The following is a 55,789-nucleotide window of genomic DNA, read 5'->3' as shown; positions in this document are numbered from 1 at the left end:
GGCAAGACGGCGTGCAGGCGCACCGCAAAACCTCCGGCACCGATCCCGGTCAGCTGCCCATCCACCCATGGTTGCGCGTCGTCGAGTCGGCGGCCCGCGGCCAGGGCCAGCCGTTGCGCCAACCGCCGCACAGCTGACTCGTCGGGGAACCGAATCTGGCTGCGTCGCAAACCGTTTCCATCGTCGACCCACACAGCGTCGGGTGCAGTGACCAGGACGTCGGTGGTGCCGTCCGCGCATAGCAGCGGTTCCAGGATGCCGGCACCGGTCAGTTCGGTCTGCAGCATTCGCAGATTTGCCAACACCTCGGTGTCACCGAGGATCCCGCCGGATTCGGCCCGGATCGCTGCGGCCACAACGTTGGGCCGCAGCGGGGCGGATTCGGTAGCGAGCCGCTCGCGGACGCGGTCGATCAGCGAGCCGGTCATGCGACCCTACCGGTCAGCACGCCAAGTACCCGGCGCGATGCTGCCGCCAGCGCGGATCGCCGTCGCAATCGCAGCCCACCGTGCTCAAGCTGCTCGGCGAGCCGTGGCTGGGCGCGCATTGACGCCAGCAGCGGTACCCCGGCGATTTCGGCCACCTCAGCCGCCCGCAAGCCCCCCGGTGATGGTCCCCGCACGACCAGCCCGAGGTTGGGATTGATCGCGGCCAGCACCGGAGCGATCGTCGCGCTGGCCGCGCACGCCCGCACATGACAGGGGCTAACCAGGACAACAAGATCGGCGCAGTCCAGCACGGCTTGGGTGGCATCGGTCAGCCGACGTGGAAGATCGCACACCACAGTGACTCCCCCGCGGCGGCCGGCCTCAACGACGGCGTCCACGGGACCGGCATCCAGTTCGTAACCGCGCCGGGTGCCCGACAGCAAGCTGATCCCCCGGTGGCGCGGCAGCGCCTCACGCACTGCCGACCACTTCAGCCGTCCACCCTGTAGCGGTAGGTCAGGCCAACGCAGACCGGGAGTTGTTTCGCCGCCCACCAGCAGATCGATGCCGCCGCCCCACGGATCGAGATCCACCAGCAACGCGTCGGTGGCGGTATGCGCCAAGGCAACCGCGAATAGCGAGGCCCCGGCACCACCGCATCCTCCGATAACGGCGACGACCTGGCCGTGCGGTCGGTCGTCGCGTGCCGACTCGGCGGCTTCGGCGAGTGCACCAACCAGCTCCTGCTCTTGCGCCGGCATCGTCAATACGTGCTGTGCGCCAACCGCGATGGCCGCGGCCCAGGTCGCCGTCCCGGCGTCGGTGCCAGTCAGCACACTGACATGGGTGCGCCTCGGTAGCGCGAGCTGCCCACACTGCCCCGCGGCCGCTTGGTCGAGCACCACAGCCGCAGCGGCGGTCCACGCCTTTCTGCTGACCGGATTCCTGCCGCCTACATGAACAACCCGGATACCGACGGCCGCGGCGACCCGGTCCAACTCGTCGCGCAACTCCGAATCGGTCAACATTGCCAACACGCCGGAGCCCGCGCGGCCGGTGCGACAAGTGCCCGGAGGCCCAGAAACGGTGGTCACGCGTCTAGCGTGCGGGGTCCGCGGGGTGGGACGACAGTCCCAAAGGGCGAATTGTGGAGAGAGACGCATCTGTGCACAATTGCCATTGCTGTCGCTTCGACCGTGCAAAAACAACAGGAGTCCCGCAACACACCGCGAGCCCCACTAAGCACCTGCGGCACGGGGCTTTATTTACCCCACAAAAGGGACGACCCCCGCCAGGGGGGGAGGAGGCGAGGGTCGTCGTGTATCAGCCCCGGGGGGTCGGGCTGATACACCCTCGGCTCAGGCCGAGTAATGCTTACTATACACATGACAGTCCGGACTCACGCAAGTATTGCCTTTAAGAAAAACTACAGCTTGAGCCGTGTAAATGTCGCCGACGAGGCGACCACATCGATGTCCCAGCGGCCATTTTGCGAACAAAGTAGCGGCCGTGTCAGACCTCCGACCTATGCTGGTTCGGTGACCGAATCCAACCCGGCCGCGCAGCAGCAAACGTCACCGCAAGCACCAGGAGAAGCCGTTCCGCACGCTCGAACCGCGGCATTCTTTGACCTGGACAAGACCATCGTCGCCAAGTCCAGCACCCTAGCGTTCAGCAAACCCTTCTTCGCTCAGGGACTGCTCAACCGACGCGCCGTGTTGAAATCCAGCTATGCCCAGTTCATCTTTCTGCTCTCCGGCGCTGATCATGACCAGATGGATCGGATGCGCACCCACTTGGCCAACATGTGCACCGGTTGGGACGTGGAGCAGGTGAAGTCGATCGTCAACGAGACACTCCACGACATCGTGACTCCGCACGTGTTCGCCGAAGCCGCAGACCTCATCGCAGGCCACAAGTTGTGCGGCCGCGACGTTGTCGTGGTCTCGGCCTCAGGTGAGGAGATCGTTGGCCCGATCGCCCGCGCACTGGGCGCCACCCATGCGATGGCGACCCGAATGGTCGTCGAGGACGGCAAATACACGGGGGAGGTCGCGTTCTACTGCTACGGCGAGGGCAAGGTCCAAGCGATCCGCGAGTTGGCGGCCCGCGAGGGCTACCCCCTGGAACACTGCTACGCCTACTCCGACTCGATCACGGACTTGCCGATGCTTGAAGCCGTCGGCCATCCCTCGGTGGTCAATCCCGATCGCGGGCTGCGAAGGGAAGCCATCGAACGGGGTTGGCCCATCTTGTCGTTCTCCCGGCCGGTGTCCCTGCGCGACCGCATTCCGGCACCCTCAGGCGCAGCGATCGCGACGACCGCCGCGGTAGGTATCAGCGCCTTGGCCGCCGGAGCGGTCGCATACGCACTGCTGCGCCGCTTCGCTTTCTAGCACTGGCGTCCCAACCTTCTCAAGTGTCACGACAGCAAACACGCTCGCACGCAATCCAAAGCCATTTCCAGAACATTCACGGAATTAGGCCTTGCTGTGCCTGGGGTCTAGTAGTACAAAGGAACCACGGAAGCCCGGTGAGGCCAAGGTCGATCCGGAAGAGAAGGTTCGTTCTCCCGACCCGGGCACCCAGCACGGTTTCTCGGCACCCACGCGGAGTCATAGCCGCGATAATGGCAGAAGTGTTGCGGGCCTGCGTAATTGCGAACAACGGATGACGTCGACGGCTCTTTGGGTGGGGCCGCAGTCGGAAGTATCGCAAACGCGCCGAGGCCACCCACGCAGCCCACAAATGCACGCTTGGTAACCGAGGACCGTGTTGGCGGGCGGCGATCTGAAAACCTTCGGATCGTCGCCCGCTTTACATTTCCGGACGATCCTTTTCGCGCGGCCGTCAGCTACCGACGAGGCCCTATCCGATCCGAGACTCGGCTATTGAAAGCGCCTCCTGCGCGCCGGCCTGCATCCCACGGCAACACAACACCAGCCAGGCCGCCACACCTGCAGGAGTGCCCTCAGCGAATCTTCGTGCGGCATCACGGTAATCGGCGGGTTGACGCATCCAACGAATCTCGGGCACACCCAGTCCATGTGGATCCAGACCGGTGGCGATGGAGACCAGGCGCGACACCGCGCGAGCCACCACACCGTCGGCAGTGCCAAACGGCTTCAACGTCAACAGTTCTCCGTGTGCAACCGCCGCAACTACTGGTGCCGACGCCTGGGTGCGGGCGGTCACAACATCTGCGAGCAACTCCAGCCGCGGCCCAACATCGGCATCGGCGCGCGGCCGCCCCAGCCGATCGTCATCGGCTAGATCGGCAGCCGCCAGCATATGCAGGCGGGCCAGTGCCTGCAGCGGCGCCCGCTGCCATACCCCGACCAACGGGCCACCGCCACCTTCTAGCGCTTGGGCCACCCGCAGCGCTCCGCCGAACACCGGATCACTGACTCCGCCATCCTGCAAAGCGGCCTCCGACAGGTCGTCCAATCGCACGGGACCGCCGTCGAGTACCGACGATGCCCGTGCCGCACGCAACGCCGCTTCGGCGGCCGTGACGGGCCAGCCCCGCAGGTTGGCCTTGTGTCGGTGAGCTCGGCCCAGCGCGTCGCGGGCCCGGTCGCTGGCCTCGGCGACACCGGGAAGGTCCATCAGCGGAGCCAGCGGGTCAGCCGTCACAAGTTGCCAACATAGCCCGGCGACGATGCGCGCCGCGAAGCGGCGCGAGAAGGAGGCGGGCAATGAGGCCTCAGCGGGACCCCGCCGACGCACCGGGGATGGCCTCCAGTAACTGTTGGGTGTACTCGTGACGGGGCCGAGTGAACACATCTTCGGTGGGCGCATGTTCTACCACCCGGCCGGCACGCATCACCAGAACATCGTCAGCGATCTGCCTGATCACCGCCAGGTCGTGGCTGATGAACACGTAGGTCAACCCCAGGGTGGCCTGCAGTTCGGCCAGCAGGTCCAAAATCTGTGCCTGCACCAAAACGTCGAGCGCCGAGACTGCCTCGTCACACACCAGCACGTCGGGCCGCAGCGCCAACGCCCGGGCGATCGCCACCCGTTGCCGCTGACCGCCCGACAGCTCGCGCGGCAGCCTGCCCAGAACCGACGTCGGTAACGCAACCTGCTCGACGAGCTCACGCACCGCCTGCCGGCGCTGGTTGCGGTCACCGACCCGGTGGATGCGCAACGGCTCCTCGATGGCGCGAAATACCGAGTACATGGGATCCAGGCTGCTGTAAGGGTTCTGAAACACCGGCTGCACGCGGCGGCGGAATGCCAACGTCATATCTCGGTCCAGTTTGTCGGTCCGCTGGCTGTCGAAAACCACTGTGCCCGAGGTCGGTTGCAACAGACCAAGAACCATTCGCGCGAGTGTCGACTTCCCCGAACCCGACTCCCCCACGATGGCCAGGGTGCTCGCTCGTCGCAACCGAAACGACACTTGGTCGACGGCGCGAAACTCCACCCGCCGCCATGGCACGCCGCGAGACTCCCGGTAAATCTTGGTCAGCTCGGAAACGACCAGGATGTCGTCATGCCCACCGGCGTGCTCGGCAGCCCGGGTCGCCACCCGCGAGCGGATCTGAGCCGCTCGCTTGTCGCGAGCGGTGAACGCCGGAGCCGCGGCTACCAGTCGCCGGGTGTACTCGTGCTGGGGATCACGCAGTATTGACTGCGCCGCACCGGATTCCACAACCGCTCCGCGATGGAGGACCACCACAGCTTCCGCACGTTCGGCAGCCAGCGCCAAATCGTGAGTGATCAACAGCAAGGCACTCCCCAGTTCATCGGTGAGCCGCTGCAGATGATCGAGGACCTGACGCTGCACCGTCACGTCCAGCGCCGACGTCGGCTCATCCGCGATCAGCAGCCGCGGCCTGCCCGCCAACCCGATGGCGATCAACGCCCGCTGACACATGCCACCGGACAACTGGTGTGGATAGCGGCCCGATTGCTTCGCCGAATCCGGCATACCTGCCTCGGCCAATAGCTGTATGGCCCTCCGCCGCGCACTGCGGCCATCGGTGCCCCACGGTCGCGACCCGTCCCCCGCAAGCGGGCGGTGCCCCCAGCGCCAGGCTTCGCCGCGCTTGCGATCGCTCCTGTTGGCCCGCAATGCTTCCCGGATTTGAAAGCCGACCGTCCATACCGGGTTGAGGTTGGCCATCGGATCCTGCGGCACATACCCGATCTCACGGCCTCTGATAGACCGGAGGACACGCTGGTCGGCCTTCCGATCAGCTGAAGCGATGTCACGCCCGTCGAAAGTGATGCGGCCGGCCGTAATTCGTCCGCCGGGCGAAAGCAGGCCCAGAATCGCCGCAGCCGTTGTGGACTTCCCCGATCCCGATTCGCCCACCACAGCAACGGTCTGACCACGCCTCACTGTCAGATCCACTCCGCGAACGACGGGCTCGTCGGCGCCGAACCGAACTTCCAGGCCCTCGACCGATAACAGCGGCAATTCCAATGGTCCGGTGCGGCTCATGCTCGCCACGCCCGTGAGCCAGGGTCCAATGCGTCGCGCAGCGCGTCACCCATCATCATGAAAGCCAGCACCGTAATTGCCAGCGCCCCAGCGGGATAGAACAGTATCGTCGAGCCCGCGCGCAGGCGGGTCTGCGCCACATTGATGTCGCCACCCCAGGACACCACTGACGTCGGCAGCCCGACCCCGAGGTAGGACAACGTCGCCTCGGTGACGATAAAGATACCCAGGGCAAGGGTCGCGACCGCGACCACCGGCCCAAGGGCGTTGGGCACGGCATGACGCAGCAGGATCCGAAACCTGCTCAACCCCAGCGCTTTAGCTGCCAGAACATAATCACTGGCCCGCACCTCGAGGACCGAACTGCGGGCGATCCTGGCCACTTGCGGCCATCCGAACAGAGCCAGAATGGCAATCACCGTCCAAACCGTGCGGTGATGCAAGACCTGCATGAGCACGATCGCCGCCAACAACAACGGTAAACCGAAGAACACGTCGGCAATACGCGAAACTAGAGCGTCGACCCAGCCGCCGTAGAAGCCTGCCAGCGCCCCCATGGCCCCTCCGACGACGAAGGCGACCAGCGTGGCTCCCAGCCCAACCGTGACCGAGGCCCGCGCGCCGTAGACGGTGCGCGCGTAGATGTCGTGGCCCTGCAGGTCGGTTCCGAACCAGTGCGCCGCCGACGGCGCAAGCATGCTCTGGCTGGGATCTGCATAGGTTGGATCGGCCGCGGTGAACAACGCCGGAAAAGCCGCAACCACAAGAATGAACACAATCATGACGGCCGCGACGACGAACTTGGGTCGTCGGCGCAGTCCGCGCCAAGTCTCGCCCCAAAAACCGCTGTGCTCAGCCATATCGGATCCGGGGGTCCAGGGCCGCGTAAAGCAGATCCACCAACAGATTGGTGATCAGATAAATCAGCACCAGCACCGTCACGATCGACACCACCGTCGGCGCCTCCTGCCGGGTGACCGCTTGATACAGCACACCGCCGACGCCGTGGATGTTGAAGATGCCTTCGGTCACAATGGCTCCGCCCATCAGCGCCCCGAGATCAGCGCCCAAGAAGGTCACCACCGGGATCAGCGAGTTACGCAAGATGTGCACCGTCACCACCCGCGGCCGAGACAACCCCTTGGCGGTGGCGGTGCGGACGTAATCGGCGTGCGCGTTGGCGGCCACTGCCGAGCGGGTCAACCGCACCACGTACGCGAATGACACCGCGCCCAAAACGATCCCGGGTAGCAATAGTCGGGCGAAGGTCGCTCGCCCGCCCACTGTGACCGGCGCGAGTCCCAGCCGAACTCCGAAGATGAATTGCGCCAGAAATCCCAGCACGAAGATGGGCACCGCGATAATGATGAGTCCTGTGACCAGCACGGTGGCATCAAAAACGCCGTGTGTGCGCAGACCGGCGATCACGCCGAAGCCGATCCCCAGTATCGCCTCGACCGCAAGAGCGATCAGCGCGAGCCTGATGGTGACCGGAAATGCATGTGCTAGAACGGCACTGACCGGGAGCCCGGAATAGGCACGACCCAGGTCGCCGTGCAGTAAGCCGCCAAGATAGCGCAGGTACTGCAGCAGGAACGGGTCGTCGAGGTGGTACTGGGCACGCAGCTGGGCGGCCACTGCGGGACTCAGCGGGCGGTCGCCGGCCAGCGCGGCAATCGGGTCTCCGGGCAACAGAAAGACCATGCCATAAATCAGCAGCGTAGCTCCGAAGAATACGGGCACCATCACGGCGATCCGGCGAACCACGTACCAAACCATCTCAGCCCTTGACGATGTTCTCGTAGTCGGGCAGGCCGTTCCAGGTGACGGTGACGTTGCTGACCTCGCTCGACCAGCCAACTACGCTGATGTAGTCCCACAACGGCACGACTGGCATGTCGTGCAACAGGATTCGCTGTGCGACGTTGACTAGCGCATCGGCCTCTCGCAGATTGGGCGCCGCCTCGGCAGTAGCCAGCGCCGCGTCGAACTCACGACTCGAATAGCCGACGTCGTTGGATCCCGCTCCGGTGGAATATAGCGGCGCCAGGAATTCGATCATCGATGGGTAGTCGCCCTGCCATCCGGAGCGGAATGCGGTGTCGATGGTGCGGTTAGTGATCTGAGTGCGCAAGCTGGCGAAGGTCGGCTGCGGCGCACCACTCGCGTCGATTCCCAAGACGTTCTTGATGCTGTTGGCCACCGCATCCACCCACTCCTGATGACCGCTGTCGGCGTTGTAGGCGATCGCGTATCGGCCGCTCCATGGCGAAATAGCGTTCGCTTGCGCCCAAAGTTGGCGGGCGCGTTCGGGATTGAAGTCCAATGCATCGTTGCCTGGTAGGTTCGGGTCGAATCCCGGCAACGACCGGGCGGTGAAATCGCGTGCAGGACTGCGAGTTCCGGCGAATATCTGCTGGCAGATCTGCGAGCGGTTGATGGCAGCCGACAGCGCCAACCGGCGCAGCCGGCCCTCCTCGCCGCCGAAATGCGGCAGCCGCAGTGGGGTGTCGAGCGACTGGTTCATCGCTGCGGGCCCGCTGGTGGCGTTGTCGCCCAGGTCGCGGCGATAGATCGTCAACGCGCTCGATGGAATCGTGTCCAGCACATCGAGATTGCCGGATAGCAGGTCGGAATAGGCGGTGTCGAGATTGCCGTAGAACTCGAACCGCAGGCCTTTGTTGTGGGGTTTTCGATTGCCATGGTAATCGGGGTTGGGCACCAGATCGATCTTGACGTTGTGCTCCCAGGCCGGCCCATCGGCGCCATCTTCGAGCTTATAGGGCCCGTTGCCAATCGGGTGACGGCCAAACCCCGCCATGTCCCGAAACGCCGTGTCCGGCAGTGGATAGAACGCGGTGAAGCCCAAGCGCTGCGTGAAGTCGATGGTCGGAGCCTTGAGTCGCACGGTGAACTCGAGATCATTTACCACTTGGAGTCCGGACATGGTGGTCCGCTTTCCGTTGGGCGGGCCGGCGACCTCAGCAACGTCTTCATAGCCCGCGATCGGGCTGAAGAAATGCTGCTGCAGCTGAGCATTGGAGCTCAGCGCCCCGTAATTCCACGCGTCAACGAAGGAGTGGGCCGTCACCGCCGAGCCGTCGGTGAACTTCCAGCCCGGTTTGAGGGTGATTCGGTAGTTGACGTTGTCGACTGTCTCGATCGACCGAGCGACCTCCAAGGAGGGTTTGCCCGCGGCGTCGTAGGACATCAGGCCGGCGAAGAGGCGGTCGATGATCCGGGCGCCATTGCTGTCGTTGGTGCCGGTGGGGATCAACGGGTTGGGCGGCTCCCCGCCGTTGACGACCACCGCATCCGGGCTCAGCACACCGCCGCCACAGCCGGCGACCGGCACGACCGCCAGCAGTCCGACGACAACGGCGGCCAGCGTGGCCCAGATCCGGCGCATGAAAGCGACCCTAGAGCTTCCCGTCGCCTCGCACCGCTAGGCTCTCAACACGTGACCGACGACATTACTGAAAGCCCGTCGGCCTATCCACCGCCGGAGCGCTTCGCCAATCATGCGAACGCTCGCGCCGAGCTGTATCGCGAAGCCGAGGAAGACCGGCTGGCATTTTGGGCCAAGCAGGCCAACCGGCTGTCCTGGGCTACACCGTTCACCGAGGTTCTGGACTGGTCGGACGCCCCGTTCGCCAAGTGGTTCGTCGGCGGCAAGCTCAACGTCGCCTACAACTGCGTGGATCGCCACGTCGAGGCAGGCCACGGCGATCGGGTCGCGATCCACTGGGAAGGCGAACCCGCCGACCACCGCCGCACCCTGACCTATGCCGATCTGCAAGAACAGGTGTGCAAAGCGGCCAACGCGTTGACCGACCTCGGTCTGGTGGCAGGCGACCGAGTCGCGATCTACCTGCCGTTGATCCCCGAGGCCGTGATCGCGATGCTGGCCTGCGCGCGGCTGGGAATCATGCACAGTGTCGTCTTCGGGGGCTTCGCGGCGCACGCGCTGCAGACACGTATCGCCGACGCCCAAGCAAAACTCCTGATCACCAGCGACGGACAATTCCGCCGCGGCAAGCCGGTTCCGCTGAAGGATGCCGCCGACGAGGCAGTCGCCGACCCAGACAGCCCGATCGAGCACGTCCTGGTGGTGCGGCGCACCGGAATTGACGTGTCCTGGAACGACGACCGCGACCTGTGGTGGCACGATGTTGTCGACCCGGCCGCACCCGAACACACCCCCGAATCGTTCGACGCCGAGCACCCGTTGTTCCTGCTGTACACATCGGGAACTACCGGCAAGCCCAAGGGCATCGTGCACACCAGCGGCGGCTATCTCACCCAGTGCTGCTATACGGTCCACACCATTTTCGACGCCAAACCCGACAGCGACGTGTTCTGGTGCACTGCCGATATCGGCTGGGTCACCGGGCACACCTACGGCGTATACGGTCCGCTGGCCAACGGGATCACCGAGGTTCTCTATGAGGGCACACCCAACACACCCGATGAACACCGGCATTTCCAGATCATCGAAAGATACGGCGTCACAATCTATTACACTGCCCCCACCCTCATTCGCACGTTCATGAAGTGGGGCCGCGAGATTCCGGACGCGCACGACCTGTCCACCCTGCGGCTACTGGGGTCGGTGGGCGAACCGATCAACCCGGAGGCGTGGCGCTGGTACCGCGAAGTCATTGGCGCGGACCGTGTTCCGGTGGTGGACACCTGGTGGCAGACCGAGACGGGCTCGGCGATGATCTCGCCGTTGCCCGGAGTCGCTGCGGCCAAACCAGGTTCGGCAATGGCGGCACTGCCGGGAATCTCCGCCAAAATCGTCGACGACCACGGCGACCCGCTGGATCCCGGCGGCGACAAAGACGTCAGCGGATATCTGGTCCTCGACAAGCCGTGGCCCTCGATGCTGCGCGGCATTTGGGGTGATCCCGAACGGTACCGGGACACCTACTGGTCCAAATTCGCCGACAAGGGCTTCTACTTCGCCGGCGACGGCGCCCGTTTCGACCCCGACGGCGCGATCTGGGTATTGGGCCGCATCGACGACGTGATGAACGTGTCGGGGCACCGCATTTCCACGGCCGAGGTGGAATCGGCACTCGTCGGCCACGGCGGGGTGGCCGAGGCCGCGGTGGTCGGAGTTCATGACGACACCACCACACAGGCCATCTGCGCGTTTGTCGTGCTATGCGCCAATTACGAGGCGAACGACAAGACCGTCGACGAACTGCGCACCCAGGTTGCCCGGGAGATCTCCCCGATCGCCCGGCCGCGTGAGGTCCACGTCGTGCCGGAGCTGCCCAAGACCCGAAGCGGCAAGATCATGCGCCGGCTATTGCGCGACATCGCCGAAAACCGCGATCTCGGCGACACGTCGACACTGCTCGATCCTAATGTGTTCGACGCGATCCGGGCGGCGAAGTAGCCCGCGCTTCCGAGCGTCACGCCAGCGTGGCTACTGGCGTCGAGGGTCACACCGGCGTGACGCTCAGCGCGGCGGAGCCGGGCGCAGCGGGTCGCCGCCGACCAGCTACGTCCCCACCGGGACGAATCCCGAACCAGGCCGGTTCTTTTCGTTGATGTCGGCCAGGTCCGCATTGAACGACATCACCACCGCCGGGGTGTGCAGCGGGATGTACTTGGTGACGCACGTGGGCAGGTTTTCGCTGAACGCGCCGTGAATCATCCCGACCAGCAGATTGTCAACCGTCACCGGCGCGCCGGAGTCTCCCGGTCCGCCGCAGACCTGCATCAGGATGGTGCCCGGATCCTGTCCCGGTCCCCAGGTGACGCCGCACGAGTTGCCCGTGGTGCGACCCTGCTTACACGCGATCTGCCCGAAAGTCGGTTCCGGGCCGATGCCGTTGATCGCAAACCCGTTGAAGTTGGCCACCGGAGTCACCTTGGCCGGATCGAACTTGATCACCGCGTAGTCGAGGGCGTCATTGCCGGCAACCATCGTGCCTACCGTGGGATTGTTCCCCGGCCCCTCGGCGGCGACGGGTGCGCCCGGTCCCCCGCAGTGCGCGGAGGTGAAGCCGATGAGATCGCCGAACTTGTCATGGCCGATGGCGGTCAGCGTGCATAGCGTTCCCCCATTGACCACGATGCCGGCACCGCCGCCCAACGGGACCTTGTCGTCGGCAGCCGCGGTATTCGCGGGCAGGGATACCAGTGCCCAGAGCACGGCAACGATCGCCGTACAGCTGCGGAGCGCCGTCTGCAAAGTGGTACCCCCGTCGAGTGGTCGGACAGCGTAGGACAGCTGCGCCAGTCTAAATGATCATCGCTCAAGGTCGGTTGCGCGTGAAATGGCCGCGAGCGTCAATTTGCGGACGGCCTGCACGGGTTCGGGTGGCCTCGAACCGCATGGCAACATAAACCGCGGCGACTGCGAACCGCGGCCAGTTGAACCGAGAGGACCGTCTGTGAGCAAACCTGATCGCAACAGCGGTGTGCCCAGCACGCTGACCACGATTCCGCTGGCCGACCCACACGCCGGGCCTGCTGAGCCGTCGATCGGTGACCTGATCAAAGACGCCACAACTCAAATGTCGACGCTGGTGCGAGCCGAGGTTGAACTGGCCCGCGCCGAGATTACGCGTGATGTCAAGAAGGGTCTAACCGGCAGCGTTTTCTTCATCTCCGCGCTGGTGATCCTGTTCTACTCGACGTTCTTTTTCTTCTTTTTCCTCGCCGAGCTGCTGGACACCTGGATCTGGCGCTGGGTGGCGTTCCTCATCGTGTTCGCGATCATGGTGGTGGTCACCCTGGTGCTGGCCCTGTTTGGCTTCTTGAAGGTCCGCCGGATCCGTGGACCACGGCAGACCATCGAATCGGTCAAGGAGACGCGCGAAGCGCTCACCCCAGGCCATGACAAGTCAGGGCACCCGAAGGCGATCGCGTCAGACGGCAAGCCGCCCACCGACCCCTCGGGTTGGTAAATGCCAGCACCAGATCCGTCGGTGACGCGGATCGACGGGCCGTGGCGCCATCTGGACGTGCACGCCAACGGCATCCGGTTCCACGTCGTTGAGGCTGTCACTGACGATGCCCCGCCGCCCGCGACCCGGCCGCTGGTCATCCTGTTGCACGGTTTCGGCTCGTTCTGGTGGTCGTGGCGTCATCAGCTGCGCGGACTTACCGGGGCGCGAGTGGTCGCGGTCGACCTGCGCGGTTATGGCGGCAGCGACAAACCGCCCCGCGGCTACGACGGCTGGACCCTATCCGGCGACACCGCCGGACTCATTCGTGCGCTCGGCCACTCGTCGGCGACGTTGGTCGGCCACGCCGACGGCGGACTGGCTTGTTGGACGACCGCGCTGCTGCATTCCCGGCTGGTGCGCGCCATTGCCCTGATCAGCTCACCGCACCCCGCCGCGCTACGCCGAACCACGCTACTGCGGCGAGATCAGGGCCGGGCATTGCTGCCAACCCTGCTGCGCTACCAGGTTCCCATCTGGCCGGAACGCTTGCTGACCCGACACAACGCCGACGAGATCGAGCGCCTCGTCGGTAGCCGTAGCTGCGCCAAATGGGTTGCTTCCGAAGACTTCTCGCAGAGCATCCGCTATCTGCGGCAGGCCATCCAGATCCCGGGGGCCGCGCACTGCGCGCTGGAGTACCAGCGCTGGGCGGTGCGCAGCCAGCTACGCGGCGAAGGCCGGCGATTCATGCGATCGATGATTCAGCAGCTTGGCATCCCGCTGCTACACCTACGCGGTGACCTCGATCCCTACGTACTGGCTGCGGCGGTCGAGCGCACCCAGCGTTACGCACCGCACGGACGTTACATATCCATTGCCGGCGCAGGACATTCCAGCCATGGGGGGGCGCCCGACGCCGTCAATCGGCATCTGATCCGGTTTCTCGAGCAGGTGCACGGATCCCGGCTCAGCTGACGCGGGCGCCGGTGCCCCCCTGCTGGGTCGCGCCGATCTTGGCAAGCTGGCCCGCCACTTCGGTGGCCGTCAGCACGAAGCCGGTGTCGGGGTCATCGACCGCCGCGCCGAACACCACCCCGAGCACCTGACCGTTGAGATCGATCAACGGTCCACCCGAATCACCTTGTTCCACATTGGCTCTGATGGTGTAGACGTCGCGGGTGACCGGCTGCGGACTCCGGTAGATGTCGGGGCCGCTGAGCCTGATGGCCTCACGAATCCTGGCCGGGGTCGCGGTGAAGTTACCGCCACCGGGATAGCCCATCACCACCACACTGGTGCCCGTTTTCGCCTCGGTTTCGGCGAACGTCAGCGGCGGTGGCGGCAAGTTGGGGACATCCAGGATCGCGATGTCGACCGACGGGTCGTAGGACACCACGGTCGCGTCGAAGGGTTTGCCGCTGGCGTATATGGAGACGCTGTTGGATCCGGCCACCACGTGCGCGTTCGTCATCACTCGATCCGGCGCGATCACAAACCCGCTGCCCTCCAACACCTTCTGGCAACTGGGTGCCAGGCTGCGGACCTTGACGACACTGGGCGCGGTCGCCAGCACCACCGGGTTATTCGCCAACTCCGGGTCCGGTGAGGCGACCGGGATGACCGGGGTGCGGCTGAACGGCTCTAGAACGGCCGGCAGGCCGGATGTGTTCAGCAGCGCCGACAACCGCTTGGGCACCGACTTCAACCAGGTAGGCGCGACCTCGTTGACTTGAGCGAGCACCCGCGAACCGCGGACGGCGGCCGCCAGCTCGGGCTGGTCCTTCGACTGCGTCAGCGGTGTCGCTAGCAGCCAGGCAGCGGTCAGCACCACGACGAGCTGCACTCCCACCCCGATGACCGAGTCGATCACCCGGACCGGCTGGTTGCGGATCGCGCCGCGCACGGCCCGTCCCAGCACCACACCGGCGACCTCACCGACGACGACCAGCGCCAGGATCAGGAAGAGCGCGGTGAACAGTTTGGCTCGGGGTGCGGCGATGTGGCTGACGATGTGCGGCGCCAGCAGCACGCCGGCTATCGCGCCCAGCAGCACCCCTGCAAACGACAGCGTCGAGCCCAATGCGCCCGAACGCCAGCCAGATACGGCCGCGATGAAGGCGACTGCCAAGACCGCGATATCCAGCCACTGCGACGGGGTCATCGAATTCATCGCAACCCACCACCTTCGCCGACCAGCACCATCGCGTCGTCCAGCTCACGGACATCGCTGGTGTCCCAGTGTTGGGCCCAGCCGGCGACGTCGAGCACCGCAGAAATCACCTGGCCAGTGAATCCCCACACCAGCATCTGGTTCAACAGAAACGCCGGACCGGCCCAGCGGCGACTCAGACTGCGGCGGTACACCATCAGCCGGTTGGCCGGATTGATGAAGGCACGCACCGGCACCCGCGTCACGATCGCCGTTTCAGCCTCGTTGACGACGTGCACCGGCCCGGGATCCGGCGAATACGCCAGCACGGGCACGACGTGGAACCGGGAGGGCGCGATGAACGTCCGCTCCATGGTGGCTAGCGGATGAAGCCTCCCGACGTCGACGCCGGTCTCCTCGTGCGCTTCCCGCAGGGCGGTGGCCACGGGCCCGTCGTCCGTGGGATCGGAGGTGCCGCCGGGGAACGCGGCCTGGCCAGCGTGATGACGCAAGGTCGAGGCCCGCACTGTCAGCAGCAGGTCGGCATCGTCGGGCAGACCGCCGTCGGCCGGCCCGTCCATCGGTCCCGAGAACAGCACCAGAACAGCAGCGTCGCGGCCGTCGCGGCTCGACGAGGCTGTTGCTCGCGCAGCAGTCACCATGGCCAGCACGTCGGCGGGCAAACGACGCCGAAACGCGTCGGGTATCTGATCGACGTTGTCGACAAGCGGGCGCAACCACGACGGGCCGAGCTCAGGGGTCAAGGCAACCGCAGCACTCACCGGCGCCTCCTTCGAATCGCCCGCCTTCTCCTCGGGCCGCTGCCCGGCCCGCATCGTCGCCGAGCGGCCTTCGAATCGCCCGGCTCACCCCGCCTCGTTCCCAACCGAAGCCGCGATCTCGTCGGCGCTGCCGAAGGCCCGCGTCAGGGTCTGGGCCACGCTACCGTCCGGCCGCAGCACCACCGTTGCGGGCATCACATTTGCCACCCGCAGCGCCGCCGCTACCCTACGACGGCCGTCCTGCAGCGTCGGCAGCCGAACGCCCAGATCGGCCAACCGCAGCAGGGCGGCGGTCTCGTTCTCGTCCTGATGCACAGTCACCACCATCACGTCGGACCCGACCCGTCGTTGATACTCGGCCATCGCCGGCAGTTCGGCCGTGCACGGCGCGCACCAATATGCCCACATGTTGATGACCACCCGGCGTCCGGCCAGCGCCCGCGCGACGTCCACCGACGAGCCGTCCGCCGCGCATTCCACCACCACATCCCGCAGCGCTGCCGTGCCAGCGCCGCTTCCTGCACCAGGGCAGGGCGGCAGGTTCGCGCGCAGTCGCGGTCCGGCCAGCGCTGCCGGGGTATCGGCATCGCGGTGTTCACGTGCGGCAGGTGCCTGGTTGATCGCGCTGGGAGCGGAGCTATCTCGCAGCTGGGCCACCAGCGCCACGATCAGCGCGGCCACCACGGCCAGGATCGCGATGGTCCAGCGGGTCTTCTGGGTCAACCGCGATATCACAGCCCAGCCAGAGCCAGCAGGTGCTCAGTTTCTGGGCCCTGAACCAGCGGCGCCGCAAGCAGTGGTTCGGTGGGACCGAGCCCGTACGAGGGGCAGTCTTTGGCGAGGACGCACACCCCGCACGCCGGTTTGCGGGAGTGGCACACTCGGCGGCCGTGAAAGATCACGCGATGGCTAAGCAAGGTCCACTCCTTGCGCTCGATGAGCTCGCCGACCGCGTGCTCCACCTTGACCGGGTCCTCCTCGGCGGTCCAGCGCCACCGCCGCACCAACCGTCCGAAATGGGTGTCGACGGTGATGCCGGGGATATTGAAGGCATTTCCCAGAATGACGTTGGCCGTCTTGCGTCCCACCCCAGGCAGCGTGACCAGCTCACCCATGGTGGCGGGCACCTCGCCGTCGAACCTCTCGACGAGGGCCTGCCCGAGGCCGATGAGCGCCGTCGCCTTGTTGCGGTAGAAGCCAGTGGGGCGGATGAGACCTTCGAGCTCAGTGCGGTCCGCTTGCGCGTAATCCAGCGCCGTTTTGTATCGCGCGAATAATGCCGGCGTTGTCAAGTTCACGCGTTTGTCGGTGCTCTGCGCGGAAAGGATGGTGGCCACCGCGAGCTCGAGTGGCGTGGTGAAATCGAGCTCGCAGTACACATGCGGGAATGCCTGTGCCAGCGCACGATTCATCCGGCGCGCCCGTCGCACCAGGCCGGTTCGAGTTTCTGTGGCCCAGCGGCCGGCGATATCGAGTCCGGATGTGGCTGACCTTGCCTTTGAGCTCCTGGACGACTTGGCCGCTGTCACCTACGACAGAGTACTGATTTCGTGATCTGTCTGAGACCTTAACCATGTTTACTCTCCTTGTGTCATGGTTGCTGGTGGCCTGCATTCCGGGGCTGCTGATGCTGGCGACGCTCGGGCTCGGGCGGCTGGAAAAGGCGCTCGCCCACGACACGGTCACGGCGCGCGACGTCGCCGAGTTTTTGGAGCAGGCCGAGGCCGTGGATGTGCATACGCTGGCGAGGGAAGGGATGCCGGAGGCGATGGATTACCTGCATCGGCGGCAGGCCTTGGGCTTGGCGGCGGCCCCAGCTCCCAAAACCCTCACCGGGGGGCGACATCGTGCCGAGGCCGTCTTCGCCGGTGACCATTCCCGGAGCAATCCGCAGTTGACGGTGACTCGACACGTTAATCGTGTGTAGCGTTGGCAGGTCGGACCGTTTGGCCTACCTTTAGACTCGTGTCGGTCTTTAGGGGTTCTACCCGTATCAATTCGTTGGAAGGCTGAAGAAGCAACGTGGACGAGATCCTGGCGAGGGCAGGAATCTTCCAAGGGGTTGAGCCCGCCGCAGTCGCCGCCCTGACGAAACAACTGCAGCCGGTCGACTTCCCCCGCGGACATATGGTTTTCGCTGAGGGTGAGCCGGGCGATCGGCTGTACATCATCGTCGCGGGAAAGGTCAAGATCGGTCGCCGCTCACCGGACGGCCGGGAAAATCTGCTGACCATCATGGGTCCGTCGGACATGTTCGGCGAGTTGTCGATCTTCGACCCGGGGCCGCGGACTTCCAGCGCGACGACGATAACCGAGGTGCGGGCGGTGTCGATGGACCGCGACGCGCTGCGGGCATGGATCGCAAATCGCCCTGAAATCGCCGAGCAGCTATTGCGGGTACTCGCTCGCCGGCTGCGTCGCACCAACAACAATTTGGCCGACCTGATCTTCACCGACGTACCGGGCCGGGTGGCCAAACAGCTGCTGCAGCTCGCCCAGCGATTCGGCACCCAGGAGGGTGGCGCGATGCGGGTCACCCACGACCTGACTCAGGAGGAGATCGCCCAGCTAGTCGGCGCTTCTCGGGAGACCGTGAATAAGGCGCTCGCCGATTTCGCCCACCGCGGCTGGATTCGTCTGGAGGGCAAGAGCGTGCTGATCTCCGACTCCGAACGCCTAGCCCGCCGAGCGAGGTAGCTTTCACCGCCGAGCAGACGCAAAATCGCCTCGACACGCCGAGTTTGAGGCGATTTTGTGTCTGCTCGCCCTGGTTAGGTGCGCAGGTAGTTCAGCTGCACCTGCACCGACCACTCGGCCGCATCCCAGAGCTTCTCGTCGACGTCGACATAGACGTGTTCGACGATCTGGCGGGCCGTGGCTTCCTCGCCGAGGTCCCGCAGCGCTGAGCGCACCTGCTCCAGCCGCTCATGTCGATGCGCCAGGTACCCCGATGCGACGGCGCCCAGATCCGGCAGGTCCGGCCCGTGCCCAGGCAACACCGTCCGATTGCCGAGGCCACGCAGCCGCTGCAGTGACTCCAGGTAGTCGCTTAGGCTGCCGTCTTCCTTGTCCATGACGGTGGTGCCGCGCCCCAGCACGCTATCCGCCGTCAACACGGCGTCGTCGAGGACGAACGACAGCGAGTCGGCGGTGTGGCCGGGTGTCGCCATCACTTTGATCTTCAGGCCGGCAGCATCGATCATCTCGCCATCGACCAGTTCACCCCCGAGGCCCCGCAAGAACCCGCTGCCCGCCGAGCGCACGGTCGCCCCGGTCAGCTCGACCAGCTTGTCGATGCCGTCGGTGTGGTCGCCGTGGCGGTGGCTGATCAACACCAGCGCGATCCGGCCCAACGCGGCAACGCGCTCGATGTGCTCGTTGTCTGGCCCAGGATCGACGATGACGAACTCATCACTGCGCGGACCGCGCAATACCCAGGTATTGGTGCCCTCCAACGTCAGCAGGCCAGGATTGTCGGCCAACAGGACAGAGGCGGTACCGGTGACCTGCCGCAACTGGCCGTATGCGGGATGGGTCAGTGACTCGGCTGTCGCGGCTGTCTCAGACATCGGCCGTTAGCCGACCTCCACGATTAGCTCGACTTCCACCGGAGCGTCCAGCGGTAGCTCGGATACACCGACGGCCGAACGCGCATGCGCGCCCTGGTCGCCGAAGATCTCGCTCAGCAGGTCGGAGGCCCCGTTGACGACGCTGGGCTGACCGTTGAAACCCGGTGCGGAGGCGACAAACCCAACAACCTTGACCACTCGGGTCACCGCGTCCAGACCCACCACCGAATCCACCGCAGCCAGCGCGTTGAGCGCGCAGAGCCGCGCGAGAGCCTTGCCCTCCTCGGGGTTGACGTCGGCACCGACCTTGCCGGTCCGGACCAGCTTTCCGGCCTCGAACGGCAGTTGGCCGGCGGTGTAGACCAGGTTGCCGGTGCGAACCGCCGGAACGTAAGCCGCCAGCGGCGCCGTCACCTGCGGAAGTGCCACGCCGAGCTGGCCAAGCCGGGCCTTCCACGATCCCGCGCTCATCGACCCTCCTACTTCGGGCGCTTCAGGTAAGCGACGTGCTGCTCGCCGGTGGGCCCGGGCAGCACCGCCACAAGCTCCCAGCCATCGGCACCCCATTGGTCGAGGATCTGTTTGGTGGCGTGGGTGAGCAGCGGAACGGTGGCGTACTCCCATGCGGTCGGTTGGGTCATGACGCGAAGCTTATCCGCCGGGATTGACCACCTCCGGCCAGGTCGGCAGCCGGGAAAGGTAGTAGGGCTAGCATGCGATGGTGGCAAACACTTCGAGCGGCGGTAGTGCCGTCGGCTGGCCATCGCGCTTATCGAAGGCCCGCTTGCATTTTGTGACGGGCAAAGGCGGTACCGGAAAGTCGACAATTGCGGCCGCGCTGGCGCTGACCCTGGCAGCGGGGGGCCGCAAAGTTCTATTGGTGGAAGTCGAAGGGCGCCAAGGGATTGCGCAACTCTTTGACGTCCCGCCGCTGCCCTACCAGGAGCTCAAGATCGCCACCGCGGAGCGCGGCGGCCAGGTCAACGCGCTGGCAATCGACATCGAGGCCGCGTTCCTGGAATACCTCGACATGTTCTACAACCTGGGCATCGCGGGCCGGGCAATGCGCCGCATCGGTGCGATCGAGTTCGCGACGACGATCGCGCCCGGTCTGCGCGACGTCTTGCTCACCGGAAAGATCAAGGAGACGGTGATACGCCTGAACAAGGGGACCAAAAACCCCGTATACGACGCGATCGTCGTCGATGCGCCACCAACCGGCCGAATCGCACGCTTCCTGGACGTCACTAAGGCCGTGTCCGATCTGGCCAAAGGGGGGCCGGTGCATTCGCAGGCCGAGGGCGTGGTCAAGTTGCTGCACTCCGACCAGACCGCAATTCACCTGGTGACTCTGCTGGAAGCGCTGCCGGTACAGGAAACCCTGGAAGCCATCGAGGAGCTTGCCGACATGGAACTGCCGATCGGCAGCGTAATTGTGAACCGCAATATCCCGGCCTATCTAGACCCGGATGACCTGGCAAAAGCCGCGGAAGGCGATGTCGACGCGGACTCGGTGCGGGCCGGTTTGGCCACGGCAGGGATCAAGCTCTCCGACGCCGACTTCGCCGGTCTGCTCACTGAGACCATCGAGCATGCCACCCGAATCGCCGCGCGCGCCGAGACCGCGCAACAACTCGACGCCCTACACGTGCCGCGGCTGGAGTTGCCGACGATCTCTGACGGCGTCGACCTTGGCAGCCTCTACGAGCTCTCGGAATCGCTTGCGCATCAGGGGGTTCGGTGAGCGTTACACCGAAACCCCTCGATATGGCCGCAATCTTGGCCGACACATCCAACCGAGTTGTGGTGTGCTGCGGCGCGGGCGGCGTCGGCAAGACAACCACCGCGGCGGCGATGGCGTTGCGTGCCGCTGAATACGGCCGAACCGTCGTTGTTTTGACCATCGATCCGGCTAAGCGGCTGGCGCAAGCGTTGGGTATCAACGACCTTGGCAACACACCGCAACGCGTTCCGCTCGCACCAGAAGTCCCTGGCGAGCTACACGCGATGATGCTCGACATGCGGCGCACATTCGACGAAATGGTGATCCAATACTCCGGATCCGAACGGGCACAAGCGATTTTGGATAACCAGTTTTATCAGACCGTCGCCACATCACTAGCCGGAACGCAAGAGTACATGGCCATGGAGAAGCTGGGCCAGTTGCTGGCCCAAGACCGCTGGGACCTGGTGGTAGTGGACACTCCGCCGTCACGCAACGCGCTGGACTTCTTGGACGCACCAAAACGCCTGGGCAGCTTTATGGATAGCCGGCTATGGAGGTTGCTACTGGCGCCTGGCCGCGGTATCGGGCGGTTGGTAACCGGCGCAATGGGATTGGCGATGAGGGCACTATCGACAATTCTCGGTTCACAGATGCTGGCCGACGCGGCGGCGTTCGTGCAGTCGCTGGACGCCACCTTCGGCGGCTTCCGCGAGAAGGCCGACCGCACCTATGCGCTATTGAAGCGGCGCGGCACTCAGTTCGTGGTGGTGTCGGCAGCCGAGCCCGATGCACTGCGTGAGGCGTCCTTCTTCGTCGACCGGCTATCGCAGGAAGCAATGCCGCTTGCGGGGCTGGTCTTGAACCGCACCCACCCGACGTTGTGCGCATTGCCGGTCGAGCGGGCCATCGATGCCACCGAAATGTTGGAGACCGAGGGCGCCGGCTCGGAGGCCGCGGCGCTGACGGCAGCCGTGTTGAGGATTCATGCCGACCGTGGGCTAATGGCCAAGCGCGAGGTCCGGTTACTGTCTCGCTTCACGGGAGCCAACCCCCATGTGCCAGTCATCGGGGTGCCGTCGCTGCCGTTTGACGTTTCCGATCTGGAGGCGCTGCGCGCGCTCGCCGACCAGATTGCTCCCGTCGGCGACGATGCGGGCCGAGCAGCGGCCCGCTGAGGAGCCGACGAATCAGACCCCGTCGGCGACGATGCGGGCCGAGCAGCGGCCCGCTGAGGAGCCGACGAATCAGACCCCGTCGGCGACGATGCGGGCCGAGCAGCGGCCCGCTGAGGAGCCGACGAATCAGACCCAAGCCGGCGACGATGCGGGCCGGGCAGCGGTCGGTCAATCTACCTGCGTTCGTCGACCAAAAGTGCAGCGCATCGGCCGATTAGGAACTAAAGTATTGAACACATGCCAGCCCCCGTTGGGGGCAAGCCAATTAGAGCTTGCGTGCGACCGGTAGATGTAACAGAAATGTAATGACGAAGACGCCGATCGGACACCTCTCAGCTAACCAGATGGCGTAGCGAAAACTCGCGCAGAATCAGCCGGCGGTACCGGTGCGGCGCTTGCGCTTTTCGAAGTAGTCCGACCACGAGACCACCTCTGGGTGCTGCTTGAGGAGGGCCCTACGCTGACGCTCGGTCATACCGCCCCACACGCCGAATTCCACCTTGTTGTCAAGAGCGTCCGCCCCGCATTCCTGCATCACCGGGCAGTGACGGCAGATTACCGCGGCCTTGCGTTGTGCAGCTCCCCGCACAAAGAGTTCGTCTGGGTCCGTGGCCCGGCACAATGCCTTCGACACCCACGCGATGCGCTCTTCGGCGTCGACACTGCGGAGAACGTTTTGTGCGGCCACAAGGTTCGTCCTTCGAGCGGCCGGACGTGTTCCTGACACGAGCTGATCCCTTCCTCCCGGTCGCCCTTGCGACCGCCCTCCTCAACTTCCAGCCGATGTTGCGATCGTCGCCACACTATGCACATCGCTGTTACCTGAGTCTCACTGCCTATACAAGTTAGGTGGTCAGGTGGCAATTGCGCAACAGTCCGATAACGCTTTTTTTGGGACGGGCGTCCCGTCTTGGCCCAACCGGCCGGGGGAAACGCGTCGCCTTGGTCCCGTTTCGTGGCCCTGAGCTGTGATGTCGCTGAAAATTGTGGTTTGCCTCTGGTGGTGCGCAGGTTCTTATGCTCCAAAAGATTTTTTCGGCGCAGCGGCGTGGGAGCGTGACAGGGGGTCGCTACTGTAGTACGCATGCCCGAGCGCCCCCCGGTGGTTCTTACTCTGCTGAAGCTCGCCGGGTGTTGTCTGCTCGCTAGTGTCGTCGCCGCCGCACTGATGTTCCCGTTTGCGGGCGGGCTTGGCCTCATGTCGAATCGCGCCTCTGAGGTGGTCGCCAACGGCTCGGCTCAGCTCCTTGAGGGAGAAGTGCCGGCGGTATCGACGATGGTCGACGCAAAGGGCAACACGATCGCCTGGTTGTACTCGCAGCGCCGGTTCGAGGTGCCGTCGGACAAGATCGCCAACACCATGAAGCTGGCGATCGTCTCGATCGAGGACAAGCGCTTCGCCGACCACAACGGCGTGGACTGGAAGGGCACCCTGACCGGCCTTGCCGGCTACGCCTCCGGCGACCTCGACACCCGCGGCGGTTCGACCATCGAGCAGCAGTACGTAAAGAACTACCAACTACTCGTAACCGCCCAGACCGATGCCGAGAAGCGCGCGGCCGTCGAAACCACTCCAGCGCGCAAGCTGCGCGAGATCCGCATGGCTCTCACGCTGGACAAAACCTTCACCAAACCCGAGATCCTGACCCGCTACCTGAACCTGGTGTCATTCGGCAACAACTCGTTCGGTGTCCAGGACGCGGCACAGACCTACTTTGGCGTCAACGCGATCGACCTGAACTGGCAGCAGGCGGCGCTGCTGGCGGGCATGGTGCAGTCCACCAGCACGCTCAACCCGTACACCAACCCCGAAGGTGCGTTGGCCCGGCGGAACTTGGTGCTGGACACCATGATCGAGAACATCCCCCAAGAGGCCGACGCGCTGCGCGCTGCCAAAGCTCAGCCGCTGGGGATATTGCCGCAGCCCAACGAGCTGCCCAGAGGCTGCATCGCGGCCGGCGACCGCGCCTTCTTCTGCGACTACGTCCAGGAGTATTTGTCTCGCGCCGGGATCAGTAAGGAACAGGTGGCCCGGGGTGGTTACCTGATCCGCACCACGCTGGACCCCGACGTGCAGGCGCCGGTGAAAGCGGCCATCGACAAATTCGCCCCGCCCACCCTGGCCGGCATCTCCAGCGTGATGAGCGTGATCAGGCCGGGTAAGGATTCGCACAAGGTGTTAGCGATGGCCAGCAACCGAAAGTACGGGCTGGACACCGAAGCCGGTGAAACCATGCGACCACAGCCGTTCTCCCTGGTTGGCGACGGTGCTGGGTCCATCTTCAAGATCTTCACCACGGCCGCCGCGATGGACATGGGCATGGGCATCAACGCCAACCTCGACGTGCCGCCCCGGTTCCAGGCCAAAGGCCTGGGCAGCGGCGGGGCCAAGGGCTGCCCCAAGGACACCTGGTGCGTGGTCAATGCCGGCAACTACCGCGGGTCGATGAACGTGACCGACGCGCTGGCCACCTCGCCCAACACGGCATTCGCCAAACTGATCTCGCAGATCGGGGTCGGGCGCGCGGTGGACATGGCCATCAAGCTCGGGCTGCGGTCGTACGCCAATCCCGGCACCGCCCGCGATTACAACCCCGACAGCAACGAGAGCCTCGCCGACTTCGTCAAGCGGCAAAACATCGGTTCGTTCACGCTTGGCCCCATCGAGGTCAACGCGCTGGAACTGTCGAACGTCGCGGCCACCCTGGCGTCCGGCGGGGTGTGGTGCCCACCCAGCCCCATCGACAAGCTGATCGACCGCAACGGCAACGAAGTCGCCGTCACGACCGAGACCTGCGATCAGGTGGTGCCCGAAGGTCTGGCCAACACCCTCGCCAACGCGATGAGCAAGGACGCAGTGGGCAGCGGCACCGCAGCCGGTTCGGCCGGCGCGGCCGGTTGGGACCTTCCGATGTCGGGCAAGACGGGTACCACCGAGGCCCACCGGTCGTCCGGCTTCGTAGGCTTCACCAACCGCTACGCCGCCGCCAACTACATCTACGACGACTCCACCAACCCAACTGACCTGTGTTCCGGTCCGTTGCGCCACTGCGGCAGCGGCGACCTGTACGGCGGCAACGAACCGGCTCGTACCTGGTTCACCGCAATGAAGCCGATCGCCAATAACTTCGGCGAGATACACCTGCCGCCGACCGATCCGCGCTACGTCGACGGTTCGCCCGCCTCGCGGGTGCCGAGCGTGGCCGGTCTGGACGTGGATCAGGCTCGGCAGCGCTTGAAGGACGCCGGTTTCCAGGTCGCCGACCAACCCAACTCAGTCAACAGCACGGCGAAGTACGGCGAGGTCGTCGGCACGACGCCCAGCGGCCAGACAATTCCGGGTTCGATCGTGACGATCCAGATCAGCAACGGCATACCGCCGCCTCCGCCTCCGCCGCCGGAGGGTGCGCCACCGGAGGTGGTGGGATCGCAGGTCGTCGAGATTCCCGGCCTGCCGCCGATCACCATTCCACTGCTGGCACCGCCGCCGCCGGCGCCGCCTCCGTAAGCCTGGAAGCGCAGAGAACGCGCGGTCGGTCCCCGATCGGCAGTAGGCTGCCTGGCATGGCTGCTCTGCCCATCGTGTTACGCACCGGCGCCGTCGCGCTCGGCTCGGCCGTCGCCGGCATCGGTTACGCCGCGTTCGTCGAGCGCAACGCGTTCGTCCTGCGCGAGGTGACCATGCCGGTCCTGTCGCCGGGCTCTACGCCGCTGCGGGTGCTGCATATCAGCGATCTCCATATGCTGCCCAAGCAGCGCCGCAAGCAGGCCTGGCTACGCGATCTGGCGAGCTGGGAACCCGACCTGGTGGTCAACACCGGCGACAACCTGGCCCATCCCAAGGCGGTGCCCGCGGTGGTCCAGACCCTTGGCGAGCTGTTATCCCGGCCGGGTGTCTTCGTCTTCGGCAGCAACGACTACTTCGGGCCGCGCCTGAAGAACCCGATGAACTACCTGACCAACCCGGAGCACCGGGTCCGCGGCGAACCGTTGCCGTGGCAGGACCTGCGGGCGGCGTTCACCGAACGCGGATGGCTCGATCTCACCCACACCCGCCGCGAGTTCGAGGTGGCCGGGCTGCACATTGCCGCCGCGGGCGTCGACGACCCGCACATCGACCGGGATCGCTACGACACCATCGCCGGCCCGGCAAGCCCGGCGGCCAACCTGCGGCTGGGGCTGACCCATTCTCCGGAGCCACGGGTGCTGGACCGTTTCGCCGCCGACGGGTACCAGCTGGTGATGGCCGGCCACACCCACGGCGGGCAGCTGTGCCTGCCGTTCTACGGGGCTCTGGTGACCAACTGCGGCCTGGACCGTTCCCGGGCCAAGGGAGCGTCCCAGTGGGGTGCGACCATGCGGCTGCATGTTTCCGCCGGGATCGGCACCTCACCGTTTGCACCGGTGCGGTTCTGCTGCCGTCCGGAGGCGACCCTGTTGACGTTGATCGCCGCCCCGACGGGCGGCCGAGATTCGACCAGGAACCTGGGCCGTTCACAACCAACCGCTTCGGTGCGTTGAGCGATCGGACCCGCATCGCGGTCCGTAGCCAGTCCCGCAGCTGGACGGACAACGCAATCCGATTGATCGAAGCCGACACGCGGCGCAGCGCCGACACCCACTTGCTGCGCTACCCCCTACCGTCGGCTTGGGGCACCGACGTGAACGTCGAGCTGTACCTCAAGGACGAGACGACGCACATCACCGGCAGCCTCAAGCACCGGCTGGCACGCTCGCTGTTCCTCTACGCGCTGTGTAACGGGTGGATCGAGGAAGGCACCACCGTGGTCGAGGCATCGTCAGGTTCTACGGCGATCTCCGAGGCCTATTTCGCGGCTCTGCTCGGCCTGCCGTTCATCGCCGTGGTACCCGCGGCGACCAGCGCTTCCAAGATTGCGCTGATCGAATCGCAAGGTGGCCGTTGCCATTTCGTAGAGAATTCCAGTCAGGTCTACGCCGAAGCCGCGCGTCTTGCGGAGGAGACCGGCGGGCACTACCTCGACCAGTTCACCAACGCCGAGCGCGCCACCGACTGGCGCGGCAACAACAACATCGCCGAGTCGATCTACCTACAGATGCGGGAAGAACAACATCCGATCCCGGATTGGATCGTGGTCGGCGCCGGCACCGGCGGAACCAGCGCGACGATCGGCCGCTACATCCGCTACCGGCGGCATATGACGCGGTTGTGCGTTGTGGACCCGGAGAATTCGGCGTTCTTTCCCGCCTACGCGGAAGATCGGTACGACATCGTCATGCCCACGTCGTCGCGTATCGAGGGCATCGGCCGGCCGCGGGTTGAGCCGTCGTTTCTGCCTGAGGTCGTCGACCGCATGGTGTCAGTTCCCGACGCGGCGTCGATCGCCGCCGCCCGCCACGTCAGTGCGGTCCTGGGCCGCCGGGTGGGACCGTCGACGGGCACCAACGTGTGGGGCGCCTTCGGCCTGCTCGCCGAGATGGTGGCCGAAGGCCGCAGCGGTTCGGTAGTGACACTGCTCGCGGACAGCGGCGACCGCTACGCCGACACCTATTTCAACGACGAATGGGTAACCGCTCAGGGGCTCGATCCAACCGGCCCCGCCCAGGCGCTGGTGGAATTCGAACGCACCTGCACGTGGAATTGACGCCCAGCCTGCGGTTTGGCCAGCCACCCGGCCAGTGCGATAGGCTGTCGTGGCTTCAAGCGGGGTGTGGCGCAGCTTGGTAGCGCGCTTCGTTCGGGACGAAGAGGCCGTGGGTTCAAATCCCGCCACCCCGACAGCACTAGAGCAGCTCAGAGGGGCCTGGCCGGTCAATCCGGCGGGGCCCCTTTGTCCCACTACGCAGTCAGTTCGCAGTAGATTCGCTAGCCTGCTCGAGCTTGTCCACCGTCCACCAACGGCCCCCCTTGGCTGTGCTGGCGAAGGCGAGGCGAGTTGTGGGTTGTCCGGTCACCGCGGTGATGGTGTCGAAGTCGTTGTCGACGTGCAGGATGGTCAACCCGGAAAGCTCGGCGGTGGCCGCAATGATGAGGTCGGGAATTGACGACCCACGTCCAGAAGCCCAGGCGCGCAGTTTTGGACGCTGTTCTCAAACGGTAACTGTCGCGATTTGGATGCCGACGGTTAGCCAACGTTCGCGAACATCGTGGAGTTGGTCGGCGGGAGCGGAAAGCAATAAGCCGAAGGCCGCTGGCGGGCGGGCTTCGTCGCGGTAGTAATCACGGTAGAACGGCATTGTGTTGGCGAACCAAGGAAATAGATCGAGCTGTTCAACCAAGAGTAGGTGCGCATCGGTTATATGAGTGAGGTAGCCAGGAGCGGGCGGCTTTCCGGTAGATGTATTTATTAAATTGTCAAAGTCGCGCATGCAATCGTTAAAGGCGTCCCTATTGCGCCCGAACCAAGGCGGGAAGTGCCATGCTTCGGCGAAGGCGTCGAATAGGGCATCGAGAGTTTTCGTGCGCGCCCCGGCGATTGTTCGCACCTCGACACCGACCGGGGTTACCAACGGCGAGGCTGTCTCGGCGTGTACACCCACGCAGGGTCCGTGCTCAGCGGCCTGTGAGAGGAAATCATCCAAGTTCACGCTTGCGTACCATCGCTATCGAATCCGATGAAATGTCCGGTAATGATCAGTGGCACCCAGTACTTGAACTTCGGGGCGAAGAGCCGTGAGTTCAAATCCCGCTACACGAGGTGCACGCGGGCCATCACGAAGAATACGACGATCCAAACAGCAGAGATCGCTAGGCCGGCAACGGCTAATCCTCGACCTTCGTCTCGGGATTTGATTTGGCATAGCGCGGCGACGGCGCAAATGACGCTCAAACCCACCGCCCCCACGATGCCGAAAGCGAGCGCGGCCCGAGCGTGGACGTTGACCTCAGGTGTGACACCCGCAACCGGGTCGGTCTGGTCGGTGGTGGTCATTCGCGGGCTCCCCTCGTCGGTTGTCAGGGACGAGGTTGTCCACCACCGCTTGGAAAGTTCTCAAAGGATTCTTGGAAGGACCGGCGCGGACGGAACACCACCCGGGTGCCGTGACGGGGCGCCAGCATGATGGACCGTCGTACGATGCGCTCGGGCCGCGCGTCGACAGCGCTGAACTCGCCGTCGCGCAACAGCGCGTGCAGCACGGTGGTCAACTCTCGCATCGAAAAGGCCGCCCCCAGACAGCGTTTGACGCCACCGCCGAACGGAACCCACGCGTAGGTTTGCGGCCGGGTGCCGAGGAAGCGCTCGGGGCGAAACTCATTTGGATGCTCATAGACATCCGAATTGCGGTTGATCGCAATGATATGGACGACGATTCGCGTGCCGGCGTCGATGCAGTAGCCGCCGATCCGAAACGGCTTCGCGGCAACGCGCGCGGTCAGCGGCGCCGGTGGACGCACCCGCAGGGTCTCGTTGATCACCGCTGTCGTGAACTCTTCTGCACCGCTGACCACCTCCTCGCGCACCCGCTGCAGCGCGTCGGGGTGGTGCAGCAGCAGGTCGAAGGCCCACGCCAACGTGGTCGCGGTGGTTTCGTGACCCGCCAACACCAAGGTAATCAGGTCGTCGCGAATCTCACTGTCCGACAAGCGTTCACCGTCCTCGCCACGCGCGCACATGAGCAACGCCAGGACATCCGACTGTTCGGCCAGGCCCGGATCGTTGCGGCGCTGGGCGATCAGTGGCATCACGACGTCGTCGATCTCCCGATAGGCCCGCGCCCGCGAAGGCCACACCCGCAACGCGCCCAACCGACGCAGTGCATACCGAACCGTCAATTGCTCTGAAACACCAAGGTTTAACAGGCGTTCGAATGGCCGGCCCAAGCGCCGCACCTCGTCGGGATCGTCGACGCCAAAGATGACCTTGACGATCACGTCCAACATCAGCGACCGCGCTGCCTCCAGCATCTGGAACGGACGGTCAACCGGCCAGCCGCGCATGGCCGCACGTGCGGAGTTCTCGATGATCGGCACGTAACTGGTCAAAGCCGCGCCATGCAGCGGAGGCGTCAGCAGTTTGCGCCGCCGAAGATGTTCCGGCTCCTCCTGCACGAACATCGATCCAGACCCGTAGATCGCCGCCGCGGGTCCCACGCCTTCGCCGCCGAGCAGAACGTCCGTGGGTGCGGTAAAGACGTCTTTGACCAGCGCGGGATCGGAAACGATCGCAACATCACCGAGGGTGAGGATCGGCATCGTCATGATCGGTCCGTAGCGACGTATCAATCGCAGCATCCGGCGCTCCCCACCGACCAGGTAGGCAACGGCATACGCCGCGGCGAAGGCGGTACGAAACCGACGCGGGGCGGGCAATCCCGGTGGCGGGCTCAGGGCATCCGGTCCGCTCTCCGGACAAGGTACGGACACGCTGACGACAGAAACATGGCGCGGCTGGCGGGTCAAGGCGACAGTCGCGGCGCGGCGACGTTCACATGCAGTCAGCGCAGATCATGCGCCCACCGCTGGAACTGCGTAGCCGGCTGCGGTGTTGCACGAGGAAACAAGACGAACAAGTGAACTCGTCGGCCCGCTGGGGAATCACGGTCACCGACAGTTCTTCACTGGAGAGATCCGCCCCGGGGAGTTCGAAGAAGGAGGCATCGTTCAGGTCGTCGTCGACGACTGCCGTGGACAGTTTCGGCAAGGCAGATCCCAGATCACGTAAAACAGACCTGTCCGCGGCCTCGGCGTCGGACACCCGACGTGCGTCGTAATCGCTAGCGGTCGGCATGGGTATTCCTTCCTGCTGAGTGACCGGGTTACGCACTTGGCAGGTGCCACCCGTGGCTCAGTCAGTACCCCATTGAGATGCGGGCCACACGCATCAACTTGAAGAAATTCCACACACGCGCAAAACCAATGGCACGCGCCGCGCCGGTTAGCGTGCCGTGAACCGAACCCCGGGCAACCTGGTCGGCAGAGGCTCGTCGTAATCGATACCCACCCAGCTCAGTGCTGGCTCGGCGACGCGACGCTGGCTATGCGACACCCAGGCCAGCCCCAGCCAGGGCGACATGGCGGCGAGAACCAGGCAAACGGCGGCGACGGCCGCGTGTCCGGTGGCCAACGCAACCAGGCCCGCCATCAGGCCGACGGCCCAGATGGCGGCCGCAACCAGCCCGGGTAGGCTTGCACCGCTTTGATCGGACTCGCCGGTGGTCAAACCACTTGCGGTGTAGTTCATGCTCACTCCCAGCGAGAACGATCAGAATGCGGACCAATGACGGCGGGGCACGCTTCTAAACGTCTACTGTATCCCAGGGATACTATTTCTTCCATCGTTAATCATTGAGCCAACCCGCTGCGCCATGAGGCCCGAACGCCCTGTTGGGCGGTTCAAGCGGCCATGGACCCCAGCTGCGCAGGCGGGACCGCACTATCGCACTGGCCTTCGTTGTCGCCGATGAGGGCCAGCATGCCGGTCAAGTCGCTGTAGTGGTGCGGATGCTCGAGGAAATAGTTGCGGAGGGTGACGAAAGACGGTGGAGCCGGCTGGTTGTAGGCCGCCGTGACCGCCGGGAGGGTCTCCGCGTCGAGGCGACCGCAGTCCGGCGCGGCGGCCGCCGACGGCGCGCCGAAAACCCCGAAGGCAATCCCACCGAGCAGGCAACCGGCGCCCATGCCGCCTACCCGCACGCGAGCGGACGTGCTACTGATTTTCATGGCAGTTGAATAGCCACGCGAACCAGACGCAAACCCGCTTGCGCGCGCTGCCTGCCATCAGGCCAGGAACGCTGACTATCGGTGCAGGTCGACCGCCAGCGGCCGGTGATCGGAGATCGACATCAACTCGGACGCCGTGGCGCCGGCACGCAGATCACGGTCGTCGGTCAGGATGTGGTCGAGCTGGCGGTCGGGGGTGACCGCCGGAAACGTTTTCGCCGTCGCCAACGGCCGCATGCCCGACCATCGGCGCACGGCGACGGGCGTGAGGTTGAGATCCCCGGTCAGCAACCGCGGGCCAGGGAGGTCGCGCAAGGCATGAACGAGCCGATGCAGTTGACGCCGGTTCCAGCCAGGAACGAAGGACAGATGGGTATTGGCGACCGTCATCGGGCCCAGCGGAGTCTGCAAGCGCGCGATGACCGCGGTCCGCGGCTCTTCGTTGACGATCATCACCTTGTTTGGCCCCGGCAGGTACATCGGGAAGCGCATCGCAACGCGGGGCAATCGCACCACCTGCCAGCTGGCCACCGGGAAACGGGACAGTAGCGCGATACCGTAGCCCGCGGTCCCGGGCTGTTCACGGCCGGTGGCGGCCATCCAGGTCGCCCCGGGGGTGCCCGAGATCGCCGCGACAAACCGATGCTCCACCGCGCCCATGGCTTCGGCCGCCGTCGCGGTGAGATCCGCTTTGCCGGAACGAGGTTGGTCGCAGTCGACCTCCTGCAGGGCCAGCACATCGGGGTCAAGAAGGCGTATGCAATCCCGTAGCCGTTGGATGTCCACTCCGTCGCCGACGGTGCGGCCATGCAGGATGTTAAAGGTCGCCACCCGCATGACTACCCATAAGCTCCCGGTACCGTTTCGCCTGCCGCCACCGACCTTTCGTCAGCTCCCGCCGAGCCGTCTGCCGGCATGATCGTCAAGTAGCCCGCCCGGCAAGTCGCCCCAGTTCGGCCAAATCCCGCTCAGCATGACTTTGTCGGATATAGATCGTCAGGTCGGCGACCCGCTGCGCATGCCGGCCGTCCTGACATAGTGGGCCCGGGCCGAGTGCGCGGCCCGTGCGGGTGATGGCTTCGTCGACAGCATGTTCCACCACCGTGCGGACGCGGCGGGCCAGCAGCTGAGCGTTACCGGCCAGGTCGAATGGATCGGCGTCGATCTGGGCCGCCGCGGTGCTGAGCATTGCGTCGCCCGCGGCGAGCGCGGCGTCCACGGCGCCCAGGTGCGCCAGCGAATACGCGTCAGCCGATTGGCTTCCGGCACAGCGGTAGAGCGGGTCGGCGACCCTGCATGCGCCCCCGAGCCAGCAAGCCGCCACTCCGATTGCACCGTGCCAGAAGCCGGGCCGCGCCAAGTAGGCACCGGGTTCCCCCACTGCGACCGCGTGCGTGTTGGTGAATTGGACCGACCGGGTATCGCTGCCGGCCATCCCCGGGTTCCACCACGTGCTCGGCAATGGCTTGACGGCTGGGTCGGTAAGACTTATCGAGAACAGTCCCAGTTTGTCTTCGCCCACATCGGCGGTGACCAGCGCGTGAGTGCAAAACCCGGCGCCTGGGCACCATACCTTGGTGCCGTTGAGCGTGAACTCGTCGCCGATGAAGTTTGCCGCGGTCAGCACGGCGTCGGAAGATTCGGCCGCCCATACTCCCCACAATTGACCCGACTCTGGAGGTTTGCCGCCCAACTCGTGGAGTATCGCGACCGCGTCAAGATGGGCTTCGGCTATGCGGGCCGCGGCGATGTCCTCCTCGGCAAGCCGTGCCAGACGCCGCCAGCGTTCGGCGGTGTGCCCGGACGCCGGCAGGGGCAACTCCAAGCGCCCCGAATCAAGCCAGTGCTGCACCAACCCGGCGGTCATGCCGAGTCCCCTACAACTACGCCACGGGCGGCACCGGCTGGTAGGCATGCAACGACATTGTGGGCGAGAATCACCACGGACGCCCAGTCGTAGGCTCGCGACGCTGGGGCTGACATGGTTTGCTGATTGCCCGTTTCACCGCCAATTAAACGATTGGCCGATAGCCGTGTCGTAGCCCGCTTGCCGACACCGATGGCGGGGTATGACTTACTCATTATGATCCCGGGCTCGGGAGGTGGCTCCCCCGGCGACGCGCGCACCCAGTTGCGCGAAGCGCTGCGTACTGCCGCTTCGGCGCTCAAACAGCATGGACCGGTCTTCGCACTGGCGGGCAGCTACGCATTGTGGGCCTACGGCGCACCGGAACCCAGTCACGACGTCGACTTTTTGGTCGCCGAGTCCGACGTGCAGGCCGCCACCACGACGCTCGAAAAGGCCGGCTTCGAGGTCGAACATCCGCCCGAAGACTGGCTATTCAAGGCGCGCACCGGCGCGATAGTCGTGGATGTGCTCTACCGCGTCAACGGCGTGCCGGTGCAACCGGCAAACCTGGAATGCGTCGAAGACCGCGTGGTGCTGGCGATTTCGATGCCGGTGCTGCCACCTACGATGGTGCTGATCCAGAAGCTGCGTGCCTTTACCGAGCATTACTGCAACTTTGCTGTGCTGCTCCCAGCGGTGCGTGCGATCCGTGAACAGCTGGACTGGGACCTCATTGAGGCTCAGACGGCAGATAACGATTTCGCGGTCGCTTTCCTGGTGTTGGTCGAGCGGCTCGGCATCAGAGACTAAGCCGCCAGGCGGCGCAGCCCAGCGCCTCAGTGGTGACGCAGTTTGGCGACAAGCTTGTCTTTCGACAGACTCGAATATCCCGACATACCCAGTTCTTTGGCCCGCTTCTTCAGTTGCGGTACCGTCCAGTCCTCGTAGGACCCGGCCCGGCCGCCCTTGCGGCCCACCGAGGACTTGCCTCGGCTCGCTGCGGCGTTTGCGATCCGGGCCGCCTTCTCCTTCGATTCGCCCTTCCGGCGCAAATCCTCGTAGAGCCTCTCGCTTTTGATCGACGGATTCGGCACGAACGCCACCTCCCTTGTGTGACCTATGTGTGATATAGCGCCACGGCAAGGATGCCCCGTGTCGCGCTCATCAAACCCCAGCAGCCAGAGCCGGCGAGATGGCATGCCGGACAGCGCCTTTCACAGGATCAGCGCGTCGGCCAACCCGGCCGCCACCCAGGCGTAAGCAGCGCCGTCCGCGTATGGTCCGAGCTGCCTCGTTTAGCCGCTGGTGCAGCGGGGTACCCGCTTGGATTGCGAGATGGCTGGCCACGCGCGAAGGGAGTCGCGGTGAGGATCGCAATCGTCCACGACGACGACCTCACCGCCGATGATTGCCAGCAACTATGTGCCGCGTTGGCGGCGCGCGGGCACGATGTCACGGCCTACTTTCGGCGACAGGATCGTGACGCTGCAGATGTGATTGCCGAGGATGACTTTCGGCACGTGGCGATGTGCGCGGGTCCAGCCGAGGCGCTGTCGGCACCGGAGGTATTGCCTTTCGTCGGCGACTGCGCGGCCCAACTCGTCCGCCTGTGGTCGGCGGATCGACCTGACATCGTGCACGGGTACGGGTGGTTGGGCGGTCTGGCGGCGCAGTTGGCGGCACGGCAGCAATTCCTGCCCACCGTCCAGAGCTTCCATGGTCTGGCCTCGATGATGGGTACTGCAGGCGCCCTACCGGTCAACGCCGAACGTGCCCGCCTGGTACCGCTGCTGGCCCGCAATGCAACGTGGGTGACCGGAGGCAGCAACGATGATATTGATGCGCTGGCAAGGCTACGTCATAGCCGGGCACGCATATCCGTCTTGTCCACCGGTGTCGACGTCCACCGCTACAGCCCAGTGGGGCCTGCGCTGGCCCGTACGGATCTTCATCGTGTGCTGTGCTTGGAACCGAACCCGCTGTCGTGCAACGGATTCGACAAGGCAATGCGCATCTTGGGTAAGCTAGCCGGCACTGAGCTAGTCTTTGCGGAATCCGCTGCGTCAGATCACCGCCACGACAAGGAACGGGGCAGACTGAAACACCTGGCCGCCGAGCTTGGCGTGGGCGACCGGGCCCGGTTCCTGGGCTCCGTTATGGCTGACGAACTGCCGGCGCTGCTGCGATCCGCCGACGTGGTTGTGTGTACACCAGAGCAGGCGCCCCGGGCGACGACGGCGTTGCAGGCCATGGCCAGCGGCGTGGCCGTGGTGGCAACCGCCGTCGGCGCATTGGCCGATACCGTGGTTCACTCGGTGACCGGACTGCTGGTGTCGCCGAACAATCCCAGTCAATTGCATGGCGCATTGAAAACTCTTCAGGAACAAAGCTTTCGGCGCGAGGGTATGGGCGCGACGGGTCGATTACGGGCGGAATCGCGCTTCACTTGGGACCGGGTTGCGCTCGACACGATGCTCATCTACGAACAGGCGCGTTCGTTCCACCAGACGCGACACGTTGCGAGCGCTGGTTAGCGCTAATTACTGGCGCCCTGGGGCACGCGTAGCAGTCCGTCGACCGCGCTCGCCACATCACTGAGCGGCGCCTCGCGCCCCGCCGCGTCGGCCACGATGCGTTCGGCGAGCACCCGCACCTTGGTGTTTGACCTCTGCGACAGCCTGGTCAGCAGCTCGAACGCGGCATCGGCGTCTAGCCCGTGTTGCAGCATCAGAACCCCCAGGGCCTGATTGATCACCGCCCGCCGAGCATTGACGGCCAGCACCGCGCCGGTGAGTTGCTCTTGTACGTCGGCCTGGAACTGATGCGTGATGTCAACAAAAAACCCTGCGGCACCGGTAACCACGCCGCGGCCGTCGTAGATCGGGTTGGCGACCACCACCACGACGTGGACGTCACCGCCAGTATCGATGATCCGGTGCCGATTGCTGAACGGGACCCCATACCGACACGTTCGCTCGATCAGTTCCAACACCGTCGGCTTGTCATCGGGATGCTTGTGCGTAAGGAGCAAATCGGTGGTGGGAGTGACACGGCCCGGCTCGTAGCCATGCATCCGGGTGATCTCGTCGGACCAATCCCAGCGGTTTTCGCGGGCGATGTAGCGGAACCTGCCTACCCGTGGCCAGCTCTTCCGTCGCATCAGAGAAGTATTACCCAAAAGCTCGATGCAGATGGGCATTTCGACAGACCCGCTCGCGCTGCGCGCCCACTTCGCATTTCGGACAACAACTTTCTGTTTTATGCCGTCGCGCCAACATCGGCGACCTCGCAATTACGCACGCGCCCAATTACTTACATTCGTGGGCCGGCGGCTTTATGAATCCCGCAGCGTTAGATTTCGGCTACGTAGCCAGAGGGGGACCAGCAGCCAGAACACGGCGAACAGCGCGAGCGCGCACCCTCCGGCTATGACGCCCGCGGGGTGTCCGGACACGGCGTCGAAAATGATGACCGTCACCCCGGTCAACGCGAGGCCCAATAGCACCAATCCGGCGTACGCGCACCGATGGGCCGCCGATACCAGCACCAGGAGCCGATGCCGCCGAAACAGCAGCCGGTGCATGCCGACCGGCGCGATCAGCGCGACCGTCGCCCCCACCGAACATCCCACCGTCGCTAGATACACCGCCCGCATGGTGTCGCCGAGAAGGTCGAAACGCTGCTGGAAGGGCAGCGTCAAGAGGAAACCGGTCAGCAGCTGCACTCCCGTCTGCGTCACTCGCAGCTCCTGCAGCAGGCTGGCCCAGTTGCGATCGAGCCGCTCGGCTTCGGTTTCCCCGCGTTCGCTGTGATCCCACGGCTGGTCATATTCCGGATGGTCGACATCCATAGCCGCGATCATCGCATTGATACTGGCAACCGTTAACGCCAAACGACCCGTACCCGAGTGCGGCGGGTTGCACCCGGATGTGTCGCGAGGTACTCCTGGGCGGCACCGGTTACCGACAGAACGGTCGTGCGCACTCCCCGAATCCCTGGAACCAGAAGTAGCGCAAGCAAAAGCGGGCTTTAGGTACTAGCGACAGCTTGAATGCGCGAGTGCGACTCAAGTGGCGCAGTTAGCCAAGCAAACCAATCAAATTGTCAGAAATCCAGGCGCTGTTAACACAACTAGCGGTTGAGCCTGCCGTCGCGCACGCCGGTCAAGGCATCGTCCAGCGTCGGATACAGCGGGAAAGTCTTGTCCAGACCGGTCAGATGAATCGGCCTTCTGGTCGCCGGACCCCGCGCGACCACCCCGAACTCGGCGGAACTGCCGAGCTTCTCATACGTCGCGGCCAGAATCTTCAGGCCCACCGAGCCGAGAAATTCCACGGCGGAAAGGTCGATAACCAGCGCCTTCGGATTGTCCGCGACTACTCCGCCGATGGCTTTCTCCAGTGCCGGGGCCGTCACCAGGTCAATCTCGCCGCCGATACTTAGTACGACGACCCCATCGTGGTCCGCAACCGTGGCGGTGATCGAATCAGGAGCTGACAATGGCGATCCTTAGTCTGAGCCGTCGGTGTGCTGCAAGCCTAACCTGCCGGACGAACTGCAAGAAGAATAAGACCTCAACACGTCAAATGGGACGAGTCGGGCTAGTCTCCCCATAGGACTCGCGCTCGGTGCGGAGCGCGACCACAGCAGCGGGAGGCCAGATGCCAGATTCGCCGTCGGATTTCAACACCCCAGGCGCCGCCGCGCAGACGGTGAACATATCCAGCGAAGGTTTGCTGCCACAGCTGGTCCAACACCTGCGCCGCAATCGAACCGCCCTGCGCGAGGAGTGGGCGCGCAGGATCACCGACGCCGAGTTGCTAACCGCGATGACGCCAGAGGAACTCTTCTCCGAAGCGACCGCCGTCTACGACAACTACGTCGAGGTGCTCGAGACCGGTAGCGTCGAGGCGTTGCAGGCCTACGCGCGCGACCTGTCGGAACGCATCATCCCCCGAGGTGTGGAAACGGACGAGGTCGTCGGGATCGTGCTGCTGCTGCGTGACGTCCTCGCGCGCTCACTGTTCGAGAAGTACCAAGCCGAGTTCGGAATGCTGAACCGGGTTCTCGACGCCTACGAACCCGCGGCCAACCGTATCGCCAATACCGTGGCCGTCAGCTTCGTGCAGGAACGCGAACGCATCATCCGGCAACAGCAGGAGGCGATTCGTGAGCTGTCGACCCCGGTGCTACAGGTGCGCGAGCAGCTGCTGATTCTGCCGATCATCGGTGTGCTGGACAGCCAGCGCGCCCGACAGCTCACCGAACAGCTGCTGCGGGCCATTCGGGCGAACCGGGCGAAAGTGGTGGTCATCGATATCACCGGTGTGCCCACGATCGACTCCACGGTGGCAAATCACCTGGTCCAGACGGTTGATGCCTCCGGGTTGATGGGCGCGAGCGTGATCATCACCGGCCTATCCTCGGAAATCGCGCTGACCCTGGTGACGATCGGACTGGACCTGTCGAAGATGAATGCCGTCGGCGACTTGCAAGGCGGTATAGAGGAAGCCGAGCGCTTGCTGGGATACGAGGTGACTCGCACTGGCGAGCAAACCGGGTAACGACAACTACAACTAGCGGCCATGCCAGTACCAATCTTGAAGCAGGGCGCGATCCTGATCGCCACGGTCCAGGCCGCGCTCACCGACTCCGACACCGAACGACTGCGCTACGAGCTCATGGAACGGGTCAGCCGGTTCCGCTCCCAGGGGATCATCGTCGATGTCACCGCCATCGATGTGATGGATTCGTTCGCGGCCCGATCGCTGCGGACGATCGCGCACATGACCCGGTTGCGCGGCGCCGAGACCGTGATCGTCGGCCTACAGCCAGAGGTGGCCTTCGCGATGGTTCAACTGGGCCTCACCTTTGATGACATGAACACCGCGCTGGACCTGGAAGAGGGGATAGCGCTGCTGAATCGGCAACCGGGACTTGGCAGAACGACGATCGGGCGCGACGGTGCCGGATGACATCGTGGTTAACATACGTCAACCCGACGACATAGTCGCTGCCCGCAAAGCGGGACATCAACTTGCCCTCGACCTGGGATTCTCGTTGACCGATGTCACCATGATCGCCACGGCGATCTCCGAAGTCGCCCGCAACATCACCAGCTATGCCGGCCACGGCGAGGTGTCGGTCGCGGTGCAGGATCGGGAAGGTCGTAAGGCGTTGGTAGTTCGCGCCGAGGACGACGGTCCCGGCATCGCCGACATCGACCGTGCGATGGAAGACGGATACTCAACCGGCCGCGGGCTCGGCCTGGGCTTGCCCGGTGCTCGACGCCTGATGGATCGGATGATCGTGCAATCCGCACTTGGCCGTGGAACGGTCATCGAAATGTGGAAATGGGTTCCTTCGCGTGCATAAAACTGGGCGGTTCGGGCCGATCGAGTGGGCGGCGAAGGGTCGTCCACGACCGGGCGAATACGTCTGTGGCGACCAGTCGATCGCGGTCGACATCGACGGCACTGCTGCCCTGTTCGGCGTCCTGGACGGACTGGGTCACGGCCCGGCAGCCGCAACTGCCGCCCTCACCGCCGCCGATGTGCTGCGACGCACCGGTGGCGAACGACTCGAAGTCTTGGTGCAACTTTGTCACCGCGTGTTGGGTGGCACGAGAGGGATCGCAATGACCCTGGCCCGAATCGATTTCGAGGCCAGCACGCTGACATGGACCGGGGTCGGGAACGTGAGCGCCAACCTGGTCGCCAAGAGCGTGAGCGGCGTCGCGGTGCGGTCGTCCGCGCGCCTAACCGGTGGGATCGTCGGCTACCGCACACCGGAAATCCTGCCCGCGCAACGCGTTTCAATACGTACCGGCGACCTGCTCGTCATCGCCACCGACGGCATCGCCGAAGACCACCTGGACCATATCGACTTCGCCGCCACTGCCACGGCCATAGCCGAGCAGATCGTAGCTAAGCATGCAAAGGAAACCGACGACGCGATGGTGCTTGCCGCCCGTCATCGGGGTGCCTTGTCATGACCGGCATCTCCAACGCGGACGAATTTCACGCCCACTACGTTGCCGCACTGCGTGCCTACCTGGACGCGCGCGGTGAGGACAGCCTGGCCGTCGGCTATGAGCTGGGGCGCCGGGCCCTGCAGGAACAAATCAGCATGCTCGACATCATCGAGAACCACGCCCGGATGGTCGATGAACTCTCGAAAAGCTCCCGGATCGACGCACCAGCGGCACTGGAATTCCTACTGCAGACGCTCGCTGCACTCGATGTCGCAACTCGCGGGTTTCTCGACGGCACCAAGCGGTACGAGGAGCAACGCGCCCGCGCAGAGGATCTCGCAAATCGGGACAAGTTTCGCAGCGCGCTGGTGAATTCGCTGCAGGAAGGATTTTTCGTCGCCGACCATGACGGCGCGGTGGTCGAGGTCAACAACGCCTTCACGGAGATCCTTGGCTATCCCGCCGAGGATCTGCCCTACCGTTGGCCACACCCGTGGCTAGTTGACAAAAAGACGGCGATGCAACAGCAAAACCTCGTCCGCAAGGAAGGCAGCGCCCAGTACGAGACACCCATTCGACATCGAAACGGGCACCTCGTCTGGGTGACGGTGAGCATCAACGCGGTTACCGGTCCCGGCTCAGACCTCGATGTGTATGTCGGAACGATTCGAGATATCACGGCGGAGCGGGCATTTGCCGCGCGGGAAAGCGCGGTCCTGCGCCTTGCCACGGCCGTTGGTGTAGCCAAAAGCGTGGCAGAGGTGCTGTCGATCACGCTCGAAGAGTGCCGGACCGCGGTAGACGTCCGGCGCGTGGTCTTGGTGATGTGGCCGCCGGGCGACGGCGAACCGACCGTCCAAGTAGCGGGCGAACCAGCCGAATCGACGTGGCGCGGCTTGGATCCGTTGCTGCGCCAGACGTTTCAAGACGCGCGTCATCAACTTCCGTTGACAGCCCGGACGATCGAGTGGCCAGACTCTCCGGGTAAGGCCCAGGGCATGGTAGCGGTGCTCTCCGGCACCGGCGACGTGGCGTTGTGGTTGGAGCTTCGGATGCCTCGCTGGGTCGTCGCCGAGGACCGGCTTCTGGTCACGGTGCTCATCGGCCATCTCAGCCTGGCCATCCAGCATGTTCGCCAGTTCGAAAGTGCGCGTGAAACTTCGCTGACGTTGCAGCGTGCGCTGCTACCGCCGCTGAAACCGCCCCCAGGCTTTGCCGTTCGCTACGAACCCGCAGTGCCGCCGCTCGAGATCGGGGGCGACTGGTATGACGTATTGCCCATCGACGATCACCGCATCGGCATCGTCGTCGGCGACTGCGTCGGCCGCGGGCTACCCGCCGCCGCAATCATGGGTCAACTTCGCAGCTCGGCTCGCGCCCTATTGCTCACCGGCGCGAAGCCCGCGCTGTTACTCGAGCAGCTCGACGCCGCGGCATCGCTCATTCCAGATGCGTACTGCACGACGGTGTTTCTGGCAATCCTGGACACCCAGTCCGGGATTCTCGAGTACAGCAACGCCGGGCATATGCCCGCCGTGCTTGCCGGGGTTGGGTATGAGCAGTCACCGACGATGTTCTTGACCGGCGCTGCGTCGGTGCCGCTCGCCGTGCGCCGCAACGAGACTCGTCCGCAAGCGTCACAGGTACTGCTGCCGGGCTCCACGTTGCTGTTGTTCACCGATGGCTTGGTGGAGCGTAAACATGAGTCGATCGATGACGGCCTCGCACGCGTCGCCGAGGTCTTGATGGACACCATGCGGTTGCCGATCGGTGACCTCGCGGATGCCGTGCTGCGCCAGCTGGCGCCACCGGCAGGATACGACGACGATGTCGCCATGGTGGTGTACCGGCACGAACTACCACCGCTCAGGATCGAAACCGATGCTCACGCAGCACAATTGGCCATCATCCGGCGTCAGCTGAGCTCGTGGCTGCGTGTTGGCGGTGTCCCCGCTGCGCAGGCCAGCGACATCGTACTCGTCGTGAGTGAGGCCTGCACAAATTGCGTCGAGCATGCCTATCGCGGGCACGACGTCGGGACCATGCTGCTCGAGGTGAAGGCCATCGGCGACGAAATCCACACGAGGATAACAGATTCTGGTTCGTGGAAACCTCCGATCGCCGATCCGGGCAGCGGGGGGCGGGGTCTGCTATTGATCAAGACAATCAGTGAGTCGGTGAAAGTCGACAACACCCCGAACGGGACGACCATCGATATCACCTTCCGACTTTCGACAGCGGCGAGATGAGCGTCAGTCTTAGCTGGCCCTGTCGAGGTCGATGACTACTTTCACGTCGCCGTTTTGTGAGCCGTCCGGTACTTCGAAAGCCTCAGCGGCTCGTGCCAGCGGTAGTCGCCGAGTGATCAGCCGTTCCAGCCACGCCTCGTCGGCGCGCGCAAGAACGTCTGCGGCCTCTCGGAAGTGACGCACGTTTGAGTTGACCGACCCAACGACGAGGTCGTTCTTGAGCACAATGTCCCGGTTGAGGATTCCGGCGTCGACGTCGACATGGTGACCACTGGATAGCAGGCCCAACAAGCAGGTGACCCCGTAATGGTTGGTGTTGCGGATCGCATCCACCACCACACTGCCCACCCCGGTCGCTTCTATCACGATGTCCGGCCGGATTTTCTTGGCGACCGCCTCGACGTCATGGTGATGGTAGGTGGCTCCTAGCGCGCGAACGGCTTCCGGTTTGGGGCCGCTGGTGACCAGATCGATCACGTGGGTTTCCAAGCCACGTTGAGTGCCAATCAATGCGGCGAGCAAGCCGATCGAACCGGCACCGGTAATGAGCGCCCGCTCCGGCTCGAACCAACCCCGCGCACCCGTTAGGTCGACCTGCTCCCACGCCTTGACCACGATCGAAGTGGGTTCGGTCAAGATGCCGACTCGCTCCAATGACGGGTCCAGCCGTACCGCGTAATCCTCTTCCACACACCAGGTTTCGCTACCATAGCCGTGCAGCTGCTTGATGCCGCGTTCCTGGTAGCCGCCGTTGCGACAGTTGTCGGACTCGCCGCGCGCACATGCCCCGCAGGGCACCGGGTCAGGGCGACGTACGGCACCCACCACCAAGTCACCGGCGGTGAGGCTGCTACCTGGCGGCGCCTGACGAACCCGGCCGAGCGACTCGTGGCCGAGCACCATCCACGACGAGCCGGACGGCGGCAAGCCGATATCACCGGCGGCGATTTCTCTATCCGTGCCGCACACTCCCACCGCTAGCCCGTCGACCAGCAGTTCGCCGTCGGCCGGGACGGGCTCAGGAAGATCCGTCACACGCAACGAGCCCTTGCGGCCTGGCTCCACCGTGAGGGCGCGCATCTCCTCAAGGTATCTCTGGCGACGGCGGGTGGGAACACCTTCTGCACGGCATGTGTAATTAATGCCCGCAAACGGCCCACCAAATCTACTCGGCTTGATGCTGCAGCCGCGGCTAGCCCGTTGTGACGCGCGCGAATTCGTGGATGATCGTTGAGCAGAACGCCGCGAGGTCCGACGGCGACCGGCTGGTGATCAAATTGCCGTCAACGACGACTTCCTCATCCACCACGTTGGCTCCGGCATTGCGAAGGTCGGTGCGAATGCTTGGGTACGCCGTCAGCGTTCGCCCCGAAACCACATCGGCCTCGACCAGCGTCCACGGACCATGACAGATCGCGGCGACCGGTTTTCCGGAGTCGACGAAGTTACGCACAAACGCAACGGCAGAACTGTCCCGACGTAGCTTGTCAGGATTTACCGTGCCGCCGGGCAGCAGCAAGGCATCGAATTCGGATACCGACGCATCCGATACGGTGCGATCTACGGCGAAGGTCCCGGCCGGTTCGAGATCGTGTTCGCGCGCATGGATTTGGCCGGGCTGCAATGACAGCACTTGGACGGCGGCACCGGCTTGCTGTAGGGCTGCACTCGGCTGCTGCAGTTCAACTTTCTCGACCCCATCGGCAGCCAGGATGGCGATCGTCTTGCCTTGCAACTCGTTTGACATACCGTACTCCTTCCTGTGTGTTAGTTCGAAGCCGACCGAAGCGCCTCAAGCAATGGCTCGGCCGCCTCCTTGAGGAACAGGTCTTGGGCTTGGCCGCCGATCTGGAGAATCGCGATATCGGTGAAGCCGGCCTCCCAGTAGGGCCGGACAGCATCCACCATCACGTCCAGGTCCGGTCCGCAGGGAATGCTTTCGGCGACGTCTTCGCGACGCACGAACTGGGTGGCGCCGGCGAAACCCGCCGGCGTCGGTAAGTCGGCATTGACCGCCCAGCCGCCACCGAACCAGCGAAACTGATCATGGGCTCGTTCAATAGCGGTGTCGCGGTCTGGGTCCCAGCACAGCGGTATCTGTCCGATCACTCGTCCCCCGCCAGCCATCCCGGCAGCCTGGCGAGCGCAATGCCACCCGTGCACCAGCTCCCCATCGGGTTGCACCGCGACCAGGTGGTCGGAAAGTGTGCCGAACTTATCGATCGCCTTGGTGCCGCCCATCGCTACTGCGATGCCGACCGGAACTTCGGGGACGTCCCACAACTTCGCGGAATCCACCTGAAAGTAATCGCCGCGCCAATTCACCACCCCGCCGCCGAACAGCTCGCGGATGATCTTGATAGCTTCGCGCAGCATGTCCTGCCGGCGCTCCACGGTCGGCCAGCCCCGGCCAACGACGTGCTCGTTAAGGTTCTCTCCGCTGCCCAATCCAAGGGTGAAACGCCCGTCGGTCAGAATCTGCACGGTGGCCGCCTGCTGTGCAACGATCGCCGGGTGATAGCGCATGGTCGGGCACGTCACGTAGGTATAGAGGTCCACGTCTTGGGTCGCATGGGCCACCGCACCCAGCACCGCCCAGGCATTCGGGGCATGACCCTGCGCCGCCAGCCACGGCGCGAAGTGATCGCTGCAGACCTCGAAGTCAAACCCACGCTCTTCAGCCCAAACCGCATCGTTCACAAGGTCTTTCGGGCCGCTCTGCTCCGTCATCAGGGTGTAGCCAAATCGGGTCATACCACCCGGGTACCCCGGTGCGAGAGTCTTAAAGCCGTTCTTTCACCGCTGCGGACAAGCGCGCCCCATCAGCCTTGCCTCCTGCGATGGCAGTCGCTACCCGCATCACCAGTCCCATCTGCTTCATCGTGGGCCGCTCCCCGATTTGCTCGGCCACGTCGGCTATCGCGGTGTCGACCACGTCGGCGACCTCTGCCTCGGTGAGCGGAGTCGGCAGATAGTCGTCGATGATCCGTGCCTCGGCGTGCTCGTTGGCGGCGAGCTCGCCACGGCCGTTCTGGGTGTAGATCTCGGCGGCCTCACCGCGCTTCCGGGATTCCCTGGTCAGCACCTTGAGCACTTCGTCATCCGAGAGCTCTCTTGCCTGCTTGCCGGAGACTTCCTCGGTCTGGATCGCGGCCAGTAGCATGCGCAGGGTCGCGGTACGTAACTTGTCCTGGGCCTTCATCGCCTCGGTGAGGTCCGACCGGAGCCGGGATTTGAGTTCCGCCATGGCAGAGACGCTACGCGCCTTACGTTGTGAATTGCCCCGGCCGCCGACAGGATGGAGCCATGACCAACGACGACGGGCGCTGCACCCGGTGAGCACGCTGCCGCCTGGTTATCCGGTTGAGCCACCGCCGACCGGCTACCCCGCATTCGGGTATGACGGTGTGCCCCCGGCTTACGGACCGCCCCCGGCGTACGGACCGCCGCCCGGTTACGGACCGCCCCCCGGTTACGGACCGCCGCCCGGTTACGGACCGCCCCCCGGTTACGGACCACCGCCGGGTTACGGACCACCGCCAGGCTCCCAATACGGTCCGCCGCTTGCGCCAGGGGCGGTGAAACCCGGAATCATCCCGCTGCGGCCGTTGACCTTGAGCGACATCTTCAACGGCGCGGTCGGCTACATCCGCACCAACCCGAAGGCCACGCTGGGATTGACGGCCATAGTCGTGGTGATCATGCAGGTCATCACGTTGGCCGCCACACTGGGACCCCTAGCCGCCTACGGCCGATTTTCGACAGCGGAGCCCGACGAACTGAGCGGCGGTGTCGTCGCCGCCTGGCTAGCCTCGATCGGAGGCGGTGCCCTCCTTAGTTGGCTGGGCGGAATGCTGCTCAGCGGCATGCTCACCGTCGTCGTCGGACGGGCTGTGTTCGGGTCGCCGATCACCATCGGCGAAGCGTGGGCCAAGGTCCGCGGTCGCCTGCTGACGTTGATCGGCCTGGCAATGCTCGAAGCCGTCGGTGTGGTGGCGCTGGTCGGGTTGATGATCGTGATTCTGGTCGGGGTCGCGGCGGTCGCCAATGGAGCGGCGGCGGTCCTCCTCGGCTTCCCCTTGCTGCTCCTTGTGGGCGTGCTGCTGGCCTACCTGTACACCGTGCTGTTGTTCGCTCCAGTACTGATCGTCCTGGAGCGGCTACCGCTTGTCGACGCGATCACCAGATCATTTGCGCTGGTCCGTAACGGCTTCTGGAGGGTCTTCGGTATTCGGCTGCTGGCGGCGCTCGTGGTGGGCGTGGTCGGTGGTGCGATCTCGGCGCCGTTCAGCCTTGTTGGACAGATATTGGTGGGTGTCGCGGGGTCCACCACCATGCTGCTCGTCGGCACCACACTGTCGTCCATCGGTGGCGCGGTCAGCCAGATCATCACCGCGCCGTTCACCGCCGGAGTGGTCGTGCTGTTATATACGGATCGCCGGATGCGCGCCGAGGCCTTCGACCTGGTGCTGCAGACTGGTGCCACCGGCGGGCCGGCCGCCGTGGCGTCCACCGACAACCTGTGGCTCACGCGGCCTTACTAAGGGATTGACGGACTGTGCCCTCCATCGACATCGACCGCGATGCCGCACACGAAGCCGCGCAGCGCGAGCTGAACAAACCGATCTATCCCAAAGATTCACTGGCGAACCAGATCAACGACTGGATCAACGAGCTGCTCTACCGGCTGCTGGTGAAGGCCAACTCGGTATCTGGCGGGTGGTTCACCGTCACCGTGCTGATCATCCTGCTGGCGATCGCCGTGATCGTCGCCATCAATGTCGCACGGCGGACCATGCGTACCAACCGCGGCGGCGACTACCAGCTGTTCGACGCCAGCCAACTGAGCGCAGCCCAGCACCGAGCGACGGCAGAAAGCCATGCGGCCGAAGGTAATTGGACCGCGGCGATCCGCCACCGGCTGCGCGCCGTCGCACGCCAGTTGGAGGAGACCGGCGTACTCAACCCGGCTCCCGGCCGTACCGCCAATGAGCTGGCCAACGACGCCGGCGTGGCATTGCCACACCTGACCGGGGAACTGACGCAGGCGGCAACCGCGTTCAACGACGTCACCTACGGCGAGCGGCCCGGAACCCAAGCCGCGTATCAGATGATCGCCGACCTCGATGACCACATCCGCTTCCGTTCAGCCGCGCATTCGGCGGTGGCGCAGCCCGCCGCCCTCGAGTCATGGGCGCAGGTCCGGTGATTCCCGCGCGCTCGGAACCCGGACCGGCCGCTCGGCGACGGCGGCCCTGGCGCGGGGTGTTGTTCATCCTGGCCGCAATCACCGTCATCGCCTCGATCACCACTTATCTGACCGCACCGAGGCCTGGTGGCGCGATGGACCCGGAATCCACCGGCTCGTCGGGCGCGCATGCCCTCGTGACATTGCTGCGCGAGCGAGGCGTCGAGGTGGTGGTGGCCCGCACCATCGCCGATGTCGAGGGCGCGGCACGGCCCGACACGTTGTTGCTGGTGGCCCAGAGTCACTACCTGACCGATAACTCGCTACTGGATCGGCTGGCCAAAGCCCCCGGCGACCTGCTGTTGCTGGAACCCACATCGCGAACTCGCAGCGCCCTAACTCCAGGGCTGCGCATGGGGACCGCCGGACCATTCGACAGCCAACCGGATTGTCCTCTGCGGGAAGCGAATCGGGCCGGATCTGTGCAGTTCGGGCCTGCCGACACCTATCGCGCCAAGGGCGACCTGGCGCTAATCAGCTGTTACGGCGGGGCATTGGTCCGTTTTCGCGACGAGGGCCGAACCGTCACGGTGGTCGGCAGTAGCAACTTCATGACCAACGGGGGCCTGTTGCAGGCGGGCAACGCCGCGCTGGCGATGAATCTCGCGGGCGCCCAGCCCCGTGTCGTCTGGTACGCGCCCAACCACATCGAAGGCGAAAAGTCTTCTCCGTCATCTATTTACGACCTGATTCCGGCGAATGTGCCGTGGATCGTCTGGCAGCTGTGGCTGGTGGTGATCCTGGTGGCGCTCTGGAAGGGCCGGCGGATCGGTCCGCTGGTGGCCGAGGAGTTACCCGTCGTGGTCCGCGCATCGGAGACCGTCGAAGGTCGCGGCCGGCTGTACCGGTCTCGGCGGGCCCGCGATCGCGCCGCGGAAGCACTGCGCACGGCGACCCTGCAGCGGCTGGTCCCTCGCCTCGGCATCGGCTCGAACGCGGCGCCGCCGGCAGTGGTGATGACCGTAGCCCAGCGCAGCGGGGTCGACCCGGAGTTCGTTCGCTACCACCTGTTCGGTCCCCCACCGGCCACCGACAACGACCTATTACAACTTGCCCGTGCGCTCGACGAGATCGAAAGGCAGGTCACACACTCGTGACACCGTCCCCTTCCAGCCCGCAAGCCCCTGCTGCCCAGACCCCGATCGCCGAATCGGCCCGTGATGCCTTGCTGGCGTTACGGACCGAGATCGCCAAGGCCGTCGTCGGCCAGGACGGGGTCATCAGCGGCCTGGTGATCGCGCTGCTGTGTCGCGGCCACGTGCTCCTGGAAGGTGTTCCGGGAGTTGCGAAGACGCTGATGATTCGTGCCTTGTCTGCTGCCTTGCAGCTGGAATTCAAGCGGGTGCAGTTCACCCCCGACCTGATGCCCGGCGATGTCACCGGCTCGTTGGTCTATGACACCCACACCGCAGAGTTCGCGTTCCGGCCGGGTCCGGTCTTCACCAACCTGCTGCTGGCCGATGAGATCAACCGGACCCCGCCCAAGACGCAGGCTGCGCTGCTCGAGGCGATGGAGGAGCGGCAGGTCAGCGTGGAGGGTGAACCCAAGGCGCTGCCCGACCCGTTCATCGTCGCGGCGACCCAGAATCCCATCGAATACGAGGGCACCTATCAGTTGCCCGAAGCCCAACTCGACCGTTTCCTGCTCAAACTGAACGTGACGTTGCCGGCCCGCGACGCCGAGATCGCCATCCTCGGCCGCCATGCGCATGGCTTCGATCCGCGCGACCTGTCGGCGATCAAGCCGGTGGCCGGACCGGCGGACCTAGCGGCCGGCCGCGAGGCGGTGCGTCAGGTGCTGATCGCCGATGAGGTGCTGGGCTACATCGTTGACATCGTCGGGGCGACGCGATCCTCCCCGGCGCTACAACTGGGCGTGTCACCCCGCGGGGCAACGGCACTGCTGGGTACCGCCCGGTCCTGGGCCTGGCTGTCCGGGCGCAACTATGTCACTCCCGACGATGTGAAGGCCATGGCCCGCCCGACGCTACGCCACCGGGTGATGTTGCGCCCAGAAGCTGAGCTTGAAGGTGCCACGCCCGACGGGGTTCTGGACGGAATTTTGGCCTCGGTTCCGGTGCCCCGCTAGTGATCCTCACTGGGCGGACCGGGTTGCTGGCGCTGATCGCCGTCCTACCGATCGCGCTGTCGCCTTGGCCGGCAAGGACTTTCGCTGTACTGCTTGGGGCGTTGGCGGTCGTGGTGACCGTCGATATCGCGCTGGCGGCCAGTCCGCGCAAGTTGCGCTATACCCGGTCGCCGGATAGTTCGGCCCGGCTTGGCCAGCCCGTGGTCGTACGCCTGCTGATCCACAATGACGGCCGTCGCCGGTTCCGCGGCCGGGTTCGCGACGCATGGCCGCCTAGTGCGCGCGCCGCGCCCCGCACCCACACGGTCCGTCTCGCTGCCGGCCAGGACCAGCAGGTGGTCACCGGACTGCGACCGGTACGGCGTGGTGACCAACGCGCGGCTATGGTCACGGCTCGATCACTGGGACCGCTCGGGTTGGCGGGACGTCAGAGCTCGAGGGCGGTGCCGGGTCAGGTCCGGGTGCTGCCGCCGTTTTTGTCCCGCAAGCACCTGCCGTCACGGCTGGCGAAACTTCGGGAGATCGACGGTCTGTTGCCCACGCTCATTCGCGGACAGGGAACCGAATTCGATTCGCTGCGCGAGTATGTCGTCGGCGACGACGTCCGCTCGATCGACTGGCGCGCAACCGCGCGACGCGCAGACGTGATGGTGCGCACGTGGCGGCCGGAACGCGATCGGCGGGTCGTCATCGTGCTCGACACCGGACGCATGGCGGCGGGTCGCGTCGGTGTGGACCCGACCGCTGCTGACCCCGCGGGCTGGCCGCGGCTGGACTGGTCCATGGACGCCGCTCTACTGCTGGCGGCTCTGGCGTCGCGGGCCGGGGATCATGTCGACTTCCTGGCCCACGACCGGGTGAGCCGGGCTGGGGTGTTCGGCGCGTCGCGCACCGAGCTGCTGGCCCAACTGGTCGGTGCCATGGCTCCACTGCAACCGGCGCTTCTCGAATCCGACTGGCGCGCAATGGTTGCCAACATCGTGCGGCGGACCCGGCGGCGATCGCTGGTGGTGCTGCTCACCGATCTCAACGCGACCGCTCTCGAGGAGGGTCTGCTGCCGGTGCTACCGCAACTGTCGGGCAAACACCACGTATTGGTCGCCGCGGTCGCTGACCCGCGCGTGGATCAACTGGCCATCGGGCGTTCCGACGCGGCGGCGGTTTACGACGCGGCCGCTGCCGAACGGGCCCGCAATGACCGGCGTGCGATCGCGATGCGACTGCGCATGAGCGGGGTGGATGTCGTCGATGCACCGCCCACGGAGATCGCGCCCGCACTCGCCGACCGCTATCTGGCGATGAAAGCGACCGGACGGCTCTAACCCCGGGGCGCGAGTGTGAATTGTACGACGCTGCTACGGCGTGTCACGTCGTGTGATTCACGGTCGCGGGGCAGTCTCAGCCCGTTGGGACCACATCGGGCGCGTCCTCGATATCGCCTGTCTCTCCTGCCTTTACGGCGCGGCGGCCGAAGTAAACGACGTAGCCCAAGAACGCCGCCTCGGCAGTCAGGCCGATCGCGATACGAACGAACGTCGGCAACGGCGACGGTGTCACCACCGCCTCGATCAATCCCGAGACCAGCAATACGCCCACCAATCCCACGGCGACCGATACGACACCACGGCCTTGCTCGGCAAGGATCTGTCCGCGCGGCCGGTCACCCGGCGATATCACCGACCATCCCAGCCGCATCCCGACTGCGGCGGCGAGGAACACCGCCGTCAGCTCGAGCAGCCCATGTGGAAGCAGCAGGCCGAGCAATAAGCCTCCCTTGCCCGCCTGAAACATCAGGCCGCCGATCACACCCACATTGGCGGCGTTTTCGAAAAGCACAAACGGTATCGGCAGACCCAGGACGACGGACATGGCGATGCACTTGGCGGCAACCCAGGTGTTGTTCACCCAGACCTGAAGGGCAAATGCCCCGACGGGGTGTGCGCTGTAATACGACTGAACATCGTGGTTGACCAATTCGTCTATGTCCGTTGGCGTTCCAATGAGGGATTGCACCTCGGGACTGTTGGCCACCCAGAATCCGATGACCACTGTGACGGCGAAGAACACCAGCGCCGTCGCCAACCACCAGCGCCAGGCACGGTAGGCGACCACCGGGAAGGACACCGTCCAGAAACGAACGAACGTACTCGTCAGTGGGGCATGCGCGCCGGTGACCGCGGAGCGGGCGCGTGCCACCAGACTCGAGAGTCGACCGGTCACCAGTGAATCCGACGACACCGATCGCAGCATCGACAGATGCGTGGACACCCTCTGATAGAGCTCGACCAGTTCATCAACCTCGGCACCGGTCAGCGAGCGGCGCCTTTTGATCAACTGATCGAGCCGGTCCCAGGTGGCGCGGTGGGTCAGCAAGAATGCGTCGACATCCACCTTGGGCAGCCTACCTAAGTGCGCGCGCCGGGTAGCCGCACAGAAACCTGTACCGTCCCAGGTATGCCAGAGGTGGTGACCGGGGACGCGGTGGTGCTCGATGTACAGATCGCCCAGCTACCGGTGCGCGCGGTGAGCGCGATCATCGACATCACCGTGATATTCGTCGGCTACCTCCTGGGACTGATGCTCTGGGCGGCCTCGCTGGCTCAGTTTGACGAAGCATTGACAATCGCATTCCTGATCATCTTCACGGTGCTGGCGATGGTCGGCTACCCCGTCGCAATAGAGACGGCAACCCGGGGCCGCTCGATAGGCAAGATGGTTATGGGCCTACGAGTGGTGTCCGACGACGGCGGCCCAGAACGCTTCCGGCAGGCGCTGTTTCGCGCGCTGGCCTCGGTGGTCGAGATCTGGATGCTGCTGGGCAGCCCCGCGGTGATCTGCAGCCTGCTGTCGCCGAAGGCCAAGCGTGTCGGCGACATATTCGCTGGCACAGTCGTTGTCAGCGAACGCAGTCCCCGATTGGGGCCGCCGCCTGCGATGCCGCCGTCGCTGGCATGGTGGGCGTCCTCGCTACAATTATCCGGACTCACCGCGGGCCAGGCCGAGGTCGCACGTCAATTCCTTTCCCGGGCAGCACAACTCGATCCGGCGCTGCGCCAACAGATGGCATACCGGATCGCCGCCGATGTGCTGTCCCGCATCGCGCCGCCACCGCCGCCCGGTGTTCCGCCGCAACTGGTACTTGCCGCCGTGCTTGCCGAACGGCACCGGCGCGAATTGGCCCGGCTCCGTCCGGCTATGGGTCCGATGATGCCGCAGCCGGGACCCGTTCCGTGGACACCGGCAGGTCCCCCGCCGCAGGCACCACCACCTCAGCCGCCCACTCCGTGGCCGGATACCGATCAGACACCACCAAACGCCGGCGGATTTTCGCCGCCGAGCTAAGTCCTATTGCGCGACGGCAATCGCCAACACGGCGACATCGGCGATCAACAGCGCCCACCCACACAGCGGAACCGCGATGCCACCGCGGCGCCTGGCGGTAAAGACCGAGGTGACGATGACTAACAGGGCAATCACGGGTGGGCCGTAGAACAAGAGGTCGAAATCGATTCCGCCGCCCAGATTGGGGCATCGGCTCTGAGTGCAGGAATCGGTACTCATGACAGCACCCAGCGCGAAGAGCATCACAATTGCCGCGCCTGGAACCGTCAGCAGCGCCGCCACCCAGTTGACCCAGGTACGAGTCTTGCTACTCCCCTGCGTCGGTTGGGTTGCGCTGCCGGGACCCGTCTCGACGGCCTGATTCTTGCCCTTCATCGTTCGGGTGCTACCCGGCTGCGGCCAGACACAAACAACTGCGCGTTGCATCGCGCTAGGTCACGATATATCGTGATACAAATTGATATACCAGAGCGCACTCACGGAGTGCCTGCTGAAAGACTCAAGGACCACAGGCATGAACACCCCATTCACTCCCCCCGGCGGACCATTCGGCGGACGGCCCGGTTTCGGTTTCGGCTTCGGCTTCGGGCCAGGACCTGCACAACGGCGCGCTCTGCAGGGCGCCAAGCGCCACGCACGGCGTGAATTCTTCGAGCACCTCCGCGACCATGCCGACGATAACGACGGTCCCTTCGGCTTCGGCCCCGGTTTCGGACCCGGTTTCGGCCCCGGTTTCGTTTTCGGGTTCGGACCGGGCGGCCCGCGCGGCGGTTGGCGCCGGGGCGGTCGCGGACGGCGCGGTGACGTGCGGGCGGCCATCCTGGTGCTGCTGGCCGAGCGGCCGATGCACGGCTACGAGATGATCCAGCAGATCGCCGAACGCAGCAACGGAATATGGCGGCCAAGCCCCGGCTCGGTGTACCCGACGCTGCAGCTGCTTGACGACGAAGGCCTGATCACCGCTAGCGAGTCCGACGGCAGCAAGAAGCTTTTCGAACTGACCGACGAGGGCCGGGCCGCAGCCGAAAAGGTCGAAACCCCACCGTGGGAGGAGATCGCCGAGGGCGTCGACCCGGGCCACATCAACCTGCGCACGGCTACGCGCCAACTCTTCGGCGCGATCGCACAATCGGCGCATACCGCCAGCTCCGAGCAGCAGCAGCGCGTTGTCGACATCATTAACACCGCGCGCCGCGAGATTTACGGCATCCTCGGCGAGGATTGACGAGACCACCTTGACGGTCGGTGCCGGTTGCCAGGCTCGGCCTTCTCAGCCGCAGTCCGCCCAAACAACCCAAACAACCCAAACAACCCAAACAACCACGGCTACCAAGCAACTGGAATACGAGCACTTGTCGGCACGTCACCCAATGCATCCCGCCGACCAGTAATTATTGGGCTAGGGCGGCGCAACGAAATACGAATTGAATGCGAGCGATGACTCGTGTTTTTCTTTCCTCGGAATAGCGGCAACGGGCGGCCTTTCGATCGACGCGATGCAGTCCAGTTGGGGTTGTCGTTTACCCGCCGGGAAGTGCCGTATGTGGCTTAATCGCGATGTCCGAGGCCGTTAAGAGATGGGGTTGACATGGCGTTTGTGATCGCAGCGCCAGATGTGCTGGTGGCGGTGGCTGCGGATGCGGCGAGCATCGGGTCGCAGATCAGCGCGGCCAATACGTTCGCGGCGGTCCCGACCATCTCGGTGCTGGCGGCGGGTACCGATGAAATATCGGCGCGCATCGCAGCCCTTTTTGCCGCATACGCCCAGGAATATCAAACACTGAGCGCACAGGTGTCGGCATTTCACGAGCAATTCGTCACGACCCTCAGCACGACTGCGGTCGCATATCTGCAGACCGAGGCGGCCAATGCCGAGCGCAATCTACTCAATGCGGTCAATCCGCCTACCCTGGCGCTGCTGGGCCGGCCGTTGATCGGAAACGGCGCTGACGGGACGGCGCTGGGGCAGGCCGGTGGGGCCGGCGGGTTGCTGTACGGCAATGGCGGGAACGGCGGGCCGGGCGGTGACGGTGGTGACGCGGGGTTGATTGGCAACGGCGGAGCTGGCGGCAGCGGGGCGGCGCTGGGCATTATTGGCGGCGCTGGCGGTAATGGTGGGTTGCTGTATGGGAGCGGTGGGGCCGGCGCAGCCAGCGGCACCTCGATCACTGGGGTGGGGTTGCCCGGGGGCGCTGGCTGCGCCGGCC

General features: G+C 65.0%; 60 protein-coding genes, 1 tRNA gene and 1 pseudogene (1 of these 62 running past the window's edge). 27 read left to right on the top strand and 35 right to left on the bottom strand.

Annotated elements, in window-relative coordinates:
- Both MSIMFI_RS08025 and ssd read right to left on the bottom strand, forming a co-directional pair.
- Positions 1-428, bottom strand: partial view of a TadA family conjugal transfer-associated ATPase gene (locus MSIMFI_RS08025; protein ID WP_191496810.1) — the 5' portion only. 739 nt of this gene lie to the left of the window's left edge; the window shows 428 of its 1,167 coding nt (coding positions 1-428); its start codon is at positions 426-428; its stop codon lies beyond the left edge, outside the window.
- Positions 425-1,456 (bottom strand): septum site-determining protein Ssd, encoded by a 1,032-nt coding sequence (gene ssd, locus MSIMFI_RS08020; RefSeq protein ID WP_186246022.1) that lies wholly within the window; start codon positions 1,454-1,456, stop codon positions 425-427. Before ssd ends, MSIMFI_RS08025 begins: the two co-directional genes overlap by 4 nt.
- A gap of 510 nt (positions 1,457-1,966) precedes the next feature.
- Here ssd and MSIMFI_RS08015 point away from each other — a divergent pair.
- Positions 1,967-2,824, top strand: coding sequence for an HAD-IB family hydrolase (locus MSIMFI_RS08015; protein WP_186245096.1), 858 nt, complete (start codon positions 1,967-1,969; stop codon positions 2,822-2,824).
- A 472-nt stretch (positions 2,825-3,296) separates the two neighbouring features.
- Here MSIMFI_RS08015 and MSIMFI_RS08010 read toward each other — a convergent pair whose 3' ends face one another.
- From MSIMFI_RS08010 to MSIMFI_RS07990, 5 genes are all read right to left on the bottom strand, one after another.
- Positions 3,297-4,064: an oxidoreductase gene (locus tag MSIMFI_RS08010; RefSeq protein ID WP_191496809.1), complete on the bottom strand. Its 768-nt coding sequence runs from the start codon at positions 4,062-4,064 to the stop codon at positions 3,297-3,299.
- Between the two features lie 70 nt (positions 4,065-4,134).
- On the bottom strand, positions 4,135-5,883 hold the full coding sequence (locus tag MSIMFI_RS08005; RefSeq protein ID WP_191496808.1) for a dipeptide ABC transporter ATP-binding protein: 1,749 nt from the start codon (positions 5,881-5,883) through the stop codon (positions 4,135-4,137).
- Positions 5,880-6,743 (bottom strand): ABC transporter permease, encoded by an 864-nt coding sequence (locus MSIMFI_RS08000; protein WP_186245098.1) that lies wholly within the window; start codon positions 6,741-6,743, stop codon positions 5,880-5,882. The genes MSIMFI_RS08005 and MSIMFI_RS08000 overlap by 4 nt, the downstream gene beginning before the upstream one ends.
- Positions 6,736-7,662, bottom strand: a complete 927-nt coding sequence (locus MSIMFI_RS07995) for an ABC transporter permease (RefSeq protein ID WP_186245099.1) — start codon at positions 7,660-7,662, stop codon at positions 6,736-6,738. Before MSIMFI_RS07995 ends, MSIMFI_RS08000 begins: the two co-directional genes overlap by 8 nt.
- Position 7,663: 1 nt before the next feature.
- Positions 7,664-9,292: a peptide ABC transporter substrate-binding protein gene (locus MSIMFI_RS07990; protein ID WP_191496807.1), complete on the bottom strand. Its 1,629-nt coding sequence runs from the start codon at positions 9,290-9,292 to the stop codon at positions 7,664-7,666.
- 51 nt (positions 9,293-9,343) lie between these two features.
- Here MSIMFI_RS07990 and acs point away from each other — a divergent pair, with 51 nt between their 5' ends.
- A complete protein-coding gene (gene acs, locus MSIMFI_RS07985; RefSeq protein WP_191496806.1) occupies positions 9,344-11,290 on the top strand; it encodes an acetate--CoA ligase in 1,947 nt (648 codons plus the stop codon).
- A gap of 105 nt (positions 11,291-11,395) precedes the next feature.
- Here acs and MSIMFI_RS07980 read toward each other — a convergent pair whose 3' ends face one another.
- The gene (locus MSIMFI_RS07980) at positions 11,396-12,091 is read right to left on the bottom strand and encodes a S1 family peptidase (RefSeq protein WP_186245102.1); all 696 of its coding nucleotides are present in this window, start codon (positions 12,089-12,091) and stop codon (positions 11,396-11,398) included.
- Positions 12,092-12,293: 202 nt separating this feature from the next.
- Between MSIMFI_RS07980 and MSIMFI_RS07975 the strand changes: the two genes are divergently transcribed.
- Positions 12,294-12,809 carry a phage holin family protein gene (locus MSIMFI_RS07975; protein WP_186245103.1) on the top strand — a complete coding sequence of 172 codons (516 nt, stop codon included), beginning with the start codon at positions 12,294-12,296 and terminating at the stop codon, positions 12,807-12,809.
- Positions 12,810-13,766 (top strand): alpha/beta fold hydrolase, encoded by a 957-nt coding sequence (locus MSIMFI_RS07970; protein WP_191496805.1) that lies wholly within the window; start codon positions 12,810-12,812, stop codon positions 13,764-13,766. It begins immediately after the preceding gene.
- On the opposite strand, the gene marP is transcribed toward MSIMFI_RS07970, so the two are convergent.
- Genes marP through nth form a run of 4 tightly spaced genes read right to left on the bottom strand, consistent with a single transcriptional unit; the run spans position 13,759 to position 17,191 of the window.
- A complete protein-coding gene (gene marP / locus MSIMFI_RS07965) occupies positions 13,759-14,952 on the bottom strand; it encodes an acid resistance serine protease MarP (protein ID WP_191498079.1) in 1,194 nt (397 codons plus the stop codon). The genes MSIMFI_RS07970 and marP overlap by 8 nt on opposite strands.
- A 5-nt stretch (positions 14,953-14,957) precedes the next feature.
- Positions 14,958-15,776: an NUDIX hydrolase gene (locus tag MSIMFI_RS07960; protein WP_191496804.1), complete on the bottom strand. Its 819-nt coding sequence runs from the start codon at positions 15,774-15,776 to the stop codon at positions 14,958-14,960.
- 30 nt (positions 15,777-15,806) lie between these two features.
- Positions 15,807-16,454, bottom strand: coding sequence for a TlpA family protein disulfide reductase (locus tag MSIMFI_RS07955; RefSeq protein WP_191498078.1), 648 nt, complete (start codon positions 16,452-16,454; stop codon positions 15,807-15,809).
- Positions 16,454-17,191, bottom strand: coding sequence for an endonuclease III (gene nth, locus MSIMFI_RS07950; RefSeq protein WP_186246025.1), 738 nt, complete (start codon positions 17,189-17,191; stop codon positions 16,454-16,456). The genes MSIMFI_RS07955 and nth overlap by 1 nt, the downstream gene beginning before the upstream one ends.
- A 104-nt stretch (positions 17,192-17,295) precedes the next feature.
- Here nth and MSIMFI_RS07945 point away from each other — a divergent pair, with 104 nt between their 5' ends.
- Both MSIMFI_RS07945 and crp read left to right on the top strand, forming a co-directional pair.
- Positions 17,296-17,649, top strand: a complete 354-nt coding sequence (locus MSIMFI_RS07945) for a hypothetical protein (protein WP_186245107.1) — start codon at positions 17,296-17,298, stop codon at positions 17,647-17,649.
- 95 nt (positions 17,650-17,744) lie between these two features.
- Entirely contained in the window at positions 17,745-18,419 is a 675-nt protein-coding gene (crp, locus tag MSIMFI_RS07940; protein ID WP_186245109.1) for a cAMP-activated global transcriptional regulator CRP, read from the top strand.
- Between the two features lie 74 nt (positions 18,420-18,493).
- Here crp and MSIMFI_RS07935 read toward each other — a convergent pair whose 3' ends face one another.
- From MSIMFI_RS07935 to MSIMFI_RS07925, 3 genes are read right to left on the bottom strand one after another with little or no spacing between them, the layout of a single operon-like run.
- Positions 18,494-19,291, bottom strand: a complete 798-nt coding sequence (locus MSIMFI_RS07935) for an MBL fold metallo-hydrolase (RefSeq protein WP_191496803.1) — start codon at positions 19,289-19,291, stop codon at positions 18,494-18,496.
- 6 nt (positions 19,292-19,297) lie between these two features.
- Positions 19,298-19,762 (bottom strand): RidA family protein, encoded by a 465-nt coding sequence (locus MSIMFI_RS07930; RefSeq protein ID WP_191496802.1) that lies wholly within the window; start codon positions 19,760-19,762, stop codon positions 19,298-19,300.
- Positions 19,763-19,770: 8 nt separating this feature from the next.
- The gene (locus MSIMFI_RS07925) at positions 19,771-19,932 is read right to left on the bottom strand and encodes a DUF4177 domain-containing protein (protein WP_003419736.1); all 162 of its coding nucleotides are present in this window, start codon (positions 19,930-19,932) and stop codon (positions 19,771-19,773) included.
- A gap of 77 nt (positions 19,933-20,009) precedes the next feature.
- Between MSIMFI_RS07925 and MSIMFI_RS07920 the strand changes: the two genes are divergently transcribed.
- Both MSIMFI_RS07920 and MSIMFI_RS07915 read left to right on the top strand, forming a co-directional pair.
- The gene (locus MSIMFI_RS07920; protein WP_191496801.1) at positions 20,010-21,035 is read left to right on the top strand and encodes an ArsA family ATPase; all 1,026 of its coding nucleotides are present in this window, start codon (positions 20,010-20,012) and stop codon (positions 21,033-21,035) included.
- The gene (locus MSIMFI_RS07915; RefSeq protein ID WP_191496800.1) at positions 21,032-22,192 is read left to right on the top strand and encodes an ArsA family ATPase; all 1,161 of its coding nucleotides are present in this window, start codon (positions 21,032-21,034) and stop codon (positions 22,190-22,192) included. The genes MSIMFI_RS07920 and MSIMFI_RS07915 overlap by 4 nt, the downstream gene beginning before the upstream one ends.
- Positions 22,193-22,562: 370 nt before the next feature.
- On the opposite strand, the gene whiB4 is transcribed toward MSIMFI_RS07915, so the two are convergent.
- Complete coding sequence (gene whiB4 / locus MSIMFI_RS07910; protein WP_085251790.1) at positions 22,563-22,919, bottom strand: transcriptional regulator WhiB4; 357 nt, start codon at positions 22,917-22,919, stop codon at positions 22,563-22,565.
- 357 nt (positions 22,920-23,276) lie between these two features.
- Here whiB4 and ponA2 point away from each other — a divergent pair, with 357 nt between their 5' ends.
- The 4 genes from ponA2 (at position 23,277) to MSIMFI_RS07890 (ending at position 27,950) form a co-directional block, all read left to right on the top strand.
- Positions 23,277-25,700, top strand: a complete 2,424-nt coding sequence (gene ponA2 / locus MSIMFI_RS07905) for a transglycosylase/D,D-transpeptidase PonA2 (RefSeq protein WP_191496799.1) — start codon at positions 23,277-23,279, stop codon at positions 25,698-25,700.
- 56 nt (positions 25,701-25,756) lie between these two features.
- Positions 25,757-26,713, top strand: a complete 957-nt coding sequence (locus MSIMFI_RS07900) for a metallophosphoesterase (RefSeq protein WP_191496798.1) — start codon at positions 25,757-25,759, stop codon at positions 26,711-26,713.
- Positions 26,710-27,816: an L-cysteine desulfhydrase Cds1 gene (locus tag MSIMFI_RS07895; protein WP_191496797.1), complete on the top strand. Its 1,107-nt coding sequence runs from the start codon at positions 26,710-26,712 to the stop codon at positions 27,814-27,816. The genes MSIMFI_RS07900 and MSIMFI_RS07895 overlap by 4 nt, the downstream gene beginning before the upstream one ends.
- A 60-nt stretch (positions 27,817-27,876) precedes the next feature.
- A tRNA-Pro gene (locus MSIMFI_RS07890) sits at positions 27,877-27,950 on the top strand.
- A gap of 68 nt (positions 27,951-28,018) precedes the next feature.
- On the opposite strand, the gene MSIMFI_RS27935 is transcribed toward MSIMFI_RS07890, so the two are convergent.
- The 9 genes and pseudogenes from MSIMFI_RS27935 to MSIMFI_RS07845 all read right to left on the bottom strand — a co-directional run bounded on the left by MSIMFI_RS27935 (position 28,019) and on the right by MSIMFI_RS07845 (position 33,699).
- A complete protein-coding gene (locus MSIMFI_RS27935; RefSeq protein ID WP_396820168.1) occupies positions 28,019-28,246 on the bottom strand; it encodes a hypothetical protein in 228 nt (75 codons plus the stop codon).
- 15 nt (positions 28,247-28,261) lie between these two features.
- On the bottom strand, positions 28,262-28,759 hold the full coding sequence (locus MSIMFI_RS07880; RefSeq protein WP_191496796.1) for a barstar family protein: 498 nt from the start codon (positions 28,757-28,759) through the stop codon (positions 28,262-28,264).
- A gap of 101 nt (positions 28,760-28,860) precedes the next feature.
- Positions 28,861-29,103: a DUF4190 domain-containing protein gene (locus tag MSIMFI_RS07875; protein WP_191496795.1), complete on the bottom strand. Its 243-nt coding sequence runs from the start codon at positions 29,101-29,103 to the stop codon at positions 28,861-28,863.
- A gap of 23 nt (positions 29,104-29,126) precedes the next feature.
- Positions 29,127-30,611, bottom strand: a complete 1,485-nt coding sequence (locus tag MSIMFI_RS07870; protein WP_191498077.1) for a cytochrome P450 — start codon at positions 30,609-30,611, stop codon at positions 29,127-29,129.
- Entirely contained in the window at positions 30,598-30,900 is a 303-nt protein-coding gene (locus tag MSIMFI_RS07865; RefSeq protein WP_191496794.1) for a DUF4193 domain-containing protein, read from the bottom strand. Before MSIMFI_RS07865 ends, MSIMFI_RS07870 begins: the two co-directional genes overlap by 14 nt.
- A 147-nt stretch (positions 30,901-31,047) precedes the next feature.
- Entirely contained in the window at positions 31,048-31,353 is a 306-nt protein-coding gene (locus tag MSIMFI_RS07860; protein ID WP_191496793.1) for a hypothetical protein, read from the bottom strand.
- 359 nt (positions 31,354-31,712) lie between these two features.
- Positions 31,713-31,832, bottom strand: a pseudogene (locus MSIMFI_RS29590) (heme-binding protein); the annotation flags it as partial.
- Between the two features lie 75 nt (positions 31,833-31,907).
- Positions 31,908-32,669, bottom strand: coding sequence for an endonuclease/exonuclease/phosphatase family protein (locus MSIMFI_RS07850; protein WP_191496791.1), 762 nt, complete (start codon positions 32,667-32,669; stop codon positions 31,908-31,910).
- Positions 32,670-32,754: 85 nt separating this feature from the next.
- Positions 32,755-33,699 (bottom strand): acyl-CoA dehydrogenase family protein, encoded by a 945-nt coding sequence (locus MSIMFI_RS07845; RefSeq protein WP_191496790.1) that lies wholly within the window; start codon positions 33,697-33,699, stop codon positions 32,755-32,757.
- 216 nt (positions 33,700-33,915) lie between these two features.
- Here MSIMFI_RS07845 and MSIMFI_RS07840 point away from each other — a divergent pair, with 216 nt between their 5' ends.
- Complete coding sequence (locus MSIMFI_RS07840) at positions 33,916-34,491, top strand: nucleotidyltransferase family protein (RefSeq protein WP_191498076.1); 576 nt, start codon at positions 33,916-33,918, stop codon at positions 34,489-34,491.
- A 26-nt stretch (positions 34,492-34,517) separates the two neighbouring features.
- Here the strand turns inward: MSIMFI_RS07840 and MSIMFI_RS07835 are convergent, their stop codons facing one another.
- Positions 34,518-34,775, bottom strand: coding sequence for a DUF7218 family protein (locus MSIMFI_RS07835; protein ID WP_186245130.1), 258 nt, complete (start codon positions 34,773-34,775; stop codon positions 34,518-34,520).
- A 270-nt stretch (positions 34,776-35,045) separates the two neighbouring features.
- Here MSIMFI_RS07835 and MSIMFI_RS07830 point away from each other — a divergent pair, with 270 nt between their 5' ends.
- Positions 35,046-36,215 carry a glycosyltransferase gene (locus MSIMFI_RS07830; RefSeq protein ID WP_191496789.1) on the top strand — a complete coding sequence of 390 codons (1,170 nt, stop codon included), beginning with the start codon at positions 35,046-35,048 and terminating at the stop codon, positions 36,213-36,215.
- A 2-nt stretch (positions 36,216-36,217) separates the two neighbouring features.
- On the opposite strand, the gene MSIMFI_RS07825 is transcribed toward MSIMFI_RS07830, so the two are convergent.
- The 3 genes from MSIMFI_RS07825 to MSIMFI_RS07815 all read right to left on the bottom strand — a co-directional run bounded on the left by MSIMFI_RS07825 (position 36,218) and on the right by MSIMFI_RS07815 (position 38,181).
- On the bottom strand, positions 36,218-36,841 hold the full coding sequence (locus MSIMFI_RS07825; protein ID WP_191496788.1) for a PAS and ANTAR domain-containing protein: 624 nt from the start codon (positions 36,839-36,841) through the stop codon (positions 36,218-36,220).
- Positions 36,842-37,015: 174 nt separating this feature from the next.
- Complete coding sequence (locus MSIMFI_RS07820) at positions 37,016-37,531, bottom strand: DUF6328 family protein (RefSeq protein ID WP_191498075.1); 516 nt, start codon at positions 37,529-37,531, stop codon at positions 37,016-37,018.
- A 281-nt stretch (positions 37,532-37,812) separates the two neighbouring features.
- Positions 37,813-38,181: an STAS domain-containing protein gene (locus MSIMFI_RS07815; RefSeq protein WP_191496787.1), complete on the bottom strand. Its 369-nt coding sequence runs from the start codon at positions 38,179-38,181 to the stop codon at positions 37,813-37,815.
- A gap of 161 nt (positions 38,182-38,342) precedes the next feature.
- Here MSIMFI_RS07815 and MSIMFI_RS07810 point away from each other — a divergent pair, with 161 nt between their 5' ends.
- Genes MSIMFI_RS07810 through MSIMFI_RS07790 form a run of 5 tightly spaced genes read left to right on the top strand, consistent with a single transcriptional unit; the run spans position 38,343 to position 42,903 of the window.
- Positions 38,343-39,245, top strand: a complete 903-nt coding sequence (locus MSIMFI_RS07810) for an STAS domain-containing protein (protein WP_186245134.1) — start codon at positions 38,343-38,345, stop codon at positions 39,243-39,245.
- Between the two features lie 21 nt (positions 39,246-39,266).
- Positions 39,267-39,656: an STAS domain-containing protein gene (locus MSIMFI_RS07805; RefSeq protein WP_186245136.1), complete on the top strand. Its 390-nt coding sequence runs from the start codon at positions 39,267-39,269 to the stop codon at positions 39,654-39,656.
- Positions 39,646-40,056: an ATP-binding protein gene (locus MSIMFI_RS07800; protein WP_186245138.1), complete on the top strand. Its 411-nt coding sequence runs from the start codon at positions 39,646-39,648 to the stop codon at positions 40,054-40,056. The genes MSIMFI_RS07805 and MSIMFI_RS07800 overlap by 11 nt, the downstream gene beginning before the upstream one ends.
- Entirely contained in the window at positions 40,049-40,675 is a 627-nt protein-coding gene (locus tag MSIMFI_RS07795; RefSeq protein WP_191496786.1) for a SpoIIE family protein phosphatase, read from the top strand. The genes MSIMFI_RS07800 and MSIMFI_RS07795 overlap by 8 nt, the downstream gene beginning before the upstream one ends.
- The gene (locus MSIMFI_RS07790) at positions 40,672-42,903 is read left to right on the top strand and encodes a SpoIIE family protein phosphatase (RefSeq protein ID WP_396819575.1); all 2,232 of its coding nucleotides are present in this window, start codon (positions 40,672-40,674) and stop codon (positions 42,901-42,903) included. Before MSIMFI_RS07795 ends, MSIMFI_RS07790 begins: the two co-directional genes overlap by 4 nt.
- 9 nt (positions 42,904-42,912) lie before the next feature.
- On the opposite strand, the gene MSIMFI_RS07785 is transcribed toward MSIMFI_RS07790, so the two are convergent.
- From MSIMFI_RS07785 to MSIMFI_RS07770, 4 genes are all read right to left on the bottom strand, one after another.
- A complete protein-coding gene (locus tag MSIMFI_RS07785) occupies positions 42,913-43,983 on the bottom strand; it encodes a glucose 1-dehydrogenase (RefSeq protein WP_191496785.1) in 1,071 nt (356 codons plus the stop codon).
- Between the two features lie 112 nt (positions 43,984-44,095).
- The gene (locus MSIMFI_RS07780; RefSeq protein ID WP_191496784.1) at positions 44,096-44,650 is read right to left on the bottom strand and encodes a type 1 glutamine amidotransferase domain-containing protein; all 555 of its coding nucleotides are present in this window, start codon (positions 44,648-44,650) and stop codon (positions 44,096-44,098) included.
- Positions 44,651-44,670: 20 nt separating this feature from the next.
- Positions 44,671-45,657: an LLM class F420-dependent oxidoreductase gene (locus MSIMFI_RS07775; protein WP_191496783.1), complete on the bottom strand. Its 987-nt coding sequence runs from the start codon at positions 45,655-45,657 to the stop codon at positions 44,671-44,673.
- A 28-nt stretch (positions 45,658-45,685) separates the two neighbouring features.
- Complete coding sequence (locus MSIMFI_RS07770) at positions 45,686-46,150, bottom strand: GatB/YqeY domain-containing protein (RefSeq protein ID WP_191496782.1); 465 nt, start codon at positions 46,148-46,150, stop codon at positions 45,686-45,688.
- A gap of 88 nt (positions 46,151-46,238) precedes the next feature.
- On the opposite strand from MSIMFI_RS07770, the gene MSIMFI_RS07765 reads away from it, so the two are divergent.
- From MSIMFI_RS07765 to MSIMFI_RS07745, 5 genes are read left to right on the top strand one after another with little or no spacing between them, the layout of a single operon-like run.
- Positions 46,239-47,447, top strand: a complete 1,209-nt coding sequence (locus tag MSIMFI_RS07765; RefSeq protein WP_191498073.1) for a hypothetical protein — start codon at positions 46,239-46,241, stop codon at positions 47,445-47,447.
- Between the two features lie 14 nt (positions 47,448-47,461).
- On the top strand, positions 47,462-48,112 hold the full coding sequence (locus MSIMFI_RS07760; RefSeq protein WP_191496781.1) for a DUF4129 domain-containing protein: 651 nt from the start codon (positions 47,462-47,464) through the stop codon (positions 48,110-48,112).
- Positions 48,094-49,248, top strand: coding sequence for a DUF4350 domain-containing protein (locus MSIMFI_RS07755; protein WP_191496780.1), 1,155 nt, complete (start codon positions 48,094-48,096; stop codon positions 49,246-49,248). Before MSIMFI_RS07760 ends, MSIMFI_RS07755 begins: the two co-directional genes overlap by 19 nt.
- On the top strand, positions 49,245-50,240 hold the full coding sequence (locus MSIMFI_RS07750) for an AAA family ATPase (RefSeq protein ID WP_191496779.1): 996 nt from the start codon (positions 49,245-49,247) through the stop codon (positions 50,238-50,240). Before MSIMFI_RS07755 ends, MSIMFI_RS07750 begins: the two co-directional genes overlap by 4 nt.
- The gene (locus tag MSIMFI_RS07745) at positions 50,240-51,562 is read left to right on the top strand and encodes a DUF58 domain-containing protein (RefSeq protein ID WP_191496778.1); all 1,323 of its coding nucleotides are present in this window, start codon (positions 50,240-50,242) and stop codon (positions 51,560-51,562) included. The genes MSIMFI_RS07750 and MSIMFI_RS07745 overlap by 1 nt, the downstream gene beginning before the upstream one ends.
- Positions 51,563-51,638: 76 nt before the next feature.
- Here the strand turns inward: MSIMFI_RS07745 and MSIMFI_RS07740 are convergent, their stop codons facing one another.
- Entirely contained in the window at positions 51,639-52,631 is a 993-nt protein-coding gene (locus tag MSIMFI_RS07740; protein ID WP_191496777.1) for a stage II sporulation protein M, read from the bottom strand.
- 63 nt (positions 52,632-52,694) lie between these two features.
- On the opposite strand from MSIMFI_RS07740, the gene MSIMFI_RS07735 reads away from it, so the two are divergent.
- On the top strand, positions 52,695-53,582 hold the full coding sequence (locus tag MSIMFI_RS07735) for an RDD family protein (protein ID WP_191496776.1): 888 nt from the start codon (positions 52,695-52,697) through the stop codon (positions 53,580-53,582).
- A gap of 3 nt (positions 53,583-53,585) precedes the next feature.
- On the opposite strand, the gene MSIMFI_RS07730 is transcribed toward MSIMFI_RS07735, so the two are convergent.
- On the bottom strand, positions 53,586-53,957 hold the full coding sequence (locus tag MSIMFI_RS07730) for a hypothetical protein (protein ID WP_224770114.1): 372 nt from the start codon (positions 53,955-53,957) through the stop codon (positions 53,586-53,588).
- A 139-nt stretch (positions 53,958-54,096) separates the two neighbouring features.
- On the opposite strand from MSIMFI_RS07730, the gene MSIMFI_RS07725 reads away from it, so the two are divergent.
- Positions 54,097-54,807: a PadR family transcriptional regulator gene (locus tag MSIMFI_RS07725; RefSeq protein ID WP_191496775.1), complete on the top strand. Its 711-nt coding sequence runs from the start codon at positions 54,097-54,099 to the stop codon at positions 54,805-54,807.
- 363 nt (positions 54,808-55,170) lie between these two features.
- On the top strand, positions 55,171-55,789 hold a 619-nt coding region (locus tag MSIMFI_RS07720), incomplete at its 3' end, for a PE family protein (RefSeq protein WP_191496774.1).

The organism is Mycobacterium simulans, assembly GCF_900232995.1.
GTDB lineage: Bacteria > Actinomycetota > Actinomycetes > Mycobacteriales > Mycobacteriaceae > Mycobacterium > Mycobacterium simulans.
Note: the sequence above shows the minus strand (reverse complement) of the source record. Positions and strands in the feature narration are given on the sequence as shown.

Bases quoted from the DNA above. Each gene is read 5' to 3' on its own strand.
- ssd (WP_186246022.1), bottom strand. From the start codon at position 1,456: ATGTTGACCGATTCGGAGTTGCGCGACGAGTTGGACCGGGTCGCCGCG.
- MSIMFI_RS08005 (WP_191496808.1), bottom strand. From the start codon at position 5,883: ATGAGCCGCACCGGACCATTGGAATTGCCGCTGTTATCGGTCGAGGGC.
- MSIMFI_RS08000 (WP_186245098.1), bottom strand. From the start codon at position 6,743: ATGGCTGAGCACAGCGGTTTTTGGGGCGAGACTTGGCGCGGACTGCGC.
- MSIMFI_RS07995 (WP_186245099.1), bottom strand. From the start codon at position 7,662: ATGGTTTGGTACGTGGTTCGCCGGATCGCCGTGATGGTGCCCGTATTC.
- MSIMFI_RS07990 (WP_191496807.1), bottom strand. From the start codon at position 9,292: ATGCGCCGGATCTGGGCCACGCTGGCCGCCGTTGTCGTCGGACTGCTG.
- MSIMFI_RS07970 (WP_191496805.1), top strand. From the start codon at position 12,810: ATGCCAGCACCAGATCCGTCGGTGACGCGGATCGACGGGCCGTGGCGC.
- marP (WP_191498079.1), bottom strand. From the start codon at position 14,952: ATGACCCCGTCGCAGTGGCTGGATATCGCGGTCTTGGCAGTCGCCTTC.
- MSIMFI_RS07960 (WP_191496804.1), bottom strand. From the start codon at position 15,776: ATGCGGGCCGGGCAGCGGCCCGAGGAGAAGGCGGGCGATTCGAAGGAG.
- MSIMFI_RS07945 (WP_186245107.1), top strand. From the start codon at position 17,296: ATGTTTACTCTCCTTGTGTCATGGTTGCTGGTGGCCTGCATTCCGGGG.
- MSIMFI_RS07935 (WP_191496803.1), bottom strand. From the start codon at position 19,291: ATGTCTGAGACAGCCGCGACAGCCGAGTCACTGACCCATCCCGCATAC.
- MSIMFI_RS07930 (WP_191496802.1), bottom strand. From the start codon at position 19,762: ATGAGCGCGGGATCGTGGAAGGCCCGGCTTGGCCAGCTCGGCGTGGCA.
- MSIMFI_RS07925 (WP_003419736.1), bottom strand. From the start codon at position 19,932: ATGACCCAACCGACCGCATGGGAGTACGCCACCGTTCCGCTGCTCACC.
- MSIMFI_RS07920 (WP_191496801.1), top strand. From the start codon at position 20,010: ATGGTGGCAAACACTTCGAGCGGCGGTAGTGCCGTCGGCTGGCCATCG.
- ponA2 (WP_191496799.1), top strand. From the start codon at position 23,277: ATGCCCGAGCGCCCCCCGGTGGTTCTTACTCTGCTGAAGCTCGCCGGG.
- MSIMFI_RS07900 (WP_191496798.1), top strand. From the start codon at position 25,757: ATGGCTGCTCTGCCCATCGTGTTACGCACCGGCGCCGTCGCGCTCGGC.
- MSIMFI_RS07875 (WP_191496795.1), bottom strand. From the start codon at position 29,103: ATGACCACCACCGACCAGACCGACCCGGTTGCGGGTGTCACACCTGAG.
- MSIMFI_RS07865 (WP_191496794.1), bottom strand. From the start codon at position 30,900: ATGCCGACCGCTAGCGATTACGACGCACGTCGGGTGTCCGACGCCGAG.
- MSIMFI_RS07860 (WP_191496793.1), bottom strand. From the start codon at position 31,353: ATGAACTACACCGCAAGTGGTTTGACCACCGGCGAGTCCGATCAAAGC.
- MSIMFI_RS07850 (WP_191496791.1), bottom strand. From the start codon at position 32,669: ATGCGGGTGGCGACCTTTAACATCCTGCATGGCCGCACCGTCGGCGAC.
- MSIMFI_RS07845 (WP_191496790.1), bottom strand. From the start codon at position 33,699: ATGACCGCCGGGTTGGTGCAGCACTGGCTTGATTCGGGGCGCTTGGAG.
- MSIMFI_RS07840 (WP_191498076.1), top strand. From the start codon at position 33,916: ATGATCCCGGGCTCGGGAGGTGGCTCCCCCGGCGACGCGCGCACCCAG.
- MSIMFI_RS07825 (WP_191496788.1), bottom strand. From the start codon at position 36,841: ATGCGACGGAAGAGCTGGCCACGGGTAGGCAGGTTCCGCTACATCGCC.
- MSIMFI_RS07820 (WP_191498075.1), bottom strand. From the start codon at position 37,531: ATGGATGTCGACCATCCGGAATATGACCAGCCGTGGGATCACAGCGAA.
- MSIMFI_RS07810 (WP_186245134.1), top strand. From the start codon at position 38,343: ATGCCAGATTCGCCGTCGGATTTCAACACCCCAGGCGCCGCCGCGCAG.
- MSIMFI_RS07805 (WP_186245136.1), top strand. From the start codon at position 39,267: ATGCCAGTACCAATCTTGAAGCAGGGCGCGATCCTGATCGCCACGGTC.
- MSIMFI_RS07790 (WP_396819575.1), top strand. From the start codon at position 40,672: ATGACCGGCATCTCCAACGCGGACGAATTTCACGCCCACTACGTTGCC.
- MSIMFI_RS07785 (WP_191496785.1), bottom strand. From the start codon at position 43,983: ATGCGCGCCCTCACGGTGGAGCCAGGCCGCAAGGGCTCGTTGCGTGTG.
- MSIMFI_RS07780 (WP_191496784.1), bottom strand. From the start codon at position 44,650: ATGTCAAACGAGTTGCAAGGCAAGACGATCGCCATCCTGGCTGCCGAT.
- MSIMFI_RS07775 (WP_191496783.1), bottom strand. From the start codon at position 45,657: ATGACCCGATTTGGCTACACCCTGATGACGGAGCAGAGCGGCCCGAAA.
- MSIMFI_RS07770 (WP_191496782.1), bottom strand. From the start codon at position 46,150: ATGGCGGAACTCAAATCCCGGCTCCGGTCGGACCTCACCGAGGCGATG.
- MSIMFI_RS07755 (WP_191496780.1), top strand. From the start codon at position 48,094: ATGGGCGCAGGTCCGGTGATTCCCGCGCGCTCGGAACCCGGACCGGCC.
- MSIMFI_RS07735 (WP_191496776.1), top strand. From the start codon at position 52,695: ATGCCAGAGGTGGTGACCGGGGACGCGGTGGTGCTCGATGTACAGATC.
- MSIMFI_RS07730 (WP_224770114.1), bottom strand. From the start codon at position 53,957: ATGAAGGGCAAGAATCAGGCCGTCGAGACGGGTCCCGGCAGCGCAACC.
- MSIMFI_RS07725 (WP_191496775.1), top strand. From the start codon at position 54,097: ATGAACACCCCATTCACTCCCCCCGGCGGACCATTCGGCGGACGGCCC.